Consider the following 57671-nt stretch of genomic DNA (forward strand, 5'->3'; position numbering starts at 1 on the left):
AGAAAGTGACGGTCATCTGGTTCTGGAGCGGGTTGCTGTCGGTGAACATATTCTTCTGGGCGGGGACAATATGGATCTCGCCCTCGCCTATCGTCTGAAAATGAAACTGGCGCAAAATGGTCAAGAACTGCAAGCGTGGCAAATTCAGGCGCTCACCCACGCCTGTCGTGATGCCAAAGAAGCCCTGCTCAACGATGCAGAGCTGGCTGAAGTACCCATTGTTGTACCGAGCAGAGGCTCGAAACTGTTCGGTTCGACGTTGAAAACCGAACTGACCCAACAAGAGGTCCGTCAGACGCTGGTCGATGGCTTCTTCCCCCAAGTTGGGGTTGATGAACTGCCTCAGCAAAGAGCCCGGGGCGCACTGACGCAAATGGGGCTGCCCTATGCGCAAGATGCCGGAATTACGCGCCATGTAGCTGCATTTTTAACCAAGCAAGCAAGTGCATCCACTGACACAACAGATACCATGATGCCGTTTGGCGGAATTCCCGGTCTGGAAGCGGCCAATGCACCGACTTTTATCCAACCCAGCGCGATTTTACTCAATGGCGGTGTGCTCAAATCGACGTTACTGACAGAACGTTTGCTGACCACCATCAATCGCTGGCTGACCGATGCCGGTGCCGAGCCCGCTCGTACGCTGACTGGCATTCACCTGGATCTGGCGGTGTCTCAGGGCGCGGCGTATTACGGTGCGGTTCGTCAGGGAAGTGGCGTCAGAATTCGCGGCGGATTAGCCAGTGCTTATTATGTCGGGATTGAAAGTGCGATGCCGGCAATTCCGGGCATGGCACCACCACTGGAAGCCATGTGTGTCGCCCCGTTCGGAATGGAAGAAGGCGCCAGTGTCACCATCAACCAGCGGGAGTTCGGTTTGGTGATCGGTCAACCGGTTCACTTCCAGTTTTTCGGTTCAACGGTTCGGCGCGATGACTCAGCCGGCACCCAACTGGAGACGTGGTCTGGCGATGAACTTCAGGAACTCCCAGAGATTCAAGTGACACTCCCCGTCACCGAAGGCCGCCAAAACGGCCAGATTGTTCCGGTCACGCTCGCCGCCCGGGTCACCGAAGTGGGCACGTTGTATCTAGAAGCAATTGCCACCGATAACGGCCAGAAATGGCATGTCGAGTTTGATGTACGTGAAGGATAACTATGGCGACACAACATTATTTAGTCGGCATCGATTTGGGCACAACCAATACGGTTGTGGCCTATTGCGAGAACGGCCAGAATCTATCTGAATGTCCGATCCGGCTTTTCGAAATCGACCAACTCATCGGCCCCGGTGAAGTCGCCCGTAGACCGACCCTGCCCTCGTTTCGTTTTCATCCGGCACAAGGACAACACCACCCGACGGATACTGCACTCCCTTGGACGCATCAGCCCGTCGCTGGTGATTTCACCCCCGTGATTATCGGAGAATGGGCCAGAGAACTCGGTGCACAGGTTGAAGGACGACAGGTCGTCAGTGCCAAAAGCTGGTTGTCGCATCCTTCGGTTGATCGCTACGAAGCGATTTTACCCTGGGCCGGCACGCAAGATGTCGAAAAAGTTTCTCCGCTGCTCGCCAGCGCCAGTTACCTCAATCATATCCGTCAGGCATGGAATCATCATCATCCGGCCGACCCGCTCGAACAGCAAGATATTGTTGTTACCGTACCTGCTTCATTTGATGAAAGTGCCCGAAAGTTGACACTGGAAGCGGCGGCACTGGCGGGAATGCCTCATGTCAAACTCCTTGAGGAGCCACAGGCCGTTTGTTATGACTGGTATAATCGCTACCAGTCACAAGCAACCACACAGCTCAAAGATGTGTCCGCGATTCTGATTTGCGATGTAGGGGGCGGCACAACCGATCTCAGTCTGATCTCGGCGGCATTGGTACAGGATGCGCTGCAATTAGATCGGGTCGGAGTCGGAGAGCACTTGATGCTCGGTGGTGACAACATCGATCTCGCGCTGGCCCATCTTGCCGAGCAACAATTTGCTCAACGGCATAATCAGACTCAAAAACTAAGTTCGGCGCGCCTGAGTAAACTCATTCAGCAGACCCGCAAAACCAAAGAGAGCTTACTTGCGGCTCAGTCACCGGAATCAGCCAAAATTACCTTATTGGGCAGTGGTTCAAAACTTTTGGGTGGCACCAAAAGTATTCACCTCGATAAAACGCAGGTCCGGCAGATGGCACTGGATGGATTCTTTCCTCACACCACGCTCGATACCCTGCCCGCCCAAAGAAAAGGCGCGGTGCTGGAGTTCGGTCTGCCCTATGCGGCAGATCCTGCGATTACCAAACATATCGCGGCATTTTTAGCGCAGCATCCGGCTTTAACCCGGACAACCGATCAATCGTCAGCCCCACTCGGCCTCCTGCTTAACGGTGGGGTTTTCAATAGCGATCTGATTCAACAGCGGCTCACGCAAGTTTTGTCGGACTGGACCGGACAACCGATCATCCTCCTCGACAATCCTCATCCCGATCTGGCTGTCGCGCTCGGTTCTGTCGGATACCTTAAGGCCTGCCGAGGCGCACAGCTGAAAATCGGTGGCGGGGCCGCACGGTCTTATTTTTTGCATTTAGAACAGCGCAAACAGCAAACCTCTCAGGCGCTCTGCCTGTTAGCCAAAGGGACTGATGAAGGCCACGAGATCCGTTTATCGAGCCGTCGTTTTTCTCTCACCCTTGGCGAGCCGGTTCGTTTTAATCTGCTGACCTCACGACATGATAGCCTCGGTGACGAGTCATCGATTCAAAACGGACAACTGGTTGATGTTGATCCCGACTATTTTTCCCCCTTGCCGCCCTACATTACGTCACTCGAGCGGATGTCTGATCAATCGCTGGCGGCGAATCAAAAAGACCGGGTTGAAGTGTTTCTCTCCACGCAGCTCACGCCAGTCGGTACCTTGCAGCTAGAATGTGTTCAGGTTGATGATGAACAACACCGCTGGCAGTTGGAATTTGAGGTGCGTCATCAGTCACATCATGAAGTCGCCGCATCGTCTGATGTGCCGGGGCTTGCTCAAGCCTGTGAATTGATTACCGGCTTATACAGCGGCAATAAAAACAGTGATTCTCAGGCCGATCCGCGCACACTGAACAAATCACTAACCCAGTCGCTCGGTGACAAAGATGGCTGGGATATCACCACCAACCGCCAGTTATTTGATCGATTGGCTCAAGGCAAGAAAAGACGCCGCCGCTCCGAAGCACACGAAAAAAACTGGCTGCGGCTGGCGGGTTTCACCCTACGTCCGGGATTCGGTGATCCGGTCGATAGTTGGCGTATCGAGCAAATTTGGTCGCTCTATCAGCAAGGCATTCAATTTCAGACCCACCAAACCTGGAGTGACTGGTGGACATTCTGGCGTCGGGTTTGCGGCGGACTCAATCAGGAACAACAAGAAACGATTCTGGCCGATATCGCCAAATACCTTCATCCCGGTGCACATAACAGCAGTAAGCAGGCCAAAGCAGCACAGGAAAAAGGTTATGAAGCGATGGTTCGTCTGGCTGCTTCACTGGAGCATCTGGAAACGGAAGATAAGATATTGCTGGCGAACTGGTTCATCAAACGGGCGCAGCGCCAATCTCAATATGCACAGGCGCATTGGTGGGCCGTCGGCCGTCTCGCGTCAAGAGTGTTACTCTATGGCAGCCAGCATAAAGTCATTCCGAGAACGCAACTCAGTCACTGGTTAGCGGAATTACTGCAACAGGATTGGAAACAAGAACCGATGATCGGTTTTGCAGCCATGATGATGTGCCGGAAAACCGGAGATCGTCAGGTCGATATTGCTGATGAGCTGCGTGCGGCTATCGCGGATAAACTCAAACAAAGCAGAGCACCGCAAAGCTGGCTTGCACTCATTGATGAAGTCAGCCAAGCCTCCGAAAGTGACTCAAAACGCATCTTCGGTGATACCCTGCCGAGTGGATTACTTTTACTTCGCTAGTTCACTGCCCGCAGCCAATACGCGGCATCAATGACAGATGATCAATGGTGAATGGTGAAAACAGAGAGAAACGAGTCAGGACGGTTTCAACCGAAGGGAAACCCGGGCGAAAAACTTCGCCCGGAATCAGTCAATGAATTATTTGACTGAATAACGTTTGAGTAAATCATCTACAACTTTGGTATTCTCTTCCACTACAGTCATACCTTTGATTTCAGGTACACCTGCTCCCATGAAGATATCGCTACTCATTGTGCTGCGATCGATATAATTCACCGGTCCACTGGTACTGAGTTGCGAAGACTGCTCGGCTTGTGCTTCAGCGACTTCAGCCGCGCTGCTAACAACAGTCAGACGTGCTGCGGCAACGTTGTTACTCTCATTCGTCTCTTTTACGACCTGACGATAATCGGCAGAGAGTACAATCATGTAATTACCGGCAGGAAGTGATTTAGGAATGTTAAGCGTGAAGCTGTAACGTGCCCCTGATGGTAGTGCAATCGGAATTTCACCGAAGAGACCTAGCGGCTGACCATTCGCGTCCGCCAGTAAAACGCCTAACGTTGGCGCTGTTCCCGATGTTTGAGGGCATCCCGTGGCAACAGTGGTTTCAACAGAGACTTTGCCGCCAGCAACAACGGTTCCCGGAGAGAGACTTCCTGAAGCAATCAGCCAGTCAGGCGCGTTACAACTGGCAGTAGTGGGCGCATTGTCTACAGCTGCATGTTCTTGTGTTGAAGCCAAAGCTGATTGGCTACTTAGACCAACTGATGCGATAAGCGCGACGAATATAGGTGTTAATTTCATAGTATTTTCTTCCGTTTTTATAGGCTTGTTCAGTTAACGTTAATTAACATTAATGTCCATTTAACAACGAAAGCCAAAATATATTCAAATCCGGTTATTGGATAAAGACAATAACCAACTCAATACATCCCCTGCACGCTGACATTAAAAATAACCAGCATACGGAGTAACAGAGAATAAATTCAACTTCCGCCCCCTTGTCACTCTTTATATTACCCATCCATTAAAATTGATGAATAAAAGCCGATATAGAATGAACAAGCACGTATATTATGTTCTTTAAATATACACACCACAACACCCAATGTTCAACTTGTTGTATAAAAACCTAAAGAGACATTAAAAATGAGAGCATGATCGAATAATATCTGAGATGCTGTTTATAATGATATAAACAACATTTATTGTATTATTCAATTTAATATTAACGCATAGTTTATTCTGATGTAGATCGCTGAATATAAATAGTATCCTTCATCGAAATTATTTAATTACACCGATAGAAGGCCAGTATTCCATTCGGTTTATTCAATTTACCGAATCAAATCGAGGATGCATCGTCAGGGGCTTTAATCCTGCTCATAGTACCTGCTCATGGTACCTGTTCAACAGCCTTTCACTAGCTTGCTGCGGCCAATCAATATCACGGTGATGCAGGCATTCTCTGGGACCAGTGCTTCATCTTGCTGTCAGGCACTCCATTTTTTGTATTGGCAGTGTAAGACGATAGCTCAGCGTATGATGCCCATTATGTGGATATAAAAGACCGAACAACTTATTTTAGATAAGAAAATATGACCATCGGATAAATAAATAATAGCAAAATAAATCGTAATCCATTTTCGTCAACACCTATCTTCTCGATTGATTAAGCTTTTATTTTTCTTATCATTTTAACTAAAAAATTAACACTGTAAAATTGAACGTAGTTTTATCAAAAAAACATCAATAGTCTCCAACAAACAATAGAACCTTATAAAATAAAGTAACGTTCTATCTCAGTTATCAATGTTAATTTTTCTTATCAAATAAGAGAAGGTGTATAAAATATTCACTTATATTGCAATCATTCATTTATACATTATTACATCTGTCATTTGATGTAATTGATACATCGTTAATTATATTGATCTATTTTAATGTAATTTACATATTAGTCATTACATTTATGCAATAAACATTCTCTCTGGCTCTCATTTTTGACCAATGGTGCAATCAAAATTGTTGCAAAATATGACAAAGAAGAGCGCAAAATAAAACGTGTTCCAACGAGATAAATATATCATTCAAAAAAACAGAACCTCACCTTTCAGGCGAACATCAATTCTGAAAGATGGGTTCACTGAGGGAATTCGCGACTATCTCCAATGATACGCTTCAATGATATGCTTCAATGGCACGCATCGATGCCTAGCAAAGAAACATTATCATCATCATGAATGCGTTTGAGTGGCTCGCTTATCCAAATAGGCTTGTTGGATTGCATCTCGGTTGTTCAGATATTCATCGAGCCCTGCTTGTCTTAAGTGACAGGAAGGACATTCGCCGCACCCATCGCCAATCACACCGTTATAGCATGTGAGCGTCTGGTTTCTGACTAACGCTAATGCATCATAATCATCGGCCATTGCCCATGTTTCGGCTTTATTCAGCCACATTAATGGGGTGACGATGTTCATCTTTCGATCCATCCCTTGCACCAGCGCTTGGTTCATGGTTTGGATGAATTCGTTCCGACAATCCGGATAGCCTGAAAAATCTGTTTCACAGACACCGGTAATCACGGACTCAGCACCTATCTGATACGCATAAATGCCTGCCAGTGTCAGGAACAAGATATTTCGGCCGGGCACAAATGAATTGGGTAATCCATTGTCCTGTAACTCATGGGAGACCGGAATATCGTCACGTGTCAGTGAGCTGATCGCTAATTCATTCAGCAAGCCGACATCCATCACTTTATGAGCTTTTACGCCCAACTGGGTCGCTAATTGACGTGCGGTTTCGATCTCAAGCCGGTGCCGCTGGCCGTAATCAAACGTAATCGCATGAACTTCATCATAAGTTTGCAGTGCTTCAACAAGGCAAGTGGTCGAATCTTGTCCGCCACTAAAGACAACAACAGCTTTTTTCATAACAATTCCTCAGGCAATAGCCAGGTATTTATGAGTCTGAACCGATAGACGCCAATTGCGCTCGATACACACCTCAATACATAACTCAGTCGCTCGTGGTTTCTGACTAATCGGTTGTAAAGCAATGATTGTATCATCGGCAACCGGTGTCTGGTGCAGTAAATGATCGAGCTGCTCAATATCCTTACGTGTGCCGACAGGATGCTTAATTTCATTGGCTCGTCGCAAGGCACCTTCCAGCACCGGCAAGCGGCCTTTCATCGCTATTTTTGGTGACACTGTCACCCATGTCTGTGCTGAAGCCCGAACGTCAGCCGTACCACTGGTTTCAATCTGACAATGACACCCGATCGCTTCAAAAGCTTCGGTTAACACGGTCAAATCATACAGACACGGCTCTCCCCCCGTCATCACAATATGTTTCGCTGTATAGCCTTGGCGGTGATAACAATCGATGATCGCCGCTGCGCTCATTGGGCACCAAAGCGGACTATCCTGAGTTTTCACGATGATATCGTCAACAGACCGCTGATCCTGCGGCTCGGTAAACCAAGTATGCTTTGTATCACACCAAGAACACCCGACCGGACACCCCTGTAATCGGACAAAAACAGCAGGCACGCCCGTAAAGACACCCTCACCCTGGATAGTTTGAAAGATTTCATTGACTTTATAAATACTCAAAATGAATCCTAATTCAGCGGTCATATTATGCGAGTCGCAGACCTTAATAGAAGCGTGTCAGAAGGTCAAATTAAACCCATGCCGTATTAACATTAAAATCAATGTGATGCTTTGCAATGATAATAAAATTCAAAAAGATACGCCTCTGCCCGATTTCTCCGTTCAAATTCTTGCCACCACATTTAAACCATCGGACAGGCGATTCCAAACACATCAGTCATCGGGGTTTTATCGCGATAAAACAACATCATGACACTGGATGTTATGCTTGTATTTGTGCTGAAACTCCCTCATATTGGTGCATCTTGGGAATGCATCCCACGGATAGAATCCCATGCCTCTTTTTATTTTTAGTCCCACATTTTCTGAAGTTACCGGTGATAAATCATGTATAAACTGATTGGACTCGACATGGATGGCACGCTGCTAAACAGTCAAAAACAAATTTCGGCCCGCACTCAAGCTGCCATACAGGCGGCAAAAGATAAGGGCGTTCAAATTGTTTTGTCCTCTGGCCGCCCCATTGAAGGGCTTCGTGCCTATCTCGACCAGTTAGGGTTGAACCGCGAGCACGACTATGCCGTTCATTACAACGGATCATTTGTCGAGAATGTGCTGACGGGCGAAATCATTCGTCAACAAGTTGTCAGCGCAGCCGATGTCAAAACCATTGGTCGAACAGCCCGGGCGCTTAACGTCAATACCCATGCGTTCAGCCAAAAACTAGGGCTGATTACTCCCAAAAGCTCGAAATACACCCAGTTGGAAGCGCAAATCAATGGGATCGAGATCCATGAAGTCGATTTTGAGACACTGGATGACGATCACCCGATGATTAAAGCGATGATCGTTGATGAACCGGAAAAGCTGACCCAGGCCTATCAAAACTTGCCTGCGGCCGTCATCGAAAAATTTACGATTGTCCAGAGCGCCCCACATTTTCTTGAATTTCTGAACCCGCAAAGTAATAAGGGATTAGGAATTCAGGCCGTAGCCGAACGGTTGGGCATTCCGGCAGAAGCCGTCATATGTATCGGGGATGCAGAAAATGATCATCATATGCTCGAATATGCAGGTTTAGGCATTGCGATGGACAATGCGATGCCACAAACCAAGGCCATTGCTGACTACATTACTGCAAGTAACGATGAAGACGGTGTGGCACAGGCTATTGAAAAATTTGTACTGGCGTAAACGATATCTGTCCCCAAATTCCCGGCATCAAATCACCGGTATCAAGTCAATGGCGACAGTGGACAAATAAATACTCGAATCCGTGATTCAAGTGGTCCGTATCAACGTCCGTATCAACTTAAAAGCGCTCAGAGCTGTTGAATCACTCGGGCGCTTTTTATCGAATCCCCTTCCTTAAGCAATGGATGTGATGGCTGAATCCGAGTTTCTGATAGAGTTTGACGGCCGACTGATTAAAATCCCAAACTTCAACAAAGACTTGTTGCACACCATAGTCTTCGAATTCTTTTTCTATCCGCTGGAAAAGCTGACTGCCGACGCCCTGCCCGCGATAGGATGACAACACATAAAATTCGTCAATACTGCCCATCAACACGGTTTTGCTGACCGAAGAGACTAAATCAGCGAAATGACCAGACACAAACCCAATACAACAATGATCGCAAAGCGCGACAAACACCAGCCCTTCTGGGGATTCTAAATAATCAGCAATTCGCTTTTCTTCCATCACCGCTTCTGCCGACTTAAAGTGCTGCGGGCAAGCCACGTGATGTTCATTGTGTAACTCATACATCATCTGTTCAAGAACGGGGAGATCCGACGATTTCGCCAACCGAATATTAACCATAGCAGCCTCAGGCACAAGATAAGAGGATGCTAGTTTATACCCGACGTTCTCTCAGGTAAAAAAATAACGCACAAACAAGACCGCGGAGAGGCTGCCTTGCGTTGGCAACACCCTCCGCAACAAGATGACGACCCCATCATACGTCGCATCTTTCACACCGCTTTATGGTTTATCAGGATGCAATGTATGTTCAAGCTCAGACAAACTCAGCGGATCATCAATGGTTGAAGGCATCGTGTAATTTTCCCCATCCGCAATCTGCCGGATCACGCGACGCAAAATTTTGCCGGAACGCGTTTTGGGCAACCGCTCGACCACAACAGCATGGCGAAAACAGGCGACAGCGCCGATTTTGTCTCGCACCTCCCCGACTAACTCCAGTTCTAACTGGTGCGTATCGACTTTCATGCCATTTTTCAGTACCACCAATCCCAATGGAAGCTGACCTTTCAGCTCATCATGCACACCAATCACAGCACATTCGGCCACAGCAGGATGAGCCCCGACGATCTCTTCCATTTCTCCGGTCGATAATCGGTGTCCGGCGACATTGATCACATCATCAATGCGCCCCATGATGAACAGATAACCTTGTTCATCCGTATATCCCCCGTCACCGGATACATAGTAACCGGGAAACTGACTCAAATACCCCGACTCAAACCGATCATGATTACGCCAGATTGTTGGCATACAACCGGGCGGCAATGGTCGTTTCAGGGCCACATAGCCTTGTTGACCACAGCGCTGACGTTCGCCTTGCTCATCGAGAATATCAACAACATAACCCGGCGTTGCTTTGGTTGATGACCCCGGTTTAATCGGCATCGTTTCAATGCCTAACGGATTACCGGCAATCGCCCAACCGGTTTCGGTCTGCCACCAGTGATCGATCACGGGTTTATTGGTATGAGACTGCACCCATTCCAGTGTCGGCGGATCAAGCCGTTCTCCGGCCATAAAAATCGCCTGCAACGATTGGAGTGAGTCACGTTGGATAAATTCACCATGCGGGTCTTCTTTTTTTATCGCTCTGAACGCGGTCGGTGCAGAAAAAAGCACATCGACTTGGTATTGCTCACAGACTCGCCAAAAAGCCCCCGGATCCGGTGTCCGCACCGGTTTGCCTTCATAAAGCACCGTGGCACAACCATGAATCAGTGGCCCATAGACAATATAGGAGTGACCCACAACCCAACCGACATCCGAAGCAGCCCAGAATACCCCATCCTGCGGCATATTATAGATAGCAGACATCGAATACTTCATTGCCACAGCATGGCCGCCATTATCCCGGACCACACCTTTCGGTTTACCCGTCGTCCCCGAAGTATAGAGAATATACAACGGATCGGTTGCCCGAACCGGGACACACTCGTGAGGTGTCGCAACCTCAAACAGATGTTGCCAATCTTGATCTCTTGCGTGATTGAGCTCCGCAGTATGAACCGGCCGCTGTACGACAATGACCTGTTCCGGTTTCCAGCGACTGTCCATGATCGCTTTATCAACCAAAGGCTTATACGGAATAATTTTGTTGACTTCGATACCGCATGAAGCCGTTATCAGCACTTTCGGTTCCGCATCTTCGATTCTGACCGCCAACTCACTGGGAGCAAAACCACCGAACACCACGGAGTGAATTGCTCCCAGGCGTGCACAAGCCAACATCGCCATGACCGCCTCTGGAATCATCGGCATATAAAGCACCACCCGATCCCCTTTGGTGACGCCTTTAGCCGCTAACATGCCGGCAACACGAGCCACATCATCCCGCAATGCTTGATAACACCACTGTTTTTGGACACCAGTCGCCGGTGAATCATAAATCAGCGCCGTTCGTTCACCCCGCCCTTGCTGACAGTGATAATCCAGCGCCATCCATGCGGTGTTCATTACCCCATCAGAAAACCAGCGCTCGACCTGATGTTCATCGACACTCAGAATGGTTTGCGGTTTCTGAAACCAATCCAGTTTATCTGCCTGTTCGCCCCAGAATTTATCTGGGTAATCTTTGGCAAATTGATACTCTTGTTCATATGTAAGCATCATTTCCCCCATCGATAGTGGCCGGTATCCGTTTGATACCAGCGACCTTGGGAAGTTAATTTCGCACCCGTTCATTGATCACAAGTTAATTGATCACGAATAGCGCCATGAATTCATCAACCGGTGTACGCTCCAGACGTTCCTGATCCAGACACAGGGTCGTCAGAGCTTTCACACGGCTTTGAGGGAAACGCGTCTGTAAATTGCGGATGAATTTTTGCTCAAGTACAGGAATTCCTTCTTCTCTGCGACGCCGATGACCAATCGGATACTCGACCACCACTTTCTCTGTACATGAACCATCACGGAAGAAAACCTGAATGGCATTGGCGATCGAACGCTTATCCGATTCGAGATACTCATGGCTATAACGGGTATCTTCCTGAATCACCATTTTATCTCTGAGCTGATCGATACGCGGGTCGCCTTGATGGAAGCTATCTTCATAATGTTCAGCAACTAAATCACCATACAGCAATGGCACAGCCGTCATATATTGCAGACAATGATCGCGGTCTGCCGGATTGGCCAGTTCACCGACCTTGGAGATGATACGAATGGCTGATTCATGCGTTGTCATTTCAATGCGATCAATCTCGTCAATCCGATCTCGGACATAAGGATGCAATTGAACCGCACACTCAACCGCCGTCTGCGCATGAAACTCAGCAGGAAACGAAATTTTGAACAGAACATTCTCCATCACATAACTGGAAAATTTTTGTGGTATATCAAATGCTTTGCCTTTGAACAGCACATCATAATATCCCCACTGCGGGGCTGAGAGTACCGTCGGGATCCCCATTTCGCCCTTCATGGTGATCATCGCCAGCCGAACGGCTCGCGATGTCGCATCGCCGGCTGCCCAGGATTTTCGCGAACCGGCATTGGGCGCATGGCGATAGGTTCGCAGCGCGCCCCCATCGACCCAAGCCTGAGAAAGTGCATCAATAATCTGCTCTCGGCTGCCGCCAAGCATCTTGGTCACCACGGCAACGGACGCCACTCGTACCAAAAGTACGTGGTCAAGGCCAACCCGGTTGAAACTATTGTTCAATGCCAGAATGCCTTGAATCTCATGCGCTTTGATCATCGCGGTTAAAACATCTTTCATGACCAACGGTGGTTTGCCTTGAGAGACCGCCATGCGACTCAGATAATCTGCCGTCGCGAGAATGCCCCCCAGATTATCTGAAGGATGACCCCATTCGGCCGCCAGCCATGTGTCATTGAAATCAAGCCAGCGAATGATACAGCCAATGTTAAACGCGGCCGTAACCGGATCGAGTTCATGAGAGGTGCCCGGAACCCGTGCGCCATTGAGCACGGTGGTGCCCGGAACGGTGGGACCTAAATGCTTGGTACATTCAGGAAAACGTAATGCAAGCAGACCACATCCCAACGTGTCGATCAGGCAATTACGCGCTGTCTGATAGGCTTCTTGTGAAGTAATGGGCTGTTGATCAACATAATCGGCAATTTGAACCAGTAGTTCATCCGGTTGTTGCCGTTGATTAAAATCTACATTCTGACTCATGAGTCTGTCCTTGGTTAACGCTGTTCAATGGGAAGCCAGTCCTGATGTTCAGGGCCATGATAGTCGGCACTCGGACGAATAATCCGGTTATTGTCCCGCTGTTCGAAAACATGAGCGGCCCAACCGGTCAAACGACTGATGACGAAAATCGGGGTAAATAATGGCGTAGGAATCCCCATGAAGTGGTAAGCGGAAGCATGATAGAAGTCGGCATTACAAAACAGTCCCTTTTCCCGTTTCATCACCGCTTCAACCCGTTCGGAGACAGCATAAAGGTGGTGATCGCCAACCTGTTGTGAAAGACGTTGGGACCACTGTTTGATCAGCGCATTCCGAGGGTCACGTTCCCGGTAAACCGCATGACCAAACCCCATGATTTTGTCTTTGCGGGCCAGTTTTTCGAGCAGTGCGTTTTCCGCTTGTTCCGGTGTCCCCCATTGTTCAATCATTGCCATAGCCGCCTCATTCGCACCCCCATGCAGCGGGCCGCGCAGCGTGCCGATTGCCCCGGTAATACAGGAGTGGAGATCCGATAAGGTCGACGCGCACACCCGGGCATTGAATGTCGATGCATTAAATTCATGTTCAGCATATAGAATCAGTGAACAATGCATGGCTTGACGGAATTGCTCGTCGGGTTCGCGGTCAAGCAACATCTTCAGAAAGTAGCCCCCGATGGAAGCTTCACACCGATCTTCGGTGTCGATCCGCACCCCATCATGGCTAAACCGATACCAGTAACAGATAATGGCCGGGAAGCAGGCTAATAACCGTTCAGTGGCTGACAACTGCTGGGAAAAATCCGTCTCGGGCTCAAGATTTCCGAGTACCGAACATCCGGTGCGCATCACATCCATCGGATGTGTTTCTGCAGGTAAGCGTTCTAAAACGTCCTTGAGTACCTGTGGTAATCCACGTAACTGCATCAGGTGCGTGGTGTAGGCATCCAACTCTTGTTGGTTCGGCAGTTTGCCTTTGAGTAGCAGGTAAGCCACTTCTTCAAACTGCGCATGATTGGCAAGGTCTGTAATATCGTAACCACGGTAGGTTAATCCTGTTCCGCTTTGTCCGACAGTACATAAAGCAGTCGTGCCAGCACTCTGGCCCCGCAACCCTGCGCCTCCCAATTCCTTGTTTGGCATATTGAGCTCCTTGTTTCCTGCCGCTTATCTCTGACGGATAACCATGGTCCCGGAATGGGCAATGATTCAGTCGGCAGGATTGATTTCACGTTATGGATTTAAATTGTTTGATGCAGCCGATAATCGGCTGTCTTGTCGTACATCAGGTCATGACCTGAATCCCCCTATCAATGCGACGACTGCTGGGCAGAAAATAACTGATCCAGCTTGTCCTCGTAGGTGTGATAATTCAGATAGTCATACAGCGCTTGCCGAGTCTGCATCTGTGGCAATAACGCCTGCTGATGACCCGTCGTGAGCAGATGTTGATAGACCATTTCCGCGGCTTTATTCATGGCTCGGAATGCACTCAACGGATACAGCACCATGCTCACTTTCGCTCCGGCAAGCGCATCACAGTCATACAAAGGTGTCTGGCCGAATTCGGTAATATTCGCCAAAACCGGCACCGGTCTGCCAATGGCATCTTCCAGTGCTGTCGCGAACTGCTCATATTGACCCAGCTCGACCATCGCTTCGGGAAAAACCATATCGGCGCCAGCTTCAACATAAGCAATCGCCCGTTCAATCGCTTTTTCCATCCCCTCAACGGCTAAAGCATCGGTACGTGCCATGATGACAAAATCATCATCGACACGTGCGTCAACAGCAGCCTTAATTCTATCGGCCATTTCATCGCAATGAACAATGGCTTTGTTGGGCCGATGCCCGCACCGTTTTTGCAACACTTGGTCTTCAATATGGACTGCCGCAGCGCCTGCTTTTTCCATCGCCCGGATCGTTCTGGCAATGCTGAAAGCCCCGCCAAATCCAGTATCGATATCGACTAACAACGGTAAATCACTCGCATTGGTAATTCGTTCAACATCCACCAATACATCGTTGAGTGTCGTAATCCCCAAATCAGGCACCCCGTAAGAGGCGTTGGCAACACCGCCACCGGACAGATAAATCGCCTGATGGCCGATTTGTTGCGCCATCATGGCGCAATACGGATTAATCGTACCGACGATTTGGAGGGGGTGGTTGTTGCTGACTGCTGCTCTGAATTTTTTACCCGGACTGTTCATGATTGTTCTCCCTGTTCGGACAGCATGTGGACTTCAATCAGTTTCCGACTGCCCGCAATATGACGCCGCATCAACATTTCCGCCAATTCTTCATCCCGCTCCCGGATTGCTTTCAGAATAAACTGGTGCTCCCCCAGTGCTTCTTTCGGCTGGCTGTGCGCCCGGGGGGATTGATAACGAAACATGCGCAATAAATGATACAACTCATCACACAATAGTCGGATAAGCTGTTGATTACGGCTGGCTTTGATAATGCAATAATGGAAATCAAAATCACCATGCTGATGAAAGTATGAAGCCCCTTCAATTTGAGTAAGATGGTGGGCATGTTTTTCTAACACGGTCTCTAAATTGCTCAACTCTGCGGGCGTGATATATCGGGCTGCGAGACGTGCAGCCATGCCTTCAAGCGCTTCCCGCACCGCATACAGTTCAATCAACTTTTCATAAGACAGCCCAATGACTCTGGCACCGACATGCGGTATCCGTTCAATCAGGCCAAGACCTTCCAAGCGCATCAACGCTTCCCGCAATGGCCCCCGGCTGACCTGAAACTGGCGGGCAAGACTGGGTTCGGAGATTTTACTCCCCGATGCAATCTCTCCCTGAACAATCGCTTCAATCAGGTAATCCGTCAGATGTTCTGACTTGGTGTTGTCTTTCTCCGGCTGAATTAAATCTGTCGCTTGATCCACTGTCGTCTCTCTTTTAATGAGGTCTTCTGACCGACTTCATGTAAAAAATAGCCGATCCACAGGTAGAACAGCAAGCAGATTGTTGACAATTTAGACTAATGTCTAACCCATGAAATCTTCACCATATATCAATTAAAAATTAAATTATTTAAAAACAACAATATAGTTTGAATACTTTTTTAGACCTAAAAAAATTGTCAACAATTTAGCCTAAAGTCATCGACTTTATAGGCATGTAGAACTGATTGAACGGCCGAAAAGCACGAATGAAAGGGAGAGAAAAGCCGAGTGGCATGATGAGCAATGTCATGCATGAGAGGTAAATCGATGAATAGGTGAATCGGTGAATAAGCGCGACCTGAATGACTATCGAATCAGACAGGAAGCGCAGCAACAGCTCAAAAAGCATCACAGATGCTAGCCGTAATAAGAATATATCCGCTGTAATTCAAAATACGGGGATCAGGAGGCAGACTAGGCTTTCCACCCCGGATTGATCAGTGAAGTCAGATAATGATCTTCCCACTGGCCATTAATCAACAGAAAATCTTTCATCTCGCCTTCATACTGAAATCCTAACCGCTTCAGCACAGCTTCACTGCGTTGATTACGGGGCATGTATGTGGCGGAGATACGATGCATATTCTGCGCTTCAAACATAAACCGACACGCCATTTTTAATGCCCGGGTCATCACACCTTTCCCCTGCGCATTTTCAGCCAATGAATAACCGACATAACAGCTATGAACCGGAAAACGTGAAATTTGGCTAAACGAAATCGTACCGAGCATTTCATGGGTAGACATATCGAAAATCAGGAGATAGAAACCCACCGCCATCGTTTCTAATTCTCTGAGTTTAATCAGACGTTGTGACCAACCTTGTTCAAGAAAAAACGCCGCTTCTCGCTTCGGTTCCCATGGGGCAAGGAAGTGGCGGTTGACATTAAAATACTGGGCGATCGTTCTGGCGTCATCAACCCGAGCCGAACGAATCACAATGTCACCATCGACATCATAGACTTGTTTATACATAAATTACTTAGCGTCCTGTTGCTTGTCACTTCGAGAGAATCAGCCTCAATCACAAGGCGATTTACATCCCGAAAAAATTAATGTTTCCGAATATCGTAGTCTCGCAATTTGTTTGCAATTGAGGTATGAGAGACGCTCAACCGTTTGGCTAGCTTGCGACTCGACGGGAATGACTGATAGAGCCGCTCCAAAACTTTGGCTTCATAATCTTTCATAATATCATCCAGGCAGCCATCGAGGTTCAGCAATCCAATCGCCCCATTCACCACTTCAACCCCCGGAAGATGGAAATATTCGATTTTTAATTCATCGTCCGGCATCTCAGTCAATGCTCTCAGCACCATATTATCCAACTGACGCATATTGCCCGGCCACTGATAATGCGACAACTGTTCAATGACCGATTCGTCATAGTGCGGTTTGACCATTCCCATATGACGTACGTGCTTGGCGATAAAGAGTTCTAGCAAGGGTTGCACATCACTTGGCCGCTCGCGCAATGGTGGGATCGACAGGGTCAGTACATTCAACCGATAAAACAGATCTTCACGGAATTGATCGGATTCAGCCAAGGCTGCCAGATTATGCCGCGTAGAAGCGATCACCCGGACATCGACATGGATTTCATGCTCTTCCCCGACGCGGCGAAATGTCCCGTCTTGGAGAAAACGTAATAATTTAATCTGGAGATGTGCGCTCATTTCACCGATTTCATCGAGAAATACAGTCCCCCCATTGGCCTGCTCAAAAATACCCTTATGTCCTTCGCGATGATTGAACGATCCCGGCGCATGACCGAATAACTCGGTTTCGGCGACGTCATCCGGCATCGACGCACAACTGACCACCAAAAATGGTCTCGATGCACGTTCTGAACGGTTATGACAGGCTTTCGCCAACATTTCTTTGCCGGTTCCGGTTTCGCCTTCGATCAACAACGGTTGATCCAGCATCGCCAATTTCTTCGCCTGATTGATGAGATGTTTATGCCGGTTAGAAATACCGACGAAGTGTTCAAATCCCAGCTCGCTATGCAGCGGTAATTGCGTATGTTGTACTTCATGATAAGACTCTCTGGCTCGTAGAATTACCATGGCACTCGCCAGAATCGATTCTTTTGACTCACTCTGAATGTAAACGGGCATGATTTCCAGAATATGGTCCAGACCATTGAGCACAATGTCCTCACGCTGACGGGATTTACTCCCCTCAAGCCAGCGAGAAAAATTAAAGGCATGTACCAGTGTTGAAATCGCATGACCGACGACTTCGTTGTGCTGCTTATTGAACAATGATAACGCCGCATAGTTGGCCGTATCGACGAAGCCTTTCAAATCAATCGCTAATACTGCATCTGGTAAGTTGTTCAGCAGGGAGATCAACTCCGTGTTATGCCGCTCCATTGGCATGAACTGAATTTTTCGGACATCTTTTACGCCCGATATCATCCGAATCTGAGCCATCAGTTCACTAAACGTCGCGAAATCAATATCCGGACAATTCAGATAAATAATCCCAGAAATATCAATTTCAATGCCTCTTAAATCAATATTTCTGGATACCAGAATATCCAGCAGCTCTCGGGTTAACCCGAGCCGATCTTCACAAAAGACTTCTAGACGCACAAAAAGCAACCCAAACGTGTAAGGAAAAGTTGACAGTAGTGTCTATCAACACTCAATCTCCGTCAAGTCACAAACATCCCCCGATCAGAATGAATGTACTGATATCACAGTTTGCTAAGATACTGATCCAAGAGTCATATGACTGGATCTGTTGCACATCCTAAATACGCCTCAAGAGGTCTTCATCAGGGTAAGCACTCGCGAAACAATTGCTTTTCTGACGCTGGTCAATTTCGCTTTCCGTTCAGGTACCCATGGCAATGGCCGCAATAGGGTGACTGCCTGCAGCCCTAAACGTGCGGTCAGAATTCCGACCCCGACGCCTTGTCCGGCTCTGGCTGATATTTTTCCGGCCAATCCGGCCGAAAGCAGGTCAGTTCCGGCATCAATGGCGATTTCACTCGCTCCGGCTGCCGCCATGTTGATAAACAACGTCCGTAGCAAACGAATCCGGGACCAGTAACCTAAACGAACCCCATATAAATCAGACAATCGGTTGATCATCGTCAGATTTCGCCACGCAACCAGCAGCATGTCGGTGATCGCCAGCGGACTCACCGCAACCAGCGCAGCGGATTCAGTTGCATAGCGGGACATCAGCTGAATTGCTTTTTCGTCGAGATGCTTCAGAACAAACACATCAAACAGCGCCAGAACCTCACCATCGTTATAAGCTGAATTCAGATGCTTTTCCCATTCAGTCACATGCTGAGGTTCGATCGCTGACACGGAGCCATCAACCAAACCCGCATCATCGATAATTTTACGGCACAGATCGGTTGCCTGACCGACACTGTGTGACTGAATCAGCGCTTCAGCTTCCGTCTGGCGGTTGAAGTGTTTGCGCAATGCGCGCAGTGTAAACCACTCCTTCAATAACTGGCTGAGCCCTGCTCCGGCAACCGCTGTGACGAGGGCTGTCCACCCCAATGTTAACCATTCACCATTTTGATATGCCGAAAAAATAGTATCTACCGCCTGCCAGCCGACTAAACCGACAAAGGTGCAGCTACTCAACCGCCAAAACCAAGGCGTTTTGCTCCGGGGGCGAATAACCGTGCCGAGATCGACGGCTTCTGATTCCGCCAATGATGACTCAGAGACCGGCTCAGGCGTAAAGGTTGCCTCATCAAACTGCTGTTGCGCCAGCAGTGATGCTGTTTTCTCATTCGATGATTCTAAGTCTTGTTGAAAGACGCGTTTCGGTTGATAAGGTGTCATCGCAATTTATCTCCGATTAAATATTCCAGTACCGTATCCAGACGAATTTGAGGGATCGGCTGCCGGGGGTCAGAAATTTGTGGGCGGAACTCGGTAAAATCAAACTGCTGAGATTGCCAGAATGCCGAGGATGGGAGTTTGTCCGGGACTTCTCCGGGGAAAAGCGTCACATTATCTCCGCTCAGTGTCGTGCCTTGAACCGCGTGGATGCGCCCTTCCGGCGTTGAAATATATCCGGCTTGTGTCGCCTGAACAGACGCTAAAGTCAGACATTCCATCGACACATTTTCATAAGATACATCCTGCCAGACTGGCTGAATCATTTGATTCAACAGATGCAACAAATGGACATGTTGATCCGGTGTCACATGATCTGCTTTAGTGGCAGCAAACAGCACTTTATCAATTTTCGGAGCAAACAGTCGTGACAGTAAACCACTCCGTCCGTACTTAAAACTTTGCAGGAGTTGTACCAAGGCGTGTTGCATATCGACAAACGCATCATGTCCGGCATTGAGGGGACTCAGACAGTCCACCAGCACCACTTGACGATCAAATGTGGCAAAATATTCCCGGTAGAAGTGGCGCACCACTTTTGATTGATACTCTTGGTAACGGGCTTTGAGCACTTCATAGTTGGTGGTAACCCGCTGTGTCAGTGAGCGACGAGAGCCCTGTTCCTCTGGCGGGAGACACGGGAAAAACTGCAAAACCGGCGCGCCGGCCAGCTCTCCGGGTAAGACAAAGCGACCGGGTTGTACCCAGTGGAATCCTTCAGCCTTACAGCGATGCAGATAATCCGTATACTCGCTAGCAATACCCGCTAATCGTTGCTCATCGGCTTCCGCATTCAAATCCAGTGCCTGACTCATCTCAAGCCACCCATCGGCCATGATTTTTCTTTGGCCGCTTAACTGTTGTATCTGCTGAGCCGACCACTGTTCAAAACTCATCTCCAATAACGGTAAATCGAGTAACCACTCTCCCGGGTAATCGATCAAATCGATATACAATGTCAGCGACTTCCCCAGTAGACGTTTACTCCTTTTTTCCGGTCGGTATTTGATAGCAACGCGTGTTTCACTGACATCCCGGGTGGGCTCCGGCCAAAAAGGAGGATGACTCTGAATTGCTGCAATGGCCTTCTCATAATCAAAACGAGAGACCATCAAATTCCGTTGTGGAATCCGTTTGGTGCCAATAATCCGTTGCTGTTGACTCGCAGCCAAAAAAGGCAGATGGCGATGGGTCGAGAGATACTGAATTTGATTGAGCAATGAGGTGATAAATGCCGTTTTACCGGCCCGTGATAGCCCTGTGACAGCGATTTTGATATTCGCGTCCAGCCCACGCTGAATCAATTCCGAAACATCCTGACCAATTTGTCGCATCGATATCACCTTTATTCTTTTAAATTATATTAATATGAAATTATATATTTAAATCATCTAAAATACAGTGCAGATAACTCAGGGTAACGGGGGCTGATTCAGCCCTAATTCTCGCTGTGTGCGTCGGCTCAATCCCAATGAAACGATCCGGTAAGATTCAGACAGATAATACATCAACGCTTCATCAGTGTCGGCGGTGCTTTTATCATGCTGGATCCACTTCATCCCACGGGAAGCAAAATAAGGGGCCGGTCGGTATCCCGGTTGCTCACTTAAAAAATCAAAATTCAGTGGCGATGTCTTAAACGTAAATGCCGGTTGCCCTTCGCGATTCAAACGACCGATGGCAAAAACTTTGCCACCGATTTTCCACACATGGGAATGGTGCCACTGCACCACATGAGTTGTCGCAGGCAATGAACGACAGAACACATTGTACTCATCTAAATTCATTAAAATGATTCTCACTCTGAATCTCGTTATCCGCCTTTTAGAATCAGTAAAAGAGAGACAAATCAACTGAATCAAGCTAAAATGTGACCTCTCTCTTTTCTCCAATCTACTGACCAATATAAGCTGTTATAAAAATGAAATCACCCCAGCAACCGATTTTTCCTATCGGTGTCCAATTTATGTTTCTGTCGGCTTTGGGATTTGCCCTCATGACGGCATGTGTCAAAGCGACCAATCAGTATGGTATTCCCGTTTTCGAAATTGTTGCTGCCCGAGCACTCGTATCGCTGATCATCAGCTACATCGATGTCAAGCGTAAGAAAATCTCAATTTGGGGCAACAATAAACCGTTGCTGTTTGCCCGGGGCGCTGTCGGTACAGTCGCTCTGATGTGCGTCTATTATTCTGTCACCACACTCCCTTTGGCTGAAGCAACGATTTTACAATATGTCCATCCGGTGTTTACGGCGCTGTTAGCCGTGTTTTTCTTAAGAGAAAGGGTTCAACCGGCAACCATTCTCTGTATTTTGACCTGTCTGCTCGGGCTCTATTTTATCCTACAGTCTGATATATCCTCAGATTCAACCACACCACTCCCCTTGTTGAGCGTCGCATTCGCACTGATGGGCGCATTCGGCAGTTCAATCGCTTATGTCATCGTCAAAAAACTGAGCACGACTGAAGACAGCTCAGTCATTATTTTTTATTTCCCGCTGGTTGCACTCCCGATCGCGTCTTTGCTGATTGGTGATGATTTCGTCTGGCCTGATTTCAATATCACTATTTTACTGATTTTGGTTGGTATATTTACTCAGGTGGGTCAATACGGCCTGACCAAAGCGATGCAGACTCAGGATGCAGGCCGCGCAGCAGCATTCGCTTATGTACAGATTGTTATCTCCGTGCTTATCGGTATCGCTGTATTTGATGAAATCCCATCAATCTGGACGTTGATCGGCGGTATTCTCATCGTCTCCGGTGCACTGATTAACTTGTTCGGACAGCGGTTAAGACTCGCTCGGAGTTGAGTAATATCGGTGAGAAAAAGCGCTGACGTGTGGTGAAAAAGCAATCTTGTGAGGGGGATACAAATTTCCCCTCGCTAACGGGTGATCGCACCGCTATGATGATAGAACGACGCTGAGGAGATTCCTCAATATCATCAGGGATATCCGATATCATGAGATTGATTTCACTGGCTGTGTTGCTACTGCTTAACTTGCCCACATCGGCTCATGCCACAGACTCATCGACAGCGCCATGGTCGCTTTATAAAACACATGGCAGCGTCAAAATATACAGCCACAAAACGGCAACGGATCATAGAGAGGTCAAAGCGGTCGCCATTGTTAAAGCGATTCCCGGTGCATTAGTGGCCTTATTGCATGATGCACAACGTGGCCCCGAATGGATTGCAAACTGCCATCAGGTTGTGATTGAAACCAAATCCGCTCATGAACGAATTATCCATGTCTATTATAATGCGCCCTGGCCTGTTGAAGATCGGGACATGGTGATTGATTCCGTGATTCATTATGATCCGCAAGCCCAACGATTAACGATTAGTGTGCAGGATGTGGGTGATCAATATCCTCTGGAACGAAATTATGTGCGCATGAAACATGTCAGTGGTGAGTGGCAAGCAATTCGACTGAACGACCAGCAGACTCAGATCTCGTATCAAGGTCAGGGGCGTGCTGCCGGTCATATTCCGCTCTGGCTGGAAAATAAACTATTATTGAGTTCTACTTATGAGACTTTCTTAAATATGACCACTGTGATTGAAGAAAAAGTCTATCAAGTCCCGCTTCCCCATTCATCAGTCGCATTATTGACGAACTAAATCCCTAACCACGTCGTAATTGATGATGGGTTATTACCGGGTTTTCAGAGACAGCCGCCTGTTCAGAAATCTGCTCTTGTTCCTGCGGCTCGTCTTCCGCAGAAGAAAACAGATAGGTCAGAAATCCGACACTTGCCATATAAAGACTGGCAGCAATAATGGCGGTAATCAGGATGATTTTTTTTAACCACTGCATGGTTGTTCTCGTAAAATTAAATCGGTAGCAAACCATACCAAACTGGATAGAAATTGAAAGCGTTTCATCATTCCTCAAACGGTTCTCAGCAGATTGAATCAAGAATCGGTCACAATCCGTCACATAACTGACAACGAACGATACATTTTATGAGGGTCTATCACGTTATCATTCAACTATATGCATTTTTATTGAATGCATGCTGGCATATATATTGATAAAACCATGGAAGTCATAGATATAATAAGCGATTCATATCATTTATCCATTTTATGAATATATCAGCCAGTTTTTCCTCAAAATGACGATATTTTTATCTAACAACAAGACCACAAAAAATGAAAAAAATTATTTACAGTACAATCCTGAGCATGTCACTCGTTGCCTGTGGTGGTTCCGATGGCGATGGGTCATATTCCCCCGTCAATTACCAATCCAATGGATTAGGATTCAATGATATTACCAATGGTTTCGATGTCGCCATCCACTTATATAATCAATTGAATGAAAAACAAATTGAAAAAGGCAATATCACAGTGACATTCGACTTGAATCATAATTCAACATTCGATGATGGTGACATTCGGATTAAAGTCGGGAATACATCAAAAGTCCCCAATATTTACTATGAGACAAACTGGACGGGTGGCGACTTTATTGTCGAATATAATAAAGCAGGGACAATCATGTCCGTGCGGCCAAACAGTGGTGTCATTGTCGGAAGTAATAACATTCTGACCAATGATATCGGTTCGGTCGCCTATCGACTTACAACATTCAACGGTGGTTTTGTCAGTAATTATCTGATTTTCAGGATCAACCGCGCCTTCACGGCAACACATGCAGATGTCCCACTGATCAAACAAAGCTTAAACCTCATTTCCAGTGCAACACCATTTAATATTGAGTTCAGCGATGGCGTCAGTAGTGCTGATTATATCCCCGCTAAAGATGTATTCAGCCAAGGCACTTTTACGGATAACCCATATGATTACACGGGAAATAACAACGAAGTTGATCTTAAATCAATCAGCATTCGCAATATCTGATTGCTGATTCTCGTACCTTGAAGAGTCTGAGAATTTGAAGTGAAAATGATTCAATGATGATCATGAGATGAGTGATGCTGTATCAGCCAGTAAAAAAGCCTCTGAACAGAGGCTTTTTTTATCACGGACAGGTTTTATTTCTCGGCTTCTGCGATTTTGACCTTCCATACATCCGGGCCGGTCTGGTGCGCGTTAACACCATGAGAATCAACCGCCACTGTCACCGGCATATCTTCGACGTCAAATTCGTAGATAGCTTCCATGCCCAGTTCTTCAAATGCCACAACACGGGCTTTCTTAATGGCTTTGGCAACGAGGTAAGCAGCACCACCGACAGCCATCAGATAAACCGCTTGATGGTTTTTGATCGATTCAACCGTTGCCGCACCGCGTTCCGCTTTACCAATCATGCCCATCACACCCACATCATCAAGCATCATATCGGTAAACTTGTCCATGCGTGTTGACGTTGTCGGACCCGCAGGGCCAACAACTTCATCGCCCACAGCATCAACCGGCCCAACGTAATAGATAAACTTACCTTTCAGGTCAACACCTTCAGGTAAACCTTCACCATTGTTTAGCATGGTTTGAATACGTTTATGTGCCGCATCACGTCCGGTCAGAATCTTGCCTGACAACAATAGGGTTTCACCGGTTTTCCATTCACGGACATCTTCTTTCGTGACCTGATCAAGGTTAACGCGACGCGTGTTTTCACCCGCTTCCCACGTAATATCCGGCCAATCTTCCAACTTAGGCGGAACAAACTCAGCCGGGCCGTTGCCATCGAGCGTGAAATGAATATGACGTGTGGCTGCACAGTTCGGAATCAGACACACAGGCTTCGATGCTGCATGTGTCGGCGCGGTTTTGATCTTCACATCAACTACCGTGGTTAAGCCGCCCAGCCCTTGTGCACCAATTCCTAAACGATTCACCCGGTTGAAAATATCCAGACGCAACTCTTCTTCGGCATTTTGTGGGCCGCGATCAATCAGCTCTTGAATATCGATATGTTCCATCAAGGATTCTTTTGCCAGTACAGCGGCTTTTTCTGCTGTACCACCGATACCGATACCGAGCATTCCCGGCGGACACCAGCCGGCACCCATTGCTGGTAACGTTTTTTCGACCCACTCCGCAATATCATCTGACGGATTGAGCATCGCCATTTTCGTTTTGTTTTCAGAGCCGCCCCCTTTGGCAGCAATCTGAATCTCAACCTGATCACCGGGAACCATGTTGATATGAACAACCGCGGGTGTATTGTCACGGCTATTGATCCGTTTCCCGGCTGGGTCGTGCAATACCGATGCCCGCAGTGGATTTTCCGGATTGGTATATGCCTGACGAACCCCTTCATCAACCATTTCCTGAACGGTCATATCACCTTCCCACTGGACATTCATACCGATATTGACAAAACAAGTCACGATACCCGTGTCCTGACAGATTGGACGGTGTCCTTCCGCAGACATGCGCGAGTTAATCAGAATCTGGGCGATCGCATCTTTCGCGGCCTGACTCTCTTCGCGGTCATAGGCTTTCTTTAACGCCTGAACAAAATCAAGCGGATGGTAATAAGAGATATACTGAAGCGCATCAGCCACACTACTGATGAGATCTTCTTTCCGAATTAGTGTCATTGCTTACCTCATTCTATTTATACTTCCGGGGCCATTTCAGACAACAGAAAATTTGATTATAAACCGATCAAATACTGTCATTTACCGGAGATTTCACTAGCTTATATTAGATATAGTTATTGCTTTTTATGATACGCTTGGTTGCACCAACAAGCCATGCGACGATTGGACTTTTCGTCACAGTTTATACAAATGAATAGCCATGAATAATGCCCCGGATCAATACATTGAACACAAGTCACTCACATATCATCCTCAGCTCGCTATTGAGTATTTCTCTCGTATTGAACATCTGCCTTGGTCGATGCTGCTGCGCTCTCCGGCGGAACATACCGACAGTCGCTACGATATCCTCGTAGCTCAGCCCGTTGTCACGCTAAAAACACAAGGCGCCGTGACTCAGATTCAAACAAGTGACGGCTACACCTCATCACCGGACGACCCGTTCGAACTGCTGACACACTACCAAAATCAATACGCCCCGGCCCTTGATGAAATCACTGCCTATCCGTTTGTCGGTGGCGCACTGGGCTACTTTGCTTATGATTTGGGACGGTGTGTCGAGCAATTACCCGAGCAAGCTGCACAAGATATTTCTCTGCCGGAAATGGCGGTTGGTATTTATCGCTGGGCACTGGTTGTCGATCATCGTCAGCAAACTGCAACATTGGTCGGAACCGGAACAGACGCCGCAGCGCAATGGCTCAATGCCCAACAAGCCGTTGAACAGCCCCCTTTTCGTTTGACATCCGACTGGCAAGCGAACATGACGGCGCATGAGTACCGCGATAAAATCAACGCCATTCATGAATATCTGCATTCGGGAGACTGCTATCAGGTCAACCTGACTCAGCGCTTTCAAGCCGGTTATACCGGCAGTGAATGGCAAGCCTATCAACAATTAGAAAATGAAAACCGGGCACCTTTTTCGGCTTATCTCCGCATTGAAGAAGGCGTCATTTTAAGTATCTCTCCGGAACGTTTTCTACAATATAAAGCACCGGTCATTGAGACCAAGCCCATTAAAGGCACGATGCCGCGTAGTACAGAGCAGGCTCTTGACCAGCAATATGCACAAGCATTAGCCACATCGGAAAAAGATCAATCCGAGAACCTGATGATTGTTGATTTATTACGCAATGACATCGGTCGGGTGGCCAAACCGGGCAGTGTCCATGTCCCAACATTATTTGCAATTGAAAGTTTTCCGGCGGTTCACCATTTGGTCAGTACCATCCAAGCGGAGTTAGACGCCCGTTACACCGCCGCGGATTTGCTGCGCGCCTGTTTTCCGGGCGGTTCCATTACCGGTGCGCCGAAAATCCGGGCGATGGAAATCATTGAAGAGTTGGAACCCCAGCGCAGAAGTGTTTATTGCGGAAGTATCGGTTATATCAGCCGCGATGGTCAGATGGATACCAGTATTACCATTCGCACGCTGATCGCCACAAATCAGCAGCTTTATGTCTGGGCTGGCGGTGGTATCGTCGCTGATAGTGAGTGTGCCAGCGAATATCAGGAAACATTTGATAAACTGAGCCGGATATTACCTGTATTATCATCATAATCTGCCACGACGAGACTGAAGATGCATCTGACCCGAACAACGATATTAAGAGATTTTCAACTCCGTCAGCCGAGTGACTATGCCTCGGAATCATTATCGCGGACCAAGCATCTTTCCGGGCAAAACTTACGCAAAGCAGCCGTATTGGTTGCTTTTGTCGAACGATCAACGGGATTAAATGTCATTTTTACCAAACGTGCAGCGCATCTGAAACATCATCCGAGTCAGGTCAGCTTCCCCGGTGGCAAATGTGAACGATGGGATGAATCCGTCTACGCAACCGCGATCCGAGAAGCACACGAAGAGATAGGTCTGACTCAACAGCAGGTTGAGTTAATTGGCTGCATGCCGGAATTAACAACCGTCAGCCGCTTCTCGGTAACCCCCGTCGTGGCATTTGCATCCCCCCGCTATCAAGTCACGATTGACCCAAATGAAGTCGCAGAAGTCTTTGAAGTACCGGCTGATTATTTGCTCCACCCCCGTAATCTTCACCATGCAACGTTTGTCCTGAAACATGCCCGACACCGGGTGTTTGCCATCCCCTACCAACGACATTTTATATGGGGCGTCACTGCTCAGATCGTCCATGCATTACAAAAACAGATACCAATACATACCGCCAGCCCATAACTTGGAAGCACAGTAGAAATTGTGCGCTGAGTATAGTATAAGCATCTGCGCCACCAATCAGTTACATATCATCCGCCCCTTTTTAAAGCGTGATTGAACAACGCTTATCCAGATAGTTTGGAATAACACGATGAACAAAAAATATTTTTTACTCCTCCCGCTATGTTTCGCCCCTCTCTATGCCAACGCAGCAGAAGGAAAAGGCACCTACTACATGGGGTATCTGCATGAAGATATGAATCAAAGCGGTGTATTTGAACTCGGGGTCCGCGTCCCTTACTCCCAGTTTACCGAATTCAATGTCGCTGCGATGTGGTTTGCTCATGATCAAAACCTTTATGAAGGGATCAACGCCGGATTTAATCTCACCACTGGCACTCCTGTCTTAAAAGCCTATGTGGGAACAGGCCTGTTTGGCGGACAAAATAAAATGTGCGATAAAAGCTATAACAATGTGAGCAACAGTTATGATTACCAAAACTGCGATGCAGATCTGACTGTCGGGATTTATCCAGAGGTCGGTGTCGAGCTGTCACTCTTCGGCCTGAAAGTGGCAACCTATGCTCGCTATTATAAAACGGCAAACCGCGGTAAAAATGAGTACAGCATGTATGGTGCATACATCGGCCTCAATTTTTAGCATTTTGAAGCAGTTCATAGATAGTAAAAATAACCACAGATTAAGTAGATTATCAGTTGTGCAGGCAGGGGGAGTCATGTACTCTCCCTGCGCAATTTCAACCTGCTCAGACCGAGTTAATTCGCGTCATTCAGGATGAAATAATCATTTATTGTTATTTTTTGATATAAGCTGTTTGTGAGTAAGCCATCTATGATTAGTGTTTTTGAGATTTTTAAAATCGGCATAGGGCCGTCAAGCTCTCATACGGTAGGGCCAATGAAGGCCGGAAAACAGTTCATTGACGAGCTATACCAGAAAGCAATTTTACCCAATGTAACGAAGATTACGGTTGATGTTTATGGCTCTCTGTCGTTGACAGGGAAAGGCCACCAAACCGATACCGCAACCATTCTCGGTCTAGCCGGGTATAGCCCCGAATCTGTAGAAATCGATCAGATTCCCCATTTTATCCGCCAAGTCGAACAGACAGAGAAACTCCCTATCGTCTGCTATGACTATCAAGTCGATTTTCTCAAAGCCGATGGGATGACATTCCACACCAGTAATCTGTCTCTGCATGAGAATGGCATGAAAATTCATGCTTGGCAGCATGATGAGTGCCTCTACTCCAAGACGTATTACTCAATCGGCGGTGGATTCATTGTCGATGAAGAAAATTTTGGGCTGTCAATCGAATCATCTGACGAGGTGCCCTACCCTTATATCAGTGCCTCAGAATTGGTCAGCCAGTGTCGTGAATCGGGGTTATCCATCAGCACTCTGGTGTTAGAGAATGAAAAAGCACTGCGCTCCCAAGAAGCGATTCATGCACACCTGAACAAAGTCTGGCAGACCATGAAAGACTGTATCGCCAGAGGCATGAAAACTGAAGGTATTCTTCCCGGACCATTGCGAGTCCCCCGACGTTCAGCGGCACTCAACCAACAACTGCAAACGTCAGAACGAACATCCAACGATCCGATGGCCGTGATCGACTGGGTGAACATGTATGCCTTTGCCGTCAACGAAGAAAATGCTGCCGGCGGACGCGTGGTCACAGCACCGACCAATGGTGCTTGCGGCATCGTCCCGGCGGTGCTGGCCTACTACGATAAGTTTATTCAGACCGTGCATGAACAGGATTATATTCGCTATCTGGCAACGACGGGCGCCATTGGCGGACTCTACAAACGCAATGCATCGATCTCAGGCGCAGAAGTCGGTTGTCAGGGCGAGGTCGGTGTCGCCTGCTCCATGGCCGCAGCGGGGTTGGCAGAGCTGTTAGGCGCTAGTCCGGAACAAGTCTGTATGGCCGCAGAAATTGCCATGGAACATAACCTTGGTCTGACGTGTGATCCGGTTGCCGGTCAGGTACAAGTGCCTTGTATCGAAAGGAATGGCATCGCAGCGGTCAAAGCCATCAATGCAACACGTATGGCGCTGAGACGCTCTTCTGCACCACGGGTGTCTCTGGATAAAGTGATCGAAACTATGCTCGAAACCGGTAAAGATATGAATGCAAAATATCGTGAAACGTCACAAGGTGGCCTCGCGGTCAAAGTCACTTGCTAAATGCCACTTGCTAAATGCCACTGGCTAAAATGTCACTGGCGCTAAGCCTCACCAATCAAACCGGATACTGAGCTGACCGGACGCACCAACTAAAACGCCCTTCATGATGAAGGGCGTTTTTAATCACTTAAATAACCTAAACCTAAATAACCTAAATAACCTAAATAACAATGCATTAAGCCATTGGCTAACGCATTATTCTCCGCGATAAACGCATCCGGCCGTACAGGTCTCTTTCACTTCGAGCTGGCTGAGCAATGGCAAAGTTGGTTTCAATTCATGCCAGATCCAACGAGCCAGCACTTCACTGGTCGGATTCTCCAACCCTTCAATCTCATTCAAATAATAATGATCGAGGCGTTGATAAATCGGTTTAAACGCAGCCTTGATGTCTGCAAAATCGATGACCCAGCCAGTCTGAGGATCAACCTCGCCCTCAACGCTAACCCGAACCAGAAAAGAGTGCCCATGAAGACGTCCACATTTGTGGCCTTCAGGCACATAAGGCAGATGATGGGCGGCTTCAAATGTAAACTCTTTATATATGATCATCTTAAACTCTATAAATATCAATAACTTAAAATAAAAACAAACAAGTTATTATACGCGAAAACGCGCTATTGTCACATGCTAAAATTGTACAAACGAATATAATCCTCAGTTGCTTCCGTCAACGGCTGCAAAATGACATAAAAAAATCCCCGGACTATTTTGCCCGGGGATTGATGCATTCAAATGTGATAACTGTATTGCAGCGTTCGCGCAATCTAACACCGTTTAGTGATCAATACTCAACCATGACATCACCCTGCGGCACACTGCAACACGACAGGATATATCCCTCTTCAACATCTTCGTCAGTGATCCCACCGTTGTGCGTCATCTCAACATCACCTTTCAGTTTTTTCACCTTACAGGTACCGCAGATCCCCATCCCGCAAGCTTTCGGAATCGTCAGCCCCACTTTGGCAGCAGCCGAGTGCACGGTTTCTCCCGGTGCAATCTGGACGGTTTTGTCACTGGCTGTAAACACGACTTCAATCATTTCACTTGGGAGAATCGCTTCTGCTTCTTCAGCAGCAACTTCCGCATCGTGAGCCGCCTGCTCTTCAACGACATCCGGGGTCGCACCGAAGGCTTCTTCATGATAATTGCGCATGTCAAAGCCAGCATTTTCCAGCATCGCACGCACAGCCTTCATGTATGGCGTCGGCCCACAACAGAAAATTTCTCGCTCCATAAAATCAGGTGCCATCATTTTCAGTTTAATTTCATCGAAAAAGCCCCGGTATCCTGACCAGTTCTGTCCTGACTCCAACCTTTCACAAATCAGATGTAAGTTGAAGTTAGAAATTCGCGAAGACATAAACTCCAGCTCCCGGTGGAAGATCACATCCCGAGGCGTTCTGGCGCTATGCACAAACACAATATTGACATCAGTGTTGGTATCATACGCCCAGCGTGCCATCGACATCACCGGCGTAATCCCCACCCCACCGGATAACAGCAAAATCTTTTCTGCCGGGAAATCAATGCTATTGAAGTTGCCGACCGGACCGTGAACGGCCAGCTCAAACCCTTCGTCCATATTGTCATGCAACCAATTTGACACCAACCCACCGGGAACACGTTTTACCGTAATAGAGAAACTATAAGGCACAGACGGCGGGCTGGATATCGTATATGAACGGAAGATCTGTTCACCTGCAATCTCAAGTTCTAATGTGACGAATTGACCCGGTTTAAAAAAGAACATAATCGGCTGATCAGCCATAAAACAGAATGTTTTGGTATCCCACGTTTCTTGTATCGCCTTCACACATCTCACAACATGACGACCGTTGCTCCATGTTTGTGTCGTAACGGGAATAAATGAATTGCTAATGGCTGGTGTGTTGTTCGGGGTATTCATATCCGGCATCTCCGCAACGGTGTTATATAGTTATATCCCTCCATGGAGGTTGATCGTATTGTTCAGGTATACGCAAAAATACATTTATCTCTCAACGACGTCCTATTGTCTAATACAGTCATTTATTTTGATTTTTTTTTCTCTTTGTCTCAAACAGCATCATTCGATGTCGTGTATAGACTCTTCTCAAATAATGTAAACGTGCACGATAAGCAAAGACACTCGCTCATTCCCTTATTTTTTTAAGGGCGGGGATTGAGGTGTGTAGCAAGGAAGCCCAGATCGGGTATAAAACTAACCCCCAGAAAAGAAGATTGAAGCAATGACACAGAATGATTTACTCAATATTAGCTATGCAAGTTTGGATATAGCCCGCGATAAAATGACCGAACTACTGAGTGAACGTCAACCGAATTACTCATTACCACGTCCCTTATATAATGATCCGTTGATGTTCCGGGTTGATGTAGAAGAGATCTTCCAAAAAGAGTGGTTGTTTGTCGGGATGACCAGTGAGATCCCCAGTAAAGGAGACTATTTTACTGTTGAAATTGCTCAAAACCCGGTTCTGATTGTTCGCGATGCCGATGGTTCTGTGAATGCGTTTCACAATACCTGCCGACATCGTGGTTCACGCATTTGTCTCGAACATCGGGGAAAAGTTGCCAATCTTGTCTGTCCTTATCACCAATGGACATACAACACCAAAGGCAATTTGCTCTTTGCCGGCACAGAAATGGGGGATGATTTTGACATGTCAAAACATAAGCTCCACGCAGTTCACTGTAAAACTGCGGGCGGCTTTATTTTCATCTGTCTTGGTGAAAATCCCCCTGAATCTGACTTCGATGAATTTCTGGCAACCCTCGAAGAATACATGGAACCGTATGATGTCGAAAACACCAAGCTAGCGGTTGAGTCAAACATGTATGAAAAAGCTAACTGGAAGCTGGTCCTGGAAAACAACCGTGAGTGTTATCACTGTTCCGGAAGCCATCCAGAGCTATTGAATACGCTGCTGGAATGGGATGATACCAATGATCCTCGCGCCTCAGCAGAATTCCTTGCCCACTACCAGCGCATGGCAAACGAATGGGATGCTGAGAAAATCCCGCATGAGCACAAAAACTTCGGGGCTCGTAACCGTCTGGTTCGTATGCCACTCAAGGAAGGCACTGAAGTGATGACCATTGATGGTAACCACGGTTGTGAGAAACTACTGGGACGAATTAAGAACCGTCAACTCGGCTCGCTCCGTATCCTGCATTTGCCTAACTCGTGGAACCACATGCAAAGTGACCATTTTATTGTCTTTCGTGTCTTGCCGATTTCAGCACAGGAAAGTCTGGTCACCACCAAATGGTTCGTGCACAAAGATGCGCTCGAAGGTCAGGACTATGATCCGGAGCGGCTACGTCAGGTTTGGGATGCAACCAATGATCAGGACCGAATTCTGGGAGAGGAGAACCAACGCGGCATTAATTCACTTGCTTATCAACCGGGACCTTATTCACAAACCTTTGAATTTGGCGTAATTAACTTTGTCGATTGGTATTCGGATAGCGTATTGAATAACCTAAAAGAGAAATAATCCTGCTCATTCGTTTATTTCGTTTTCGAGCCGCAATCGCGGCTCGTCTTGAAAGGAAGTATGACAAGGAATGAGAACACATCAACACCCCACCCTATTTAAGTTTTTATGACATTAGATATATATGAGTCAAATTGCACTACAGGCGAGTGACAGCGATTGAGTGATAAATATTTCTCGAATAGAGCGGTTCACAGACTTTACCAACGTAGTCTGCACGTAACATGATATAACTCATATTTGGATAGAAATTAGTTAGATACATTCGGTTAAAAATAAGAGCAGACCAAAAAATAAAAATATCTCGTCAAATTCGATAATAATAATAAGTTGCTCAGGCTCGGGGAGTGATTTTATAAGAAAGAGTGACTTTATGAGAAAAGTTCAAAGGTTTTAGCCAGATATGGTAGCCACCATATCTGTGACTGGATTAAAAAACATTACTTTTAGAGGATTTCAGAATTGTTCCAATAACGCTGATAAATTGTGAATAATTTGCAGTATTAATATGAATTCAAATTAGTATAAGCTATATAAACGCAGTGATACAAATCACGAATTCTTGTTTACTTCCTTTAATTTTAAAAATGAATTAGTTATAACTCACATTAAATAAGCGACGCATCATTAGATGCAAACGGGCGTGTTACTGCTAAGCAGGCAAGACCTGGAATGGACAAGAAATTGTCTTTCCAGGTCTTTTTTTTGTCAAAAAAAAGGATAACTGATGAACTACGAGAATTTAACAAAGTCCATCTTGGAGTATGTCGGCGGTAAAGAAAATATATCGAGTGCTTTACATTGCTCGACTAGACTCCGATTGGAACTTAAAAACTCTTCTAATGCTGACTTAGAAAAAATAAAGACAATCCCAGGAGTTATGGGCGCTGTATATAGTGGAGGTCAATGCCAAATTATTATAGGAAACAATGTAAGTACTGTTTTTCAAAACCTAACTGATTCTATTGGTGGTAGCATTGAGAAAACAGAGATTAAATCAGAAAAAATGGACCTTTCATTTAAAGGAATATTTAATAAATTTGCAGCTGTAGTAACTGGTATTTTTCAACCGATTATACCTGCAATAGCAGCTTCAGGAATGTTAAAAGCATTACTTCTGCTCTCAGTTTCTCTAGAATTAACAAGTAAAACTAGCCAATTTTACTTAGTAATGAGTTTTATTGCAGATGCCGCATTCTATTTTCTCCCTTTATTACTTGCATTTTCTTGTGCTCAGAAATTCAAAACAAATCCTTTTGTTTCTGTAGCTCTAGCTGGTGTATTAATCCACCCAAAACTAATTGCATTGATGGGTTCTGGAACGCCAATTGATTTTATTGGTTTCCACATCCCTTCTGTTTCATATGCATCTTCAGTACTTCCAATTATTTTTTCAATATGGTTGATGTCATATATTGAACCGCTTGCAGATAAAGTGTCTCCAGGGGCTGTCAAAATTTTCATGAAGCCTTTATTGGTTCTAGTGATTGTCGCACCAATAGCATTAATTATTCTTGGCCCTCTTGGTAATTATTTGGGACAGGGATTATCAAGTGGTGTTTTCTGGGTACAAAGTAAAGTTGGTTGGTTAGCTGTTGCATTATTATCAATATTCATGCCACTGATTGTGATGTTTGGAATGCATAAAGTTTTTTATCCAATCATATTTGCAGCTATGGCAAGTCCGGGGTATGAGACATTAATTCATAGTGCGATGCTCTCTTCAAATATTGCTCAAGGTGCAGGTGCATTAACAGTTTGGTTTATGGCTAAAGATGTCTCATTAAAACAAGTTGCATTACCCGCAGGTATCTCTGCATTATTTGGTATTACAGAGCCCGCATTATATGGCATACATTTAAAATTAAAACGCCCATTGTTAGGTTGCATGGTCGGTGCTGGTTGCGCTGGAGCATTTGCCGGGCTTGTGACATTAAAAGCTTATGCGCCGGTAGGACCAGGCTTAGCCTCTTTACCGATGTGGATCGGTGAAGGAAATAATTTCTACTACGCATTAATTACTCTTGGCATATCACTGATTGTTACACCAATAGCAATAACGTTGATTGGTTTTGATGAAAAATAATTATATCTAAAGACATGACAAACACACTAGAAAAGGTAAACTATGAACATTAAATTAAATACTCTCGCTGTCACTATTTCACTTGTTTTTATCGCGCCACAATTACAAGCATATCAACTTATTAAGGATAATGATAATGATGTGAAATTAACTGGTATGGCGTATGCCGGACATTTCTTTGGTAATGAAAAAAATAGTGCGAACTATGGTAGTAATAACTTTTTAAGATTTGGCGTAGATGCTAAAACAGCCATCGATGAAAAATTGACTGCCATAGGTAGATATGAGGCTCAATTTAAATTAAATAACCCGGATAGTGAGCAAAATTTTGCATCAAATGTAAACAGCTCAGATAATAGAAATGCTGGTGATGCACAAGGCACTAACATCCGTACCAGATTAATTTTTATTGGGCTTGGTGTGAAAGATATCGGAACATTTACATTTGGCCGTCAATGGAGTCCTAATGCAGATACTTTCACTGGATGGACAGATATTGGCTATACAGATGGATATACAGGCGCTGCTTTAGGATTGGGGACTGACCGTTTTGCATCAGCAAGAGCAAGTGATGTATTGAAATATTCTGGCGTATTCGGGAAAGCACATATTCTAGCAAGTTATAAATTTAAGACTAAAAGAGATACGAGTACCCTAGATAAAGACAATAGCGCGTATAATTTAGCGATGACGTATGACTTACCAATGCATATGTCTGTCGGTGCTGGATTTATAAATGGTAATCGTCCTCAAAGTACAGCAGGTGTCAGTACGAGTGATCCTAAATTATATTTAACAGGTTTAAAGTATGATGATTCTTCTTGGTATGCAGCCGTAACTGCTTCTAAGGGAACTGATTTTCTAACGAATGGTGTAGATCATAAAGGTATAGAAACTGCATTACGCTATACTTTTACCAATGGTTTCGGGTTACTTACTACTTGGGAAAAACAAACTGTTGATGTCAATGGGAAAAGTCTAGATTCTCATAATTCAACAACATTGGGTGCTATATACAACTTCAACCAACATTTGAGTGTATCTTTTGAATACCGCATTAATAGCCTTGATAAAAATGCTTGGGATCCTGCAGCGGTAAGAGCATATGGTGATTATAGTAAGACTTCAGGCTCATATAATTCAGAGGCTGTCGATGCAGCTGATGATTATCAATTTGCCGTCAAATATTTATTTTAAAACCCCCAACTATAATATGCTAATAAGTTAAAAAATTAATCACATTATACAATGCTATAGTTAATTTTATCTTTATCTATATAAAAATAAATATATAGGGCGTGCTACTGTATTCTCAGGCAAGTCCCGAGTAGAGTATTACATCTTAATACTCTACTCGGCATTTTTTGGTAATTTAAGATAAAGTACATCTATTATGTTAATAATTTATCCAATGATATTGGTTGTGTATAAAATAGATTATTTATCACTCTATATTCCTTATGTTTAATTATATGTCGATCGCGATCTGTAGTTTTACACTGAATTGAGTTGTTCTAAAACTATGCCGTATCCCATTCATAAGCTAAGGAATATGTTTCATTTGACCATTAAGGCATGAACTCTTGATATTCGACTAATTCCTCGGATTGCCCCTCTTGCGCCTGACCGTTTGAGAGTTGCATCAGTAGCTGCTTCACCAAAATAGCATAAACAAACATCATGGGGAGTCCTGCGACAACGCACAGTGACTTAATCGTATCAATGCCGCCGCCACACAAGAAAACGCTAAAACTGATCAGTGCGATTGCCCCTGCCCACATGAGTTTTACTTTGTTATCCGGGTCACCTCTTAACGATAACTGATTCGTCGTCAGCATGGCCGTAGCCACACTCGCACTCGACATCGTGGTTAACATCAAGAAGAACTGAATCACTAAGAACACGGTTAAAATGACATTTTTCGCCGGCAGGGTTTGGATGAGTGAAACAACTGCAAAGGTTAGTCCGCCCTCGCTCATCCAATCTTGCACCGGATAGCCGCCAAAAAGCTGTGCCCAAACTGCATACCCGCCAAAGATAGAGATAAAGAATGCACATCCCAACGACCCCATAAATATCGTGTACAAAATCACTTCACGGATTGTACGACCTCTTGATATACGGGTAATGAATAACCCCATCATGATGAGATAAGCGTAGTACCAGAACCAATAGTATTGCGTCCAACTCTGTGGGAAACCACTCTGCTGCACCGGGTCGGTCCATAATGACATCCGGAAATAACTGTCCAACATCACCCCAAAAGAATCGGTGACGTTATTTAAAATAAAGGGGGCGTTTGACGTAAATAACACGAACAGTGCAAAGCAGATGGCCGCAACGACAGTGTAGTCAGAAACCTTGCTGATCCCTCGATTGAACCCCACCAGCATGACCACAAACAATACCAAGACGAACAGCAAGATGATGCTGCCTTGAAGCATCAAATTGTTGTCAATCTCAAACAGTTGAGATACGCCTTCACTCAATAGCGTCACCGTCAGCGCCAATGAACTGGCAAAAGCAGCTAATGTGCCAAAGATGGCAACCAAGTCGATACATTTCGCGACAATAGGGTTCTTGCCTAATACCGGCTCACACAGCGTTGAGAGCTTTAATGTACGTTTCTTCTGGACATAAAAGGCGTAAGAAAAGGGAATCGCAGGAAAACAGTAAATCGCCCAACCGGTAATGCCCCAGTGAAACATTGAATAGGTGACTGACCATGCTGCTGCGGTGTAGCTATTGGCGTCTGCGAACAATGGTGGGGATTGCAGGTTATACATAGGTTCGCCAATACCCCAATATATCAGAGAAGCCCCAACGCCCGCAGTAAAGATCATGCCACCATAAGAGAAGTTTGAATATTCAGGCTTATCGTCCCCTAAACGAATCGCTCCGTATTTAGAAAATGCAAGCCAAAACAGAAAAAACACTAATGCTAAACTAGCCAGTTGCGCTAACCAGCCGAACCAATTTGTCACAAAAGTCATGGCATTACCGGCCATCGCCTGAGACAAATCTGGATATAGTGAAGAGACAACCAGCAGAAGTAATACCAGCATGATAGCCGGAATCGTGAGTCCAAAGTTGAGATTATTCAACGCTGTCTCTCCATGTCGCTAGCGCTTTAATATGACTTGGTTCAATCCCACAGCATCCACCAATGATACTCGCGCCTAGCTGGTGCCACTTCTGAGCAAACTCAAGATACTCTTGTGGTGAAACATTGCGCATTGTCTGGATGGTGTCATTGGCTTGGTGCCCTGACTTGATCGGCGTAAAACTATTCGCGAATACACCGATGGTCAGCATCTTGCCTGAGCGTTCCAGCACTTGATTGACATCCAAAATCGCTTGCTCAACAACCTCTGGTACCGAACAGTTAAAAAAGATCCCCGCGGCATTGGTTGCGAATAAGGCTTCAACAGCATCGGTGACCAATTCACCTGAGCGAAGGCGGGATTGCTGCCCCACCTCATCCATCAGGGTAAAAGAGAAATAAACCGGTTTATCCGTGTGAGCCAAAACCTTTGAGATCACTTCCGCTTCCGCAAGGCTCGCCACTGTTTCAGCCAGCCAGAGATCAACATACTGGTCTTGGGCATTAAATAGCGTCGAACTGATCTCATAAGCGCTTGCAGCTTCAAACAGGTCTGGACGATATGAACCAAACGCTGGCGGGATCGATCCTGCGACCAAAACCTCTTGCTGGGATTCAGAAACGACCTCTTGCGCAATTCGAGCCGCTTTTTTGGCAAGCTCTGCCCCTTGTTCGGTAAAGCGTTCTGCGCCTAAATGGAAAGGTACACAAGCATAGCTATTGACGATGATAATCTGTGCGCCGGCCTCGATAAAACCTTGGTGAGCCTGCTTCACATGCTTTGGCGATTCAATCAGCGCCTGAGCGCTCCAAAGTGGTTGAGAAAAAGGAGCGCCAATCCGTTTTAGCTCACGCCCCATCCCACCATCCAAAATTGTAATATTTGCCATTTTAGACTTCTATACTGCTAAACATCCATGCAGGTATTTAACCACAGTATTCAGGAAATTATATTGAGAATCTCTCATCACAAACATGAATAAAATTCATATTAGAGCATCATTGAATATTTATATTCATGACATGATGTCATGAATGATTGATTGACGCCCATAAATTCGCTGCTCAATCGTCTCCGCGCTGCTCTTTCTCTGCTTTCTGATCCTGAATAATCTTCCCCAGAGACGGTAAAAAATCTCGGTTGATATACGATTCACTACGCCAGATTTTGGATTTCATGAGCGCTTTAGGGCAATGAAAGAACAGTGAGTCTACAGTCACTTTGATCACTAACTTTGGCTTTGTTTTCCCATCCAGACAAAAGTCTCTGATTTCATCATCAATATGGATCGATGCCATCCCTTTCACTCTCACCACATCTTCAATGCCGGAAACCATGAACAGTAACCCGACTTTTGGGTTGGTGATGAGATTAGTTAAGGTATCTAACCGGTTGTTACCCGGGCTGTCCGGAAAAACCAACGTTTTGTCGTCCAATACTTGGACAAATCCAGCTTCGCCACCGCGAGGAGAGACATCTAACGAACCATCTTGATTGGTTGACGCGAGCAAAAACAGTCTGCTGTTTTCAATGAAGGTGCGGGAGTGCTGATCAATGTGTTGGATTTCTTTGGCAACAGCAAGTGGATGCGGTGTGCTATAGAGCGCTCTTAATTGTTCCAATGTGGTGATTTGCGTCATTTTATACTTTCTCTTTTGTTATCGGTCATAAACTATTTGTAAATGATAGTAAGTATCATTTGAAATTGGTTTGCATTATCATGTTCTAACTCATAGGACAGAGTCAAATGCCATCTCGACGAGATGTCACTCTTAGATATTTACAGCCATAAACCGAAGCCAATCGTATGTTGAACCTCAAAGCCGTTTTTACCGTTTTTCTTTTTTCTTTCACGACAACGTTGAGTTGGGCAGACGATAGCGTGACGTATCCCATCAAAATTCAGCATGCCTTTGGTACGACCATCATTCAGAAAAAACCGGTGAGGGTTGCGACAGTCGCATGGGCGAACCATGAAGTACCGCTGGCGCTTGGTGTGGTACCGGTTGGTTTTGCTGCCGCGACTTTTGGTGACGATGACGGGGACGGCGTTCTGCCTTGGGTCAAAGCGCGACTCGATGCTCTCGGGGCGCAAACACCGCCACTGTTCGATGAAGGCGATGGGATTGATTTCGAAGCGGTTGCTGCAACGCAGCCGGATGTCATTCTTGCTGCGTATTCTGGTTTAAGCCGTGCTGATTACGACACACTCAGCATGATTGCACCGGTGGTGGCATATCCAAATGCACCTTGGTCGACTGACTGGCGAAGCATGATTCGCATCAACAGTTTGGGCATGGGAATGGCGCAAGAAGGGGAAGCGCTCATTACACGCATTGAGCAAGACATCGCATCGCGAACAGCGAAGTACCCTGAACTTAAGGGGAAATCGGCCATGTTTATTACCCATTTAGACCCGACCGATTTGAGTGTGGTGCACTTTTACACCGATAACGATACACGTGTGAAATTCTTCAATGACTTAACTCTAATCTCCCCCCAGAGCATTCGTGATTTGAGTCGTTCCGGGCAGTTTTCCGGTGAAGCCAGTATTGAACAAATCGACGCATTTAATGATGTCGATATCTTTGTCACCTATGGTGGTGAAGCACTGTTAAAGCCGCTTTCCAATAACCCATTGATGTCAAAAATGAATGCGGTGAAACACGGTTCGATTGTCATGCTGGGCAGCGGGCCGTTAGCCACCGCAGCCAATCCGACCCCGTTATCTATCTCATGGGTATTGGATGATTACCTAGAGGCGTTGGCAGCGGCTGCACGCAAAGCGCAATGAAGTCCCCTGTTTCAAAAAATCATCAGTTTACAGTGGGACGTTTTGCAATTTCGCGCCCGGTGACTCTCGTTACTTTGCTGATTGTGTTGTTGCTTTTATGCCTGCTCTCTGTCGCCTTAGGGACAAGAGAAGTGACATGGAACGAAATTATCAGCGCCATTCAGGGAAACCTCAATACCGTGGGCGAAGCCGCAGTCGCGATGCGCATTCCGCGTACCGCTTTGGCGGTCATTGCGGGCGCTTCTTTAGGCTTGGCAGGCACTGTCATGCAGGGCGTAACTCGCAATCCTCTGGCCGATCCCGGCATTCTCGGTGTAAACATTGGCGCTTCTTTTTTTGTGGTCGTCGGGCTGGCTTGGTTGGGTATCAATCAAATCCAGACTTATGTCTGGATGGCAATTTTAGGCGCAGCACTCACCGCCGTATTCGTTTATACCATCGGCTCAATGGGACGAGGTGGCGCAACACCGCTGAAGCTCGCGTTAGCAGGCGCTGCAACTTCAGCGGCTTTATCATGTTTCACCATCGCGGTTGTGTTACCACGTAACGATATCGCTGGCGGAGCCAGATCCTGGCAGATTGGCGGTGTCGGTGGTGCAACATTCGAAACCATTACTCTCGTTTTGCCTTTCTTACTTGTTGGGTTAGTCATCACAGCGCTGACTGCAAGAAAATTAAACAGCTTAGCACTTGGGGACGAACTCGCCGCCGGTTTGGGTGAAAATGTGGTTTTGGCGCGCAGTGCTGCCGGGCTGGGCGCTATTTTACTATGTGGCGCGACAACCGCGATTTGTGGACCGATAGGCTTTGTTGGTTTGGTTGTGCCGCATTTTTGCCGTCTGTTAGTGGGCGTGGATCATCGCTGGTTATTGCCTTTCTCTGCGGTGGGCGGGGCAAGTTTGCTGTTGCTTGCAGATATTGCAGGACGAATCATTTCCCGTCCCAGTGAGTTATCTGTCGGGGTGGTCACCGCGTTTATTGGTGCCCCCTTCTTTATCTGGATTGTGCGTCGTCAGCGCGTTAGGGAATTATGATGTCCGCTGAATTACCTCTTTTACAACAAGTGAGATCGGCCCGTCAGCAACGGATGCGACGCTGGTCTTTACTCACCCTTGGCTTATTGATTTTAGCCGGGTCTGCTTGGTGCTTAACCCTGATCTTGGGTCAATCGTATACCTCTCCGGCTGTCGTCTGGGGCGTGTTACAAGGAGAGCATATTCCCGGCGCGAGTTTCACCGTCGGGTATTTACGATTGCCCAGAGCGATGATTTCGTTACTGGTCGGCATGAGTTTTGGCTTAGCCGGCGTCGCATTTCAAACCATGCTGCGTAACCCTTTAGCCAGCCCGGATATCGTGGGTGTGAGTTCCGGGGCCAGTGCAGCGGCGGTGTTTGCCATTATTGTTCTGAATATGGATGGTTCTGCCGTCGCTATTTTTTCAATTTTGGTGGGTTTGGCTGTTGCGCTGACGGTTTATGGCCTCTCTTATAAAAATGGTGTCGCAGGAACACGGTTGATTCTGATCGGGATTGGCATTTCCGCAATGATTGAAAGTTATATCGCCTATCTGTTGTCGCAAGCCTCATCCTGGGATCTGCAAGAAGCGATGCGCTGGTTAACGGGTAGCGTCAATTCAGTACAGATTCATCAAAGTATTTCACTGTTGATTTCATTGGTTATTTTTGGCAGTTTGCTCCTGAGTCAGACAAAGTCTTTAGACGCATTACGGCTAGGCGATGACACCGCTGCGGCTCTGGGTGTCAATATCACCGTCACCCGCATCATCGTTATGGTATGTGCTGTCGGTTTAATTGCGGTTGCCACCGCCGTAACAGGCCCTATCGCTTTTGTGGCATTTCTCTCCGGGCCAATCGCTGCGCGCATGGTCGGTTCTAACGGCACCCTGTTCATTCCTGCTGCGCTCGTCGGGGCGGTATTAGTATTGACGGGCGATTATATTGGACAGTTTCTTCTTCCAAGCCGCTATCCGGTCGGTGTGATAACGGGCGCTTTGGGTGCACCTTATCTCATTTATTTAATTATTCGCGTGAATCGTAAAGGGGGATCTTTGTGACCAAAGCTCATGAACTTGTGGTCGAGCAGTTATCTGCCGGTTATGGCGAAAAAACGATCGTCAAACATCTCTCGCTCAAGATAGTACCGGGAAAAATCACCTCGATTGTCGGGGCGAATGCCTGTGGCAAGTCAACGCTGTTAAAAACCCTGTCTCGTTTACTGACGCCTTCTCAAGGGCAAGTGTTACTTGATGGAAAATCGGTCCATCACAGCCCGACCAGAACATTAGCACGGACATTGGGGTTGTTGCCTCAGTCTCCGATTGCACCCGAAGGTATTACGGTTGGTGATCTCGTCAGTCGTGGGCGTCATCCGCATCATGGGATCATGTCACGCTGGCGCAAACAAGATGACGAGGCGGTCGCGAATGCGCTGGAAGTCACCAAGCTAACCGACCTGATAGAGAGCGACGTGGATGCGCTGTCCGGGGGGCAGCGTCAGCGCGTTTGGATAGCAATGGCGCTGGCTCAGGAAACGGATATTTTGCTGCTCGATGAACCGACAACGTTTTTAGATGTGACGCATCAAATCGAAGTGTTGGATTTACTGGTGGATCTGAATCTACAGCGTGGGATTACCATCGTGATGGTTTTGCATGATCTCAACTTAGCTGCCCGCTATTCAGACAATTTGCTTGCGATGATCAACGGACAGGTTCATGCACACGGCAAGCCGGAAAAAGTGCTGACGAATGAGACGATTCAAGCCGTGTTTGGTTTGAACAACCATATCATGATTGACCCGGTGTCGAACATTCCGATGATGATTCCTATCGGTCGACACAAGCTTAAATAGCTGTCAAAGCAAAGCGACTTCCACCAGCACGATATGGATGTCGTTCTTCGTTGGAAAGTCGCTGCACAAATGCCAGCAGAGCCGGATTATCAGACGTATTTTTATAGACAAAGTGCAGCGGCGATGTGTGGGGTAACACATCTAACGGTGTATAACAGAGCATATTCGAAGGTCGCGTGAAGTGGCGCTCATTGACGATGGCAACCCCATTGCCCGCTGCGACCAAACCAAGCATGGTGCTTTCTCCGTGTGCCCATTGAGTAACGTCTGGTGCCCAGCCTATCTCATGGAACAGCGCTTCTTGCCAGTCGAAGTAATAAGGATCCACGCTTCTTGGCAAACGCACAGCAGGCAATCGGTTGAGCGCTTCAACCGTGATTGAAGGTGATATGGTTTTCCCCCAACTCGCTGGATAAGCCAGAACCAACTTGTCTTGAGCGACAGGTTGTACCGCATATTCAGAAGACAACTCAGAGAAATGATACAAGAAAGCCCCGTCAATCTGATCAAGCTCTAATCGTTTCAGCAACACCATGGGTGTATCTGAATAGACCTCAAGTTCAACGTCGTGGTTATCATGGCAAAACTGACTCACGCACTGATTCATGGCCCCTTCCCACAACACGAAGTCATGCGCCCCTAAAGCGAGAGAGCCATATTCTGTATGAGTAAACTGACGAACATGCTCGTTCGCGTCGTCAATTTGTCTGATAATTGCACCTAACTGTTTTTGATAAATCTTTCCTGCACGATTCAGACGTAATCCTTTCGGCTGGCGGTCGAATAATAAAACGCCCAGTTCTGTTTCTAATTCTTTGATTTTTCTTGATATGGCCGGTTGAGTCACATGCACTTTCTGTGCAGCCAAGCGAATATTTTGTGTTTCAGCAACTGCTAAAAAGTATTTGAGGTGGCGTAGCTCCATGTGGTTGTTTCTCTCTCGGCATCGGTTGATAACTATATATCAATTTAATTTATCACAAATAATAAGCATTATCATTTGTATTATCAATAGTATTAAATGACAATAAAAACTAGTCGTATAGGATCCGTAAAAAATGGAAAATATTAGAAGTGGTAAGGAACGGTGGCGTGCGATGCACTTACTCCTCTGTTTTGTTCCTGTTCTTTCTTATTCAGGCTCTGTTTATGCAGAAGCTCAAGATAATATTCAAGAAAAACAAGACAGTGTTCAAGAAGATCAAGCTTATCGTGTCAACACCATCACCGTGTATGGCCAGCCCATCGCAGAAGATGCCGATACCACTGTCGCCGAAGAATTATGGGTCGGCGGTAAAGTGGCAACCAATATTCAAGATACGCCAGCATTGCTTTCGGTTATCACGGAAAAAGAGATCAACCAGCGTAATGCCGCAACAACCGAAGAAATTTTGCAGTATTCCCCTGGGTTGGTGACAGATTACTACGGCTCTGATGACCGCAATGATTACTTTATGATTCGGGGTTATCAGGCAACAACATACCGTGATGGCATGACACTTGGCTCGATGCGGGGTGTGCGTGAAGACCCTTATGCTTATGAGCGTGTTGAAGTGATTCGCGGGGCGAACTCTACCCTATTCGGTCCTGCTGATCCGGGTGGCTCAGTGAACTTTGTCAGTAAAAAACCGAAATTTAAACGCTTTGGAAACAGTTATGTTTCCTATGGGTCTTATGACAGCAAAGAGATTGGGTTAGATTTTGGTGACACACTCAATGAGTCGGAAACGGTCGCATATCGCTTTACCACGAAAGTGAAAGACAGCGATCTTGAATACGATCATTCAAAAGACAACGCTCAGTTCTTCATGGGTGGGATGACATGGCAGCCCTCTGTACAAACCACGGCAACCCTGATTGTTGACTATCTTGGCCGAGACACCACACCGAACAGTGGCGGTTACCCACTGGATAGAGAGTACGATCGCAGTGAATTTTATGGTGAGCCTGATTACAACAAACACGATGTTGATCGGACGAACATTACGGCGCAAATCACCCATTATTTTGACAATGGCATCTCGCTCAGCGGTAACTTACGCTATAGCAAACTCGAAGACGATTTCGGTTATGTCTATTTATATGATTACGCAGGAAGAACAGGCAGTGATGTCGCTCGTTACTATTTCGGAACCGATACTCACTCTAAGCAGATCATTGGCAATACGATTGTGCAATACGATGCGAGTTTTGAACAGATTGATAGCAGCACCTTAATTGGTTTGGAATACCGTGATGCTTCGACTCAGGATACGTCAGTTTATGGAACGGCAAGCAGCATCAATATCGACAGACCATCATATTCTGGCATGCCGACAATCGGTGCGCCTTACAGCAAAAATGATCAGGATGAGACGACAAAATCAGTTTTCATTCAACAGAACTTATCATGGGATGACCGATACATCCTGACATTGGGTGCCCGGCATGACTACATGGACTTAACGAACCGTGATATCAGTAACCGCGATTCAAGTGGTGAATTCTCTGAGACATCTCTGCGCGGTGCGTTTACCGTAAAAGTGACTCAAGAGTGGTCAACCTATATTAGTCAGGTCGAGTCTGTTGCGCCGCCAAGTATTGGCGTGAAACCGGAAAGAGGCAAACAACTAGAAGCGGGGGTGAAGTTTGCGCCACTGAGTATGAATGCGCTGTTCTCTGCTGCGATTTACGACCTTGAAAAAAATGATGTGACCATGGCGATTGTTCAGGACAATGGAACGATTGAACGCGAAACGATCGGTGAAACGCGTGTCCGTGGCCTCGATTTAGAAGTAAAAGCAGAAGTGACCGACCGTTTTAATGTCACGGGTGGCTACTCCTACATGAAGTCGAAAGTGGTTCGAGGCAGTACGAGAAGCGGTGATGTGCTAGACGGTAATGAATTTGTGACAGCACCAAACCATAGCGCTTCGGTATGGGGTTACTACACCCTGCCAAATAAAACCATGGATGTTGGTTTAGGGGCACGCTATGTGGGTACGTATTACTTTGATGCCGCGAATAAAGGGAAAAGCGATTCGGCAACACTATTTGATGCAGCATTTGCATACCGTATTTCAAAGTCGGCTCAGCTGTCACTGAATGTGCACAACCTAACGGATAAACAATATGTGGTCGGTTCAGGGACAGCAAACTACTACAACCCAAGTCGCTCGTTTAATGCTTCTTTACATTATGCTTGGTAACGAGTCGTTTACATTGAGACTAACCACATAACTAATTGTAATATATAAATTTAATTGCCCCATCACCATCAGGCGTTGGGGCTTTTTTGTTCCTCTGCGCTGGTTCATGTCTCCCCTTAGTCTTTCTGTTTTTCAGCGGTTTCCTGCTGCTCTACCTGAAGAATAATTTCATCGAGCAGTGCTATAAGCTGAGCGGAATATTTTTCCATATCCTGAAACAAACGATCAGCCTCAACCATGTCACCCTTCTCTTTCGCCTGAATAATTTTCTTGATGGTTGCGTGCAACTCACTATGCGGTGTATCAATTGCTGCTGTCGCCGGTATATCGATAAATTTCTGCCGGCCGATCGCGTCATACCACTGACCGAAATGACACTCTTTATGAGAGACGATTTCTTGCAGATCCATCTGAGTCAATCCGGACAGATAACTGCGGATAATGGTTTTCCATGCCAAATGGGCTGTCTTGGCCTGTTTCAGTTTCTGTGAATCAGCATCCCCCCCGAAACTGGTACAATATTTATTCAGTTGTTCTACATCTCTGGCTATTTCCGCCGATAGTTTCGCTGTCAGAAGTGAAGAGTTGGCCGTCGTCTCCGCTAACTCATGAATGTGACTGATGTTCGCATTCACTTCATCGGAGACCTGAACCTGTTGTTCGGAAGCGGTCGCTATCTGGGCAGTCATCTCATTAATCTGTCCGACAGAATGCTCCATCTCAGAGATTGCCCCACCGGCGACCTGAACGTTATCGACACTTTGCCGAGCCTGTTCTTGACTGGACTGAATCACAGCAATCGTATTATTCACACTGTTTTCCAGAATCGTGATTTTCTGGCGGATCTCTTCCGTTGATGTCTGCGTTTTTTGTGCCAGATTTCTCACTTCACCGGCAACGACGGCGAACCCCCGCCCCTGCTCTCCCGCTCGGGCGGCCTCAATGGCTGCATTCAGAGCCAATAAATTCGTCTGTTCAGAAATATTTTGTATGACTTCGAGAATCGATGCGATCGACCCACTGGCTTCATAAACCTGAGCGCTCAGATCCCCGATCTGATGGATCGATTCGTCCAGTTGAAGCATCTGATCGATGGCTTGTTGCAGCACTTCTTTACTGACCTGAGATTGATCATTTGCCTGCGATGTACTGTCGGCAGCCTGCATAATATTCCGGGTCACATCATGTACCGTTGCCGTCATTTCCGTCATTGCCGTTGACACATAGGTCAGCTGATCTTTTTGTTCCTTCATCCCTCTGTCGGTCATCACCGACTCGTTCGATAAATGATCTGACTGGACGACCATATGATTGATCGCATCTGACATTTGGTAAAAAGTCGCCTGCAATTTATCGCAAAAACGGTTAAATACCCGGGTCAGGCTTGCTATCTCCTGAGGACCACCTTCTTCGAGTCTGGCATCTAACCCTTGTTGCCCTTCAACCATGTTGTCGATGGCATCAATAATGTCCTTCATCGGACGGATTGAATAACGGGTCATCCATATCAATCCCCCGGCAACGACTAATGCGCTGATCAGCCCGAACATCATCATCATTCTGATATCAGACCAAATCATCGCTTGTAACCGAGAAATACGATAGCTGACTTCAACCACCCCGATAGCTTTTCCGGAATAGTCTTTGAGCGGGAAAACTCTGACGGCCGTTTCATGACCTTGCTGATCGGAACGGATATCCATCGTCTGACCGGAAAGAACCTGCTGATATTGCTCCGGCGTCAAAACCGGCACATCTCCCGCCCGAGGCTTGACCACATCTTTCAATCCATCATTTTTTGGGACACGAATCGCTAAATCGGTCGATTTATCTCTGAGCAAATCAGTGAAGGTTTCCCGATTCAGTGTCATCCCGAATTCGACACTACCGACAGGTTCCCCTTCAAAACTGATCGGGGCAACATAACGCAGACCGAGCCCTGCAACACCGGCTTCAATGCCGGAGATAGACCGATGTGAAGTATTGACATCAACCACCGTATGGCGAAAAGACGATAAGTCATCCCCACTTTTCCCCGGTTTATGGACCCGGTACAGTGAGTAAGCCGGCGGAATGTGGAATTGAAACTGACTGACCCCCGATGCCCGAATGCGTGGCCATTGCGCATCAAATAGCTGACTCAGTTTACTCTTATCACGCTGTGCAACCGCCTTTTGGACGTCAGGTAAAGCGGCAATCGTGTCGACCGCTAACTGACTTTTGGACAGGATCGAATCGATTTGAAACTGCACCTGTTGTTCCAATCCGGCCATTTTTGCCGCAATAAAATCATCCGATAACTGTTGTGCTAAACGCACCGCGCCCCAGATAAATAAAAAGCAGACCAAGAGAATTGATATAAAGCCTGCGGCACTAAAACGAGCAAGTAAACTAAGATGTTTCATCAATCCTCCAAGGGGCATCAAGTTGTACTTGTTTAATTATAGATAACTCATTTTAACCATTTGCTTTTTCTCTCAATAAGATGACTCAAATCAATAATCGGCCTATGACTGTGCTCTTCCACCGACCCTGTAACTCCCAGCAGAACACCGCACCACCAGCCAGCTCGCGCGACTGAATCACATGCGGTGCATCGTAGCTGTATTGTTTGCGAGAAGATTTCGATGATTAAAACGGTGAGGTAATAACTAGTTTGTGCCCCAGAATGTTTTAGCCCTAAGTTCCTGACCACTGTCTTGTGTTATTCCTTGACCTATTTTTCCTAATAGCAGAATATGCATCTAGTAGAAAAAACTTATACAGACATCTTCTGTAAATTGTGAGTTCAGGGAATTTTAAGACTTATAAAACAGTATGTTACTTAAATGGTATCTGTAATTTCTCACAATTTTATATAGACTATATCTGTATAATAACTGTTAGCACACAAGGGGAAAGCTTTGAAATTCGTGAGAAAATTTGAATGTTCGAGTTTTGTATTTACTCCAATAGAAACTGGTGATGCTGTGCATTTGCTAACAGCAGTAAGCTCAGCTTTATTCCCTAAGTCGCTTCCGTTAGCAAACATTAAAACACTAAACCAAGCCGAAGATTGGTGTTCAGATCGTGCTTCAGACTGGAAGATGGATAAATGTTACGTTTGGAGTTGTCGCCGCTTGGCCGATTCCCAAGTTATTGGTCAGGTTACATTGTTTCCTCAGGAACATCGTTTGGCTTTAGCTTATTGGGTTAATCCGGAATTCTGGGGGCAGGGTTTAGCGACGAAAATGTGCAAGGCTTTGTTATCACATGTTTGCAATTCGGGTTATCAAGGTAATATTTGGGCAGGTGTCCATTCTTGGAATAGTCGAAGTACTTCGGTACTAAAGAAATTGGGTTTTGAACAGATAATTTCTAATAATGAAAATACAGCGGAGTACAGTTTGGAAATTGTGTGCTAACAAACGAGTATGGCGTCAATAGTTAATTTTTCGCCATATTCTCATCCCACATAGTGCCGTCTCTTAGCATTGAATTCAGGATCACAACCATCTTTCTAACGCAGGCAATGATAGCGACTTTCTTTGGTTTTCCTGCCTCAAGTAATCGCTGATAAGTTGCCTTGAAAATCGGGTTAGATTGCATTGCGGACATCATTGCCATATACAGGACTGTTCGCACTTGGGTGCGCCCGCCTTGGATAATTCGTTTACCTTTATATCGACCACTTTCTCGGTTCATGGGAGCAACACCTATCAATGAAGCGGCTTGTTTATTGTATAACTCCCAAGAAGGTCAAAGAGTTCGAAGAATACGCGAAAATGTGTTGTCTTCTTTAATAGTAATGACGATCTTGATTGTCCGAACAAAAAATTTCTAGAAAATACAACTCACGAATTATCTTTGGTCACGTCTGACGCCAGTAAATATTCAACGAAGTAAAGTGAATCCTACACCTCAGTTCGGGGATGAATAACGTTCCTTGTTTCAGCCTCGCTAACTGACCGCTTCTGAATCATGATTATTGACCAAATTTTAGTAATGCTACTATGTAAGGAGAGGTTCGAACACAACCTATCCCTAATATTTTCATCAAGCAAATTACTTATCTATTGACCATTCATGACGGTTACGTCCGTTAGTTTTTGCCCGATATAAAGCATGGTCTGCCCTTTTCATTGCATTGTGTGTCGATTCATGTTGCTGTTTTAGCGCTATTCCTGCACTAACGGTCAAGTGCGTATCTTTGTGTATTTTTATGGAGCGACTACTTTCTAACAGCGAGGATATGTAATTTTCTACACTTGATAGATCTTGAGTGTCGATGAATACTGCGAACTCTTCTCCACCTAAGCGGGCAGACATGGCGTTAGGTAGGTTTTTGTCAGCTAAGATTTGACCAAACTCTTGAAGAACTGTATCTCCTTTTTCATGTCCATAAGTATCATTGATTCTTTTAAAATAATCTAAGTCAAGTATGATGATGGTTAGGATACGATTTTTATAATTAGACAATACGCTATTAAAAAATCGCCGATTGGGCAGTTCAGTTAATTCATCATAGATAGCTAATTTTTTTATATCACAGATGTATCGCTTAACACTTTTGACTAATCTTCCCAAACCTATAATACACAGTACCATACCAACCGATCGTAGAAGGTCTTCCCCCCAAACGGATAACCATAGTGGCTGTTGGAATAACTCATCCATAAAGTCGATTGTTCCAGATACGATCCAAAGAATCATTCCCATATTTATAATGAGATAGTTTTTTGGATTTAAAGGAGACGTTTGAATGATAAAAAATATTAATATAAGCAATAATAAGACGATTAGTTCAAAAATAAATCCATAGTTTTCGTGATTAATATTATTTATTTTCGACAAAAATAATATGTTGAAACCGATAACGGAAGATGTTGAGATGAATAAAAAACAAATCAAGAGTATTTTTAATTGAACAAATTTAGCAGGCTCATCACTACTGAACGCATAATTTTCCATAAATCTCCTTATTAAGGTAATCAACTAGATGCATGTCAGAAAGATTGCGCTTTTATTACAGTAAATGAAGTATTATGAGTGAGTGCTTCCGATCTACGAGGCTTTGTTGCTTAAATTGATGGAACTAAATCAAGAAGCTACGATCTGATCGACTACATCCATTAATCGCCGTAGCCTCATGCCTAAACCTCTTTACAAACTGGATACAGTTCTCTCCCGTAACCCCGCTTGCGAAAGCTATTCTTTATCGGAAGCGTATCAATCCAAAATATCGGCCATCTCGCCTAAGTCACGCAGATAAACGACTCAACGACGTACCCCTAAATTATACTCTGTCAACCAGCAACAAACAAATGAAAGTAACGAGCGAGTTGAACGTCGCTGGGTTCTCCGCAGAATTGCCCGTAACGGTGTATTGGTTCGTTTGTTAAAAAGTCGACGGGCATATTCGTTCACCTTATTATTTGGCTGTGAATTTTGGTGTTACCAACGGAGTTCGTAAGCTTTTTCATCGAAATTCTCAGTATCAAAATTTCTAGTTGGTCTTCTTCGTCACCAGATGCAGCGGGAACTCATAATCATAGGTGGTGGTTCTGCCCTGCTCATCGGTGAACTTCATGACCTTGTTATAGGCGTTGTATTCATAAAAGCGGGTCAGTCTGCTCGGTAATATGGCCCCAGCGGTCATGCCACACCGCTTTATCCTGCTGCACCTGAGCCAGCAAGCCATTTTTATAGCTGAAATGGGTGGTTTGGCCGCAATTTTAGCCACCAACTCACCGGCATCGTTGTACACCGATTCGGTGACATTGCCGAGCGCATCAGTCTCTTGGGTCAACCGCCCTTTCTCATCATAGGCCTTGAGGTATTCCCCCCCCACCGGCCAGCTCACGCGACTGAATCACATGTTGGGTATCGTAGCTGTATTGTTTGCGAGAAGGTTTTGATGATTAAAAAGGTGAGGTGATAACTAATTTGTGCCCCAAAGTAAGCTAGGATGAGATTGAACCTGATTTCAAATCTAGCAATTTGACATACTTTTTCTCATCTAACTGTGTGGCCAAATTTGTTAATCCACGACAACCACTTATGGTGTCCGATGAGAATTACTTTGACATCATGTCGTTTAAAAATGCTTGTTTAACGTTTTTTTGTACTCGATTGGGAGAGATAAAATCTTCACCGATTTTCTGGGCAAACTTTAAGCCTTGCTCTCTATTCGGCGCATTAATGTCACCTTCCACATCATAGATCAAGTGACTTTCCACATCTGTAACACCGCAGTATGAGAAGATACCAAGATCAATTTGCGTTCGCATTGCATGGTCATAATGGTATTTATCGTAGGTCGCTTTTTTGGAACCGCCAATACCGATTAAAGTGGTGGGTAGATTGGTGAGAAGACCATCAAGTGGCATTTTACCACGGTCTTCAACGCTTTTGCCATATTGATACGCCCAACCTTGGGTAAAGACTCGTTCAATCCATCCTTTCATCAGAGCTGGCATACTCCACCAGTAGACGGGAAAAACGAAAGCCAGTTGGTCTGCCTGTGCCACCCTTTGATGCATTGCTTTTATTTCATCTGGCAGTTCTCCGCCCCAAAAACATGCATGGTCCGCTTCGGTAAAGCGAGGATCAAAGCCTTCGGCATGCAGATCGAGTATATCGACGGAATGACCTGCTTTGAGAATCGGTTCATGGAAGGCATCCATGACTGCGCCGGGGTATCTGTTTCTGAAAGGGTGGGCATAAATCGTGATTATATTCATGTCGTTATCTCCATAGTGACCGTGTTAACGGTTGATAATTGTGCCGAATCGGATGGTTTTCTCGTCATCCGCTTGTTGAATTGAAATCAAACTTATTGTTTTTATTTATAAGGTAAAACAATCGTTCTACTTGAAATAGTAGAGAGATCGTTTTACATTGTCAAACATGAATAAAACACAAGAAAAAATTGCAGCAGGTCTTGAGCAGGCTTTTGCTGAACGCGGATTTACCGAGCTCGGGGTGGATGGGTTGCGAGATGCGGCGAAGGTCAGTTTGCGCACGCTCTATAAATATTGTCCGTCAAAAGTGGATATGATTATCATGGCACTTGAGCATAGGCATGCCCGATATCTCACGCATCTTTTTGAAGGCTTACCAACACATAACCCGCAAGTGCTGGACGAGATTTTTGCTAGGGTAGGCCACTGGATGAGTGAAAATAACTCGGAAGGGTGCTTGTTCCATAATGCGGTTGTATCCCATCCTAATAGTGAAGCTATACGCAAGATGCTGGAACGGCATAAGGCGGAGGTCGCCGATAAACTGGTAGAAAGTTCCAACCTTGTCGCCATGAGGGAGCCTTTGTTATTAATTCATGAAGGAATCGTACAAAGCTGGCCAATTTTAGGGGCTCAGGCTATTGCGAGTGCCCGAATACTTGCAACGGGTTTACAGAGTGGCAATGCGGTAAAAGTTTAACTTTCACTGTCCTCATGCTTTCATGAGACTGTTCATTATTCTGTGTCACGCCCATTTTTATAAGTCCAGATATGGAGTGATTCGGCCTTCAAAGTTGAGTCTCCCTTGAATATAACACTGAGAATCAATAAAAACGTACCTAGGGATATCCATAAAAAGGCTCTTAGTAATGTGGTAACAAAATCAATCCTACAATGGTTGCCTCAGACTTGCACAGCAGATTGAATCGGAGCCCGATGCACCGTCATTTGATATCTCTAACACATCCCTGCCCAATTCCTTTTTAAAACTGTACTCAAATTCGCTGAAACGCTCATCGGCTGATTATTTTGAGAACCTACACCCAAAATCTCATACTTTTTTAATACTTTTATTTTCCCAAAAACAGATAACCTACGCTCTGCACTGGCAAAATCCGGTGCCGGGCGTAGGAACCCGCTGATATCTATCCAGACATTATAGGTTGCTAACTTTACGTTGGTTTTTTACTATATGCGGCCTCAGCACATCTGAATTATGGTGAGCTGGGCAAGGCAGCTTTGGCTGGCCGTGTCCTGGATTACGGCATTCCTACACCTTGTTCCAGTTCACCACCCGAGCGTAGGAACTCCTGTGGTGAAATTATTTTGATCACTATCCAGGAGTCAAATAATGTACGAAACCATCCCTTACGATCACCAATTCGCCCAAAAAGCCCGCGAATATCTGCGCCAGTTAGAAGAAATATTTGAAGCCGAACAGCGGCACAATAGTCAAGAGCTGCGCAACGTGCTGCTGTATCTGAATAATCTGATTACCACCCATTACGTGCGCTATCATGAAGAGCCGGATGAATCAGATTTGGTGTGATGATTGGTTGATTTAGTTTTCGAGCCGCAGTTGCGGCTCGATTTGGAATATAAGATGTAACTCATTGGCTACATATTTATCAGGGCAATACCTGCACCCCAGATATTCATCTCAAGGGCAAGTGGCTGAGTGAGGCTGTGTTTTAAACCGGGGTAAGAATCACCGCCAATATTGCAGCGGATTGTATTGTACTCGTCCCCGATATCAGTTGATATGGATAAAAACAGCCGGAACTATTTTTAACCCGGCTGTTTTTTGGAAGGGTTTGAATGTGTCAACTGGGTTAATTTAATTCCCCATATTCCCTTTTATTAATGAATATGTATTAAAGCAATCTATTGTTTGTTTATCAGTATCAACTTTAATGGTATCGGGAATATCAAAAACCTTTAACAGCTGTTCAAAATCAATTTCATTCTTTAAATGACAAAAATATCCTGTTCGATTATTGCCCCATAAAAACGAATTACAAGATTCGTTACCATGTTCCAGTAAATAGTCAACTATAGGTTGTAAATGATAGTAATCTGGCATTCCATCTGGAGCAGATGTTTCAATTTTGATCATTATTTATTCCTTAACTTTTCTAATTTATTAGAAATATCAGGTGCTTTAGTATCTTTCATGACCTCTAAAGAACCTTTAACAGGCACCAACTTTATTAAATGTTCATCTAGGATAAAGTATTGATCATGTGTCTTATAACGGCCCGGATTAAATTGTGGATTTGCTTTAGTAGGACCAAATGCCGCACCTCCCATAGGAATATCTTCTTTCACTTCAAACATCTGAACATATTTTTTATAGTCAGTTCGTCCATCGCCAGCATATACCTGAACCCCTTGGTTCAGTGCCCTTGAACTAACTAATCCATCTTTGGCCCGACTAACTTCAACTGCACTTGGAGTAGTAAAATAATTACCCGTAATACCACCTTGCTCTTTCCAGGTTATATGAGCTAGCTGAGTTCCTTTCGGTATAGAAATGTCTTCTAATTTATCTACTCCGAAGTAAGGATCAGAACCTTGATAAGCAGCCGACTGTTCAGCGGCAGTCAAAGGATTCCCCGCACAACTCCCCTCACACTGATTCAA

Annotated in this window: 49 protein-coding genes and 1 pseudogene (2 of these 50 cut by a window edge); 21 read left to right on the plus strand and 29 right to left on the minus strand. The window is 45.9% G+C overall.

Annotated features, from left to right (window positions below; genetic code table 11):
* Both OCU60_RS09190 and OCU60_RS09195 read left to right on the plus strand, forming a co-directional pair.
* Nucleotides 1-1156, plus strand: partial view of an Hsp70 family protein gene (locus tag OCU60_RS09190; protein ID WP_074372591.1) — the 3' portion only. It extends 704 nt beyond the left edge of the window; the window shows 1156 of its 1860 coding nt (coding positions 705-1860); its start codon lies beyond the left edge, outside the window; the stop codon is at nt 1154-1156.
* 2 nt (nt 1157-1158) lie between these two features.
* Complete coding sequence (locus OCU60_RS09195) at nt 1159-3963, plus strand: Hsp70 family protein (protein ID WP_074372592.1); 2805 nt, start codon at nt 1159-1161, stop codon at nt 3961-3963.
* A gap of 138 nt (nt 3964-4101) precedes the next feature.
* Here OCU60_RS09195 and OCU60_RS09200 read toward each other — a convergent pair whose 3' ends face one another.
* From OCU60_RS09200 to queE, 3 genes are all read right to left on the minus strand, one after another.
* Nucleotides 4102-4770: a CARDB domain-containing protein gene (locus tag OCU60_RS09200; RefSeq protein WP_074372593.1), complete on the minus strand. Its 669-nt coding sequence runs from the start codon at nt 4768-4770 to the stop codon at nt 4102-4104.
* Nucleotides 4771-6203: 1433 nt separating this feature from the next.
* On the minus strand, nt 6204-6905 hold the full coding sequence (queC, locus tag OCU60_RS09205) for a 7-cyano-7-deazaguanine synthase QueC (RefSeq protein ID WP_074372594.1): 702 nt from the start codon (nt 6903-6905) through the stop codon (nt 6204-6206).
* 9 nt (nt 6906-6914) lie between these two features.
* Nucleotides 6915-7613, minus strand: a complete 699-nt coding sequence (queE, locus tag OCU60_RS09210; RefSeq protein WP_083602613.1) for a 7-carboxy-7-deazaguanine synthase QueE — start codon at nt 7611-7613, stop codon at nt 6915-6917.
* Nucleotides 7614-7976: 363 nt separating this feature from the next.
* Here queE and yidA point away from each other — a divergent pair, with 363 nt between their 5' ends.
* Nucleotides 7977-8783: a sugar-phosphatase gene (gene yidA, locus OCU60_RS09215; RefSeq protein WP_074372595.1), complete on the plus strand. Its 807-nt coding sequence runs from the start codon at nt 7977-7979 to the stop codon at nt 8781-8783.
* 157 nt (nt 8784-8940) lie between these two features.
* Here the strand turns inward: yidA and OCU60_RS09220 are convergent, their stop codons facing one another.
* From OCU60_RS09220 to OCU60_RS09270, 11 genes are all read right to left on the minus strand, one after another.
* Entirely contained in the window at nt 8941-9411 is a 471-nt protein-coding gene (locus tag OCU60_RS09220; protein WP_074372596.1) for a GNAT family N-acetyltransferase, read from the minus strand.
* 162 nt (nt 9412-9573) lie between these two features.
* Nucleotides 9574-11460 carry a propionyl-CoA synthetase gene (locus OCU60_RS09225; protein WP_074372681.1) on the minus strand — a complete coding sequence of 629 codons (1887 nt, stop codon included), beginning with the start codon at nt 11458-11460 and terminating at the stop codon, nt 9574-9576.
* Nucleotides 11461-11545: 85 nt separating this feature from the next.
* Complete coding sequence (locus tag OCU60_RS09230) at nt 11546-12997, minus strand: bifunctional 2-methylcitrate dehydratase/aconitate hydratase (protein WP_074372597.1); 1452 nt, start codon at nt 12995-12997, stop codon at nt 11546-11548.
* Nucleotides 12998-13011: 14 nt separating this feature from the next.
* Nucleotides 13012-14139 (minus strand): bifunctional 2-methylcitrate synthase/citrate synthase, encoded by a 1128-nt coding sequence (gene prpC, locus OCU60_RS09235; protein ID WP_074372598.1) that lies wholly within the window; start codon nt 14137-14139, stop codon nt 13012-13014.
* 167 nt (nt 14140-14306) lie between these two features.
* Nucleotides 14307-15209, minus strand: coding sequence for a methylisocitrate lyase (gene prpB, locus OCU60_RS09240; RefSeq protein WP_074372599.1), 903 nt, complete (start codon nt 15207-15209; stop codon nt 14307-14309).
* A complete protein-coding gene (locus tag OCU60_RS09245) occupies nt 15206-15904 on the minus strand; it encodes a GntR family transcriptional regulator (RefSeq protein ID WP_095533290.1) in 699 nt (232 codons plus the stop codon). Before OCU60_RS09245 ends, prpB begins: the two co-directional genes overlap by 4 nt.
* 474 nt (nt 15905-16378) lie before the next feature.
* Nucleotides 16379-16939, minus strand: coding sequence for a ribosomal protein S5-alanine N-acetyltransferase (gene rimJ / locus OCU60_RS09250; RefSeq protein WP_074372601.1), 561 nt, complete (start codon nt 16937-16939; stop codon nt 16379-16381).
* A 77-nt stretch (nt 16940-17016) separates the two neighbouring features.
* The gene (tyrR, locus tag OCU60_RS09255) at nt 17017-18564 is read right to left on the minus strand and encodes a transcriptional regulator TyrR (RefSeq protein WP_074372602.1); all 1548 of its coding nucleotides are present in this window, start codon (nt 18562-18564) and stop codon (nt 17017-17019) included.
* Nucleotides 18565-18735: 171 nt separating this feature from the next.
* On the minus strand, nt 18736-19785 hold the full coding sequence (locus OCU60_RS09260) for a YcjF family protein (RefSeq protein ID WP_074372603.1): 1050 nt from the start codon (nt 19783-19785) through the stop codon (nt 18736-18738).
* A complete protein-coding gene (locus OCU60_RS09265; RefSeq protein WP_074372604.1) occupies nt 19782-21176 on the minus strand; it encodes a YcjX family GTP-binding protein in 1395 nt (464 codons plus the stop codon). The genes OCU60_RS09260 and OCU60_RS09265 overlap by 4 nt, the downstream gene beginning before the upstream one ends.
* A 78-nt stretch (nt 21177-21254) precedes the next feature.
* Nucleotides 21255-21629, minus strand: coding sequence for an MmcQ/YjbR family DNA-binding protein (locus OCU60_RS09270; protein WP_074372605.1), 375 nt, complete (start codon nt 21627-21629; stop codon nt 21255-21257).
* Between the two features lie 134 nt (nt 21630-21763).
* Here OCU60_RS09270 and OCU60_RS09275 point away from each other — a divergent pair, with 134 nt between their 5' ends.
* Nucleotides 21764-22657, plus strand: coding sequence for a DMT family transporter (locus OCU60_RS09275; protein WP_074372606.1), 894 nt, complete (start codon nt 21764-21766; stop codon nt 22655-22657).
* A gap of 152 nt (nt 22658-22809) precedes the next feature.
* Nucleotides 22810-23472, plus strand: coding sequence for an SRPBCC family protein (locus OCU60_RS09280; RefSeq protein WP_074372607.1), 663 nt, complete (start codon nt 22810-22812; stop codon nt 23470-23472).
* Between the two features lie 4 nt (nt 23473-23476).
* Here OCU60_RS09280 and OCU60_RS09285 read toward each other — a convergent pair whose 3' ends face one another.
* Complete coding sequence (locus tag OCU60_RS09285) at nt 23477-23668, minus strand: hypothetical protein (protein ID WP_074372608.1); 192 nt, start codon at nt 23666-23668, stop codon at nt 23477-23479.
* A 338-nt stretch (nt 23669-24006) separates the two neighbouring features.
* Between OCU60_RS09285 and OCU60_RS09290 the strand changes: the two genes are divergently transcribed.
* On the plus strand, nt 24007-24717 hold the full coding sequence (locus OCU60_RS09290; protein WP_074372609.1) for a hypothetical protein: 711 nt from the start codon (nt 24007-24009) through the stop codon (nt 24715-24717).
* Nucleotides 24718-24851: 134 nt separating this feature from the next.
* Here the strand turns inward: OCU60_RS09290 and OCU60_RS09295 are convergent, their stop codons facing one another.
* Complete coding sequence (locus tag OCU60_RS09295; protein ID WP_074372610.1) at nt 24852-26366, minus strand: fumarate hydratase; 1515 nt, start codon at nt 26364-26366, stop codon at nt 24852-24854.
* Nucleotides 26367-26568: 202 nt separating this feature from the next.
* Here OCU60_RS09295 and pabB point away from each other — a divergent pair, with 202 nt between their 5' ends.
* The 4 genes from pabB to OCU60_RS09315 all read left to right on the plus strand — a co-directional run bounded on the left by pabB (nt 26569) and on the right by OCU60_RS09315 (nt 30760).
* Nucleotides 26569-27933: an aminodeoxychorismate synthase component 1 gene (gene pabB / locus OCU60_RS09300; RefSeq protein WP_074372611.1), complete on the plus strand. Its 1365-nt coding sequence runs from the start codon at nt 26569-26571 to the stop codon at nt 27931-27933.
* Nucleotides 27934-27954: 21 nt separating this feature from the next.
* A complete protein-coding gene (locus OCU60_RS09305) occupies nt 27955-28566 on the plus strand; it encodes a CoA pyrophosphatase (RefSeq protein ID WP_074372612.1) in 612 nt (203 codons plus the stop codon).
* A 130-nt stretch (nt 28567-28696) separates the two neighbouring features.
* Entirely contained in the window at nt 28697-29206 is a 510-nt protein-coding gene (locus OCU60_RS09310; RefSeq protein WP_074372613.1) for a hypothetical protein, read from the plus strand.
* 192 nt (nt 29207-29398) lie between these two features.
* Nucleotides 29399-30760 carry an L-serine ammonia-lyase gene (locus OCU60_RS09315; protein WP_074372614.1) on the plus strand — a complete coding sequence of 454 codons (1362 nt, stop codon included), beginning with the start codon at nt 29399-29401 and terminating at the stop codon, nt 30758-30760.
* Nucleotides 30761-30955: 195 nt separating this feature from the next.
* On the opposite strand, the gene queD is transcribed toward OCU60_RS09315, so the two are convergent.
* Nucleotides 30956-31312 (minus strand): 6-carboxytetrahydropterin synthase QueD, encoded by a 357-nt coding sequence (gene queD / locus OCU60_RS09320; protein ID WP_074372615.1) that lies wholly within the window; start codon nt 31310-31312, stop codon nt 30956-30958.
* 232 nt (nt 31313-31544) lie between these two features.
* Nucleotides 31545-32672, minus strand: a complete 1128-nt coding sequence (locus tag OCU60_RS09325) for a hybrid-cluster NAD(P)-dependent oxidoreductase (RefSeq protein WP_323393732.1) — start codon at nt 32670-32672, stop codon at nt 31545-31547.
* A gap of 322 nt (nt 32673-32994) precedes the next feature.
* Here OCU60_RS09325 and OCU60_RS09330 point away from each other — a divergent pair, with 322 nt between their 5' ends.
* The 3 genes from OCU60_RS09330 to OCU60_RS09340 all read left to right on the plus strand — a co-directional run bounded on the left by OCU60_RS09330 (nt 32995) and on the right by OCU60_RS09340 (nt 37546).
* A complete protein-coding gene (locus OCU60_RS09330) occupies nt 32995-34263 on the plus strand; it encodes an aromatic ring-hydroxylating oxygenase subunit alpha (protein WP_074372616.1) in 1269 nt (422 codons plus the stop codon).
* Between the two features lie 727 nt (nt 34264-34990).
* Nucleotides 34991-36349, plus strand: coding sequence for a PTS transporter subunit EIIC (locus OCU60_RS09335; protein ID WP_074372617.1), 1359 nt, complete (start codon nt 34991-34993; stop codon nt 36347-36349).
* A 42-nt stretch (nt 36350-36391) separates the two neighbouring features.
* Entirely contained in the window at nt 36392-37546 is a 1155-nt protein-coding gene (locus tag OCU60_RS09340) for a porin (protein ID WP_074372618.1), read from the plus strand.
* Nucleotides 37547-37917: 371 nt separating this feature from the next.
* On the opposite strand, the gene OCU60_RS09345 is transcribed toward OCU60_RS09340, so the two are convergent.
* The 3 genes from OCU60_RS09345 to OCU60_RS09355 form a co-directional block, all read right to left on the minus strand.
* Nucleotides 37918-39453, minus strand: a complete 1536-nt coding sequence (locus tag OCU60_RS09345) for a BCCT family transporter (protein WP_074372619.1) — start codon at nt 39451-39453, stop codon at nt 37918-37920.
* Nucleotides 39446-40342 (minus strand): homocysteine S-methyltransferase family protein, encoded by an 897-nt coding sequence (locus tag OCU60_RS09350; protein WP_074372620.1) that lies wholly within the window; start codon nt 40340-40342, stop codon nt 39446-39448. Before OCU60_RS09350 ends, OCU60_RS09345 begins: the two co-directional genes overlap by 8 nt.
* 175 nt (nt 40343-40517) lie before the next feature.
* The gene (locus tag OCU60_RS09355) at nt 40518-41093 is read right to left on the minus strand and encodes an MSMEG_1061 family FMN-dependent PPOX-type flavoprotein (protein ID WP_074372621.1); all 576 of its coding nucleotides are present in this window, start codon (nt 41091-41093) and stop codon (nt 40518-40520) included.
* A gap of 167 nt (nt 41094-41260) precedes the next feature.
* On the opposite strand from OCU60_RS09355, the gene OCU60_RS09360 reads away from it, so the two are divergent.
* The 4 genes from OCU60_RS09360 to OCU60_RS09375 are packed head-to-tail and all read left to right on the plus strand — an operon-like array spanning nt 41261 to nt 45118.
* Nucleotides 41261-42247, plus strand: a complete 987-nt coding sequence (locus OCU60_RS09360; RefSeq protein ID WP_074372622.1) for an iron-siderophore ABC transporter substrate-binding protein — start codon at nt 41261-41263, stop codon at nt 42245-42247.
* On the plus strand, nt 42244-43281 hold the full coding sequence (locus OCU60_RS09365; RefSeq protein WP_083602615.1) for a FecCD family ABC transporter permease: 1038 nt from the start codon (nt 42244-42246) through the stop codon (nt 43279-43281). Before OCU60_RS09360 ends, OCU60_RS09365 begins: the two co-directional genes overlap by 4 nt.
* Entirely contained in the window at nt 43281-44321 is a 1041-nt protein-coding gene (locus OCU60_RS09370) for a FecCD family ABC transporter permease (protein ID WP_261854719.1), read from the plus strand. Before OCU60_RS09365 ends, OCU60_RS09370 begins: the two co-directional genes overlap by 1 nt.
* Complete coding sequence (locus OCU60_RS09375; protein WP_074372624.1) at nt 44318-45118, plus strand: ABC transporter ATP-binding protein; 801 nt, start codon at nt 44318-44320, stop codon at nt 45116-45118. The genes OCU60_RS09370 and OCU60_RS09375 overlap by 4 nt, the downstream gene beginning before the upstream one ends.
* On the opposite strand, the gene OCU60_RS09380 is transcribed toward OCU60_RS09375, so the two are convergent.
* A complete protein-coding gene (locus OCU60_RS09380) occupies nt 45111-46043 on the minus strand; it encodes a LysR family transcriptional regulator (protein ID WP_074372625.1) in 933 nt (310 codons plus the stop codon). The genes OCU60_RS09375 and OCU60_RS09380 overlap by 8 nt on opposite strands.
* A gap of 133 nt (nt 46044-46176) precedes the next feature.
* Here OCU60_RS09380 and OCU60_RS09385 point away from each other — a divergent pair, with 133 nt between their 5' ends.
* The gene (locus OCU60_RS09385) at nt 46177-48306 is read left to right on the plus strand and encodes a TonB-dependent siderophore receptor (protein ID WP_083602616.1); all 2130 of its coding nucleotides are present in this window, start codon (nt 46177-46179) and stop codon (nt 48304-48306) included.
* A gap of 116 nt (nt 48307-48422) precedes the next feature.
* Here OCU60_RS09385 and OCU60_RS09390 read toward each other — a convergent pair whose 3' ends face one another.
* Nucleotides 48423-50711, minus strand: a complete 2289-nt coding sequence (locus OCU60_RS09390) for a methyl-accepting chemotaxis protein (RefSeq protein WP_074372626.1) — start codon at nt 50709-50711, stop codon at nt 48423-48425.
* 507 nt (nt 50712-51218) lie between these two features.
* Here OCU60_RS09390 and OCU60_RS09395 point away from each other — a divergent pair.
* On the plus strand, nt 51219-51710 hold the full coding sequence (locus tag OCU60_RS09395) for a GNAT family N-acetyltransferase (protein ID WP_228449028.1): 492 nt from the start codon (nt 51219-51221) through the stop codon (nt 51708-51710).
* Nucleotides 51711-51732: 22 nt separating this feature from the next.
* Here OCU60_RS09395 and OCU60_RS09400 read toward each other — a convergent pair.
* From OCU60_RS09400 to OCU60_RS09415, 4 genes and pseudogenes are all read right to left on the minus strand, one after another.
* Nucleotides 51733-52026 (minus strand): annotated as a pseudogene (locus tag OCU60_RS09400) (transposase); the annotation flags it as partial.
* A gap of 324 nt (nt 52027-52350) precedes the next feature.
* Nucleotides 52351-53256 (minus strand): GGDEF domain-containing protein, encoded by a 906-nt coding sequence (locus tag OCU60_RS09405; protein WP_083602618.1) that lies wholly within the window; start codon nt 53254-53256, stop codon nt 52351-52353.
* 535 nt (nt 53257-53791) lie between these two features.
* Entirely contained in the window at nt 53792-54148 is a 357-nt protein-coding gene (locus OCU60_RS09410) for an RHS repeat domain-containing protein (RefSeq protein ID WP_083602619.1), read from the minus strand.
* 214 nt (nt 54149-54362) lie between these two features.
* Nucleotides 54363-55028, minus strand: a complete 666-nt coding sequence (locus OCU60_RS09415) for an NAD(P)H-dependent oxidoreductase (RefSeq protein ID WP_074372629.1) — start codon at nt 55026-55028, stop codon at nt 54363-54365.
* Between the two features lie 166 nt (nt 55029-55194).
* Between OCU60_RS09415 and OCU60_RS09420 the strand changes: the two genes are divergently transcribed.
* Together OCU60_RS09420 and OCU60_RS09425 are read left to right on the plus strand one after the other, a co-directional pair.
* Nucleotides 55195-55728, plus strand: coding sequence for a TetR/AcrR family transcriptional regulator (locus tag OCU60_RS09420; protein ID WP_074372630.1), 534 nt, complete (start codon nt 55195-55197; stop codon nt 55726-55728).
* A 651-nt stretch (nt 55729-56379) separates the two neighbouring features.
* Entirely contained in the window at nt 56380-56577 is a 198-nt protein-coding gene (locus tag OCU60_RS09425; RefSeq protein ID WP_021021299.1) for a hypothetical protein, read from the plus strand.
* A gap of 288 nt (nt 56578-56865) precedes the next feature.
* On the opposite strand, the gene OCU60_RS09430 is transcribed toward OCU60_RS09425, so the two are convergent.
* Nucleotides 56866-57144: a hypothetical protein gene (locus tag OCU60_RS09430; protein ID WP_072961428.1), complete on the minus strand. Its 279-nt coding sequence runs from the start codon at nt 57142-57144 to the stop codon at nt 56866-56868.
* A protein-coding gene (locus tag OCU60_RS09435; protein WP_074372631.1) for an RHS repeat-associated core domain-containing protein crosses the window boundary here: on the minus strand, nt 57144-57671 show its final stretch. Its footprint extends 4269 nt past the window's final position; only the last 528 of its 4797 coding nucleotides appear in the window; the start codon falls outside the window, past its right edge; it ends in the stop codon at nt 57144-57146. The genes OCU60_RS09430 and OCU60_RS09435 overlap by 1 nt, the downstream gene beginning before the upstream one ends.

Source organism: Vibrio spartinae, from assembly GCF_024347135.1.
GTDB classification, from domain to species: Bacteria; Pseudomonadota; Gammaproteobacteria; order Enterobacterales; family Vibrionaceae; genus Vibrio; species Vibrio spartinae.

Bases quoted from the DNA above. Each gene is read 5' to 3' on its own strand.
- OCU60_RS09310 (WP_074372613.1), top strand. From the start codon at position 28,697: ATGAACAAAAAATATTTTTTACTCCTCCCGCTATGTTTCGCCCCTCTC.
- yidA (WP_074372595.1), top strand. From the start codon at position 7,977: ATGTATAAACTGATTGGACTCGACATGGATGGCACGCTGCTAAACAGT.
- OCU60_RS09230 (WP_074372597.1), bottom strand. From the start codon at position 12,997: ATGAGTCAGAATGTAGATTTTAATCAACGGCAACAACCGGATGAACTA.
- prpC (WP_074372598.1), bottom strand. From the start codon at position 14,139: ATGCCAAACAAGGAATTGGGAGGCGCAGGGTTGCGGGGCCAGAGTGCT.
- OCU60_RS09280 (WP_074372607.1), top strand. From the start codon at position 22,810: ATGAGATTGATTTCACTGGCTGTGTTGCTACTGCTTAACTTGCCCACA.
- OCU60_RS09290 (WP_074372609.1), top strand. From the start codon at position 24,007: ATGAAAAAAATTATTTACAGTACAATCCTGAGCATGTCACTCGTTGCC.
- OCU60_RS09385 (WP_083602616.1), top strand. From the start codon at position 46,177: ATGGAAAATATTAGAAGTGGTAAGGAACGGTGGCGTGCGATGCACTTA.
- prpB (WP_074372599.1), bottom strand. From the start codon at position 15,209: ATGAACAGTCCGGGTAAAAAATTCAGAGCAGCAGTCAGCAACAACCAC.
- OCU60_RS09350 (WP_074372620.1), bottom strand. From the start codon at position 40,342: ATGGCAAATATTACAATTTTGGATGGTGGGATGGGGCGTGAGCTAAAA.
- OCU60_RS09355 (WP_074372621.1), bottom strand. From the start codon at position 41,093: ATGACGCAAATCACCACATTGGAACAATTAAGAGCGCTCTATAGCACA.
- OCU60_RS09365 (WP_083602615.1), top strand. From the start codon at position 42,244: ATGAAGTCCCCTGTTTCAAAAAATCATCAGTTTACAGTGGGACGTTTT.
- OCU60_RS09260 (WP_074372603.1), bottom strand. From the start codon at position 19,785: ATGACACCTTATCAACCGAAACGCGTCTTTCAACAAGACTTAGAATCA.
- OCU60_RS09315 (WP_074372614.1), top strand. From the start codon at position 29,399: ATGATTAGTGTTTTTGAGATTTTTAAAATCGGCATAGGGCCGTCAAGC.
- pabB (WP_074372611.1), top strand. From the start codon at position 26,569: ATGAATAATGCCCCGGATCAATACATTGAACACAAGTCACTCACATAT.
- OCU60_RS09285 (WP_074372608.1), bottom strand. From the start codon at position 23,668: ATGCAGTGGTTAAAAAAAATCATCCTGATTACCGCCATTATTGCTGCC.
- OCU60_RS09340 (WP_074372618.1), top strand. From the start codon at position 36,392: ATGAACATTAAATTAAATACTCTCGCTGTCACTATTTCACTTGTTTTT.
- OCU60_RS09330 (WP_074372616.1), top strand. From the start codon at position 32,995: ATGACACAGAATGATTTACTCAATATTAGCTATGCAAGTTTGGATATA.
- OCU60_RS09415 (WP_074372629.1), bottom strand. From the start codon at position 55,028: ATGAATATAATCACGATTTATGCCCACCCTTTCAGAAACAGATACCCC.
- rimJ (WP_074372601.1), bottom strand. From the start codon at position 16,939: ATGTATAAACAAGTCTATGATGTCGATGGTGACATTGTGATTCGTTCG.
- OCU60_RS09265 (WP_074372604.1), bottom strand. From the start codon at position 21,176: ATGCGACAAATTGGTCAGGATGTTTCGGAATTGATTCAGCGTGGGCTG.
- OCU60_RS09425 (WP_021021299.1), top strand. From the start codon at position 56,380: ATGTACGAAACCATCCCTTACGATCACCAATTCGCCCAAAAAGCCCGC.
- OCU60_RS09305 (WP_074372612.1), top strand. From the start codon at position 27,955: ATGCATCTGACCCGAACAACGATATTAAGAGATTTTCAACTCCGTCAG.
- OCU60_RS09360 (WP_074372622.1), top strand. From the start codon at position 41,261: ATGTTGAACCTCAAAGCCGTTTTTACCGTTTTTCTTTTTTCTTTCACG.
- queE (WP_083602613.1), bottom strand. From the start codon at position 7,613: ATGACCGCTGAATTAGGATTCATTTTGAGTATTTATAAAGTCAATGAA.
- OCU60_RS09390 (WP_074372626.1), bottom strand. From the start codon at position 50,711: ATGAAACATCTTAGTTTACTTGCTCGTTTTAGTGCCGCAGGCTTTATA.
- OCU60_RS09370 (WP_261854719.1), top strand. From the start codon at position 43,281: ATGTCCGCTGAATTACCTCTTTTACAACAAGTGAGATCGGCCCGTCAG.
- OCU60_RS09430 (WP_072961428.1), bottom strand. From the start codon at position 57,144: ATGATCAAAATTGAAACATCTGCTCCAGATGGAATGCCAGATTACTAT.
- queD (WP_074372615.1), bottom strand. From the start codon at position 31,312: ATGATCATATATAAAGAGTTTACATTTGAAGCCGCCCATCATCTGCCT.
- OCU60_RS09405 (WP_083602618.1), bottom strand. From the start codon at position 53,256: ATGGAAAATTATGCGTTCAGTAGTGATGAGCCTGCTAAATTTGTTCAA.
- OCU60_RS09225 (WP_074372681.1), bottom strand. From the start codon at position 11,460: ATGCTTACATATGAACAAGAGTATCAATTTGCCAAAGATTACCCAGAT.
- OCU60_RS09380 (WP_074372625.1), bottom strand. From the start codon at position 46,043: ATGGAGCTACGCCACCTCAAATACTTTTTAGCAGTTGCTGAAACACAA.
- OCU60_RS09335 (WP_074372617.1), top strand. From the start codon at position 34,991: ATGAACTACGAGAATTTAACAAAGTCCATCTTGGAGTATGTCGGCGGT.
- OCU60_RS09295 (WP_074372610.1), bottom strand. From the start codon at position 26,366: ATGACACTAATTCGGAAAGAAGATCTCATCAGTAGTGTGGCTGATGCG.
- OCU60_RS09420 (WP_074372630.1), top strand. From the start codon at position 55,195: ATGAATAAAACACAAGAAAAAATTGCAGCAGGTCTTGAGCAGGCTTTT.
- OCU60_RS09195 (WP_074372592.1), top strand. From the start codon at position 1,159: ATGGCGACACAACATTATTTAGTCGGCATCGATTTGGGCACAACCAAT.
- OCU60_RS09220 (WP_074372596.1), bottom strand. From the start codon at position 9,411: ATGGTTAATATTCGGTTGGCGAAATCGTCGGATCTCCCCGTTCTTGAA.
- OCU60_RS09200 (WP_074372593.1), bottom strand. From the start codon at position 4,770: ATGAAATTAACACCTATATTCGTCGCGCTTATCGCATCAGTTGGTCTA.
- queC (WP_074372594.1), bottom strand. From the start codon at position 6,905: ATGAAAAAAGCTGTTGTTGTCTTTAGTGGCGGACAAGATTCGACCACT.
- OCU60_RS09270 (WP_074372605.1), bottom strand. From the start codon at position 21,629: ATGAATTTAGATGAGTACAATGTGTTCTGTCGTTCATTGCCTGCGACA.
- OCU60_RS09275 (WP_074372606.1), top strand. From the start codon at position 21,764: ATGAAATCACCCCAGCAACCGATTTTTCCTATCGGTGTCCAATTTATG.
- OCU60_RS09325 (WP_323393732.1), bottom strand. From the start codon at position 32,672: ATGAATACCCCGAACAACACACCAGCCATTAGCAATTCATTTATTCCC.